General features: G+C 66.9%; 58 protein-coding genes (1 of these 58 only partly in view). 29 read left to right on the top strand and 29 right to left on the bottom strand.

All coding sequences use genetic code 11. From position 1 onward, the window contains the following. Positions 1-262 carry the final stretch of a tRNA pseudouridine(55) synthase TruB gene (gene truB / locus ACE3Q6_RS17295; protein ID WP_374435140.1) on the top strand. 641 nt of this gene lie to the left of the window's left edge, so only the last 262 of its 903 coding nucleotides appear in the window; the start codon falls outside the window, past its left edge; its stop codon occupies positions 260-262. An 84-nt stretch (positions 263-346) separates the two neighbouring features. Here truB and ACE3Q6_RS17290 read toward each other — a convergent pair whose 3' ends face one another. Then, on the bottom strand, positions 347-697 hold the full coding sequence (locus ACE3Q6_RS17290) for a DUF4440 domain-containing protein (RefSeq protein ID WP_374435138.1): 351 nt from the start codon (positions 695-697) through the stop codon (positions 347-349). A 153-nt stretch (positions 698-850) separates the two neighbouring features. On the opposite strand from ACE3Q6_RS17290, the gene ACE3Q6_RS17285 reads away from it, so the two are divergent. Next, positions 851-1,897, top strand: coding sequence for a nucleoside hydrolase (locus tag ACE3Q6_RS17285; protein ID WP_374435136.1), 1,047 nt, complete (start codon positions 851-853; stop codon positions 1,895-1,897). A 55-nt stretch (positions 1,898-1,952) separates the two neighbouring features. Here the strand turns inward: ACE3Q6_RS17285 and rplT are convergent, their stop codons facing one another. Both rplT and rpmI read right to left on the bottom strand, forming a co-directional pair. Further along, positions 1,953-2,315: a 50S ribosomal protein L20 gene (rplT, locus tag ACE3Q6_RS17280; protein WP_374435134.1), complete on the bottom strand. Its 363-nt coding sequence runs from the start codon at positions 2,313-2,315 to the stop codon at positions 1,953-1,955. Between the two features lie 12 nt (positions 2,316-2,327). Next, positions 2,328-2,528 carry a 50S ribosomal protein L35 gene (rpmI, locus tag ACE3Q6_RS17275; protein ID WP_374435132.1) on the bottom strand — a complete coding sequence of 67 codons (201 nt, stop codon included), beginning with the start codon at positions 2,526-2,528 and terminating at the stop codon, positions 2,328-2,330. Between the two features lie 282 nt (positions 2,529-2,810). On the opposite strand from rpmI, the gene ACE3Q6_RS17270 reads away from it, so the two are divergent. Next, complete coding sequence (locus ACE3Q6_RS17270; RefSeq protein WP_374435130.1) at positions 2,811-2,975, top strand: hypothetical protein; 165 nt, start codon at positions 2,811-2,813, stop codon at positions 2,973-2,975. A gap of 704 nt (positions 2,976-3,679) precedes the next feature. Here ACE3Q6_RS17270 and ACE3Q6_RS17265 read toward each other — a convergent pair. After that, a complete protein-coding gene (locus ACE3Q6_RS17265; protein WP_374435128.1) occupies positions 3,680-4,261 on the bottom strand; it encodes a hypothetical protein in 582 nt (193 codons plus the stop codon). 250 nt (positions 4,262-4,511) lie between these two features. Here ACE3Q6_RS17265 and ACE3Q6_RS17260 point away from each other — a divergent pair, with 250 nt between their 5' ends. From ACE3Q6_RS17260 to ACE3Q6_RS17235, 6 genes are all read left to right on the top strand, one after another. Further along, complete coding sequence (locus ACE3Q6_RS17260; protein ID WP_374435126.1) at positions 4,512-5,096, top strand: hypothetical protein; 585 nt, start codon at positions 4,512-4,514, stop codon at positions 5,094-5,096. 2 nt (positions 5,097-5,098) lie between these two features. Then, positions 5,099-5,587, top strand: coding sequence for a hypothetical protein (locus tag ACE3Q6_RS17255; RefSeq protein ID WP_374435123.1), 489 nt, complete (start codon positions 5,099-5,101; stop codon positions 5,585-5,587). Further along, positions 5,580-6,944, top strand: a complete 1,365-nt coding sequence (locus tag ACE3Q6_RS17250) for a CsgG/HfaB family protein (RefSeq protein ID WP_374435121.1) — start codon at positions 5,580-5,582, stop codon at positions 6,942-6,944. The genes ACE3Q6_RS17255 and ACE3Q6_RS17250 overlap by 8 nt, the downstream gene beginning before the upstream one ends. A 144-nt stretch (positions 6,945-7,088) precedes the next feature. After that, positions 7,089-7,715, top strand: a complete 627-nt coding sequence (locus ACE3Q6_RS17245; RefSeq protein WP_374435119.1) for a hypothetical protein — start codon at positions 7,089-7,091, stop codon at positions 7,713-7,715. A gap of 55 nt (positions 7,716-7,770) precedes the next feature. Next, entirely contained in the window at positions 7,771-8,280 is a 510-nt protein-coding gene (locus ACE3Q6_RS17240; RefSeq protein ID WP_374435117.1) for a hypothetical protein, read from the top strand. 31 nt (positions 8,281-8,311) lie between these two features. Further along, a complete protein-coding gene (locus ACE3Q6_RS17235) occupies positions 8,312-9,217 on the top strand; it encodes a hypothetical protein (protein WP_374435115.1) in 906 nt (301 codons plus the stop codon). A gap of 2 nt (positions 9,218-9,219) precedes the next feature. Here ACE3Q6_RS17235 and ACE3Q6_RS17230 read toward each other — a convergent pair whose 3' ends face one another. Both ACE3Q6_RS17230 and pyk read right to left on the bottom strand, forming a co-directional pair. Then, positions 9,220-9,846: a response regulator transcription factor gene (locus ACE3Q6_RS17230; protein ID WP_374435113.1), complete on the bottom strand. Its 627-nt coding sequence runs from the start codon at positions 9,844-9,846 to the stop codon at positions 9,220-9,222. An 846-nt stretch (positions 9,847-10,692) separates the two neighbouring features. After that, positions 10,693-12,138, bottom strand: coding sequence for a pyruvate kinase (pyk, locus tag ACE3Q6_RS17225; protein ID WP_374435110.1), 1,446 nt, complete (start codon positions 12,136-12,138; stop codon positions 10,693-10,695). A gap of 159 nt (positions 12,139-12,297) precedes the next feature. On the opposite strand from pyk, the gene ACE3Q6_RS17220 reads away from it, so the two are divergent. The 6 genes from ACE3Q6_RS17220 (at position 12,298) to ACE3Q6_RS17195 (ending at position 19,733) form a co-directional block, all read left to right on the top strand. Next, complete coding sequence (locus tag ACE3Q6_RS17220; RefSeq protein ID WP_374435106.1) at positions 12,298-13,044, top strand: N-formylglutamate amidohydrolase; 747 nt, start codon at positions 12,298-12,300, stop codon at positions 13,042-13,044. Further along, on the top strand, positions 13,044-13,367 hold the full coding sequence (locus ACE3Q6_RS17215; RefSeq protein WP_374435104.1) for a DUF1244 domain-containing protein: 324 nt from the start codon (positions 13,044-13,046) through the stop codon (positions 13,365-13,367). Before ACE3Q6_RS17220 ends, ACE3Q6_RS17215 begins: the two co-directional genes overlap by 1 nt. 2 nt (positions 13,368-13,369) lie before the next feature. Next, positions 13,370-13,795: a cyclopropane-fatty-acyl-phospholipid synthase family protein gene (locus ACE3Q6_RS17210; protein WP_374435102.1), complete on the top strand. Its 426-nt coding sequence runs from the start codon at positions 13,370-13,372 to the stop codon at positions 13,793-13,795. Between the two features lie 168 nt (positions 13,796-13,963). Further along, a complete protein-coding gene (locus ACE3Q6_RS17205; RefSeq protein ID WP_374435099.1) occupies positions 13,964-15,142 on the top strand; it encodes an aminotransferase class I/II-fold pyridoxal phosphate-dependent enzyme in 1,179 nt (392 codons plus the stop codon). Between the two features lie 7 nt (positions 15,143-15,149). After that, entirely contained in the window at positions 15,150-18,119 is a 2,970-nt protein-coding gene (locus ACE3Q6_RS17200; protein WP_374435098.1) for a DNA translocase FtsK 4TM domain-containing protein, read from the top strand. A 207-nt stretch (positions 18,120-18,326) separates the two neighbouring features. Then, complete coding sequence (locus ACE3Q6_RS17195; protein ID WP_374435095.1) at positions 18,327-19,733, top strand: serine/threonine-protein kinase; 1,407 nt, start codon at positions 18,327-18,329, stop codon at positions 19,731-19,733. Between the two features lie 7 nt (positions 19,734-19,740). Here the strand turns inward: ACE3Q6_RS17195 and ACE3Q6_RS17190 are convergent, their stop codons facing one another. Together ACE3Q6_RS17190 and ACE3Q6_RS17185 are read right to left on the bottom strand one after the other, a co-directional pair. Further along, positions 19,741-20,568, bottom strand: coding sequence for an acyltransferase family protein (locus ACE3Q6_RS17190; protein ID WP_374435093.1), 828 nt, complete (start codon positions 20,566-20,568; stop codon positions 19,741-19,743). Positions 20,569-20,703: 135 nt separating this feature from the next. Then, positions 20,704-22,008, bottom strand: coding sequence for a D-amino acid dehydrogenase (locus ACE3Q6_RS17185; protein WP_374435210.1), 1,305 nt, complete (start codon positions 22,006-22,008; stop codon positions 20,704-20,706). 260 nt (positions 22,009-22,268) lie between these two features. Here ACE3Q6_RS17185 and ACE3Q6_RS17180 point away from each other — a divergent pair, with 260 nt between their 5' ends. Then, positions 22,269-22,868 carry an outer membrane lipoprotein carrier protein LolA gene (locus ACE3Q6_RS17180; protein ID WP_374435090.1) on the top strand — a complete coding sequence of 200 codons (600 nt, stop codon included), beginning with the start codon at positions 22,269-22,271 and terminating at the stop codon, positions 22,866-22,868. Between the two features lie 27 nt (positions 22,869-22,895). On the opposite strand, the gene ACE3Q6_RS17175 is transcribed toward ACE3Q6_RS17180, so the two are convergent. Continuing rightward, on the bottom strand, positions 22,896-23,477 hold the full coding sequence (locus tag ACE3Q6_RS17175) for a lytic transglycosylase (protein ID WP_374435088.1): 582 nt from the start codon (positions 23,475-23,477) through the stop codon (positions 22,896-22,898). 200 nt (positions 23,478-23,677) lie between these two features. On the opposite strand from ACE3Q6_RS17175, the gene hspQ reads away from it, so the two are divergent. The 7 genes from hspQ (at position 23,678) to ACE3Q6_RS17140 (ending at position 28,752) form a co-directional block, all read left to right on the top strand. Next, positions 23,678-24,004: a heat shock protein HspQ gene (hspQ, locus tag ACE3Q6_RS17170; RefSeq protein ID WP_137109145.1), complete on the top strand. Its 327-nt coding sequence runs from the start codon at positions 23,678-23,680 to the stop codon at positions 24,002-24,004. Positions 24,005-24,074: 70 nt separating this feature from the next. Continuing rightward, complete coding sequence (locus ACE3Q6_RS17165; protein ID WP_374435087.1) at positions 24,075-24,416, top strand: STAS domain-containing protein; 342 nt, start codon at positions 24,075-24,077, stop codon at positions 24,414-24,416. Further along, a complete protein-coding gene (locus ACE3Q6_RS17160) occupies positions 24,400-24,852 on the top strand; it encodes an ATP-binding protein (RefSeq protein WP_374435084.1) in 453 nt (150 codons plus the stop codon). The genes ACE3Q6_RS17165 and ACE3Q6_RS17160 overlap by 17 nt, the downstream gene beginning before the upstream one ends. 208 nt (positions 24,853-25,060) lie before the next feature. Beyond that, on the top strand, positions 25,061-26,635 hold the full coding sequence (locus ACE3Q6_RS17155; protein WP_374435082.1) for a gamma-glutamyltransferase family protein: 1,575 nt from the start codon (positions 25,061-25,063) through the stop codon (positions 26,633-26,635). Continuing rightward, complete coding sequence (locus ACE3Q6_RS17150; RefSeq protein WP_374435079.1) at positions 26,625-27,101, top strand: GAF domain-containing protein; 477 nt, start codon at positions 26,625-26,627, stop codon at positions 27,099-27,101. The genes ACE3Q6_RS17155 and ACE3Q6_RS17150 overlap by 11 nt, the downstream gene beginning before the upstream one ends. 99 nt (positions 27,102-27,200) lie before the next feature. After that, positions 27,201-28,091, top strand: a complete 891-nt coding sequence (locus ACE3Q6_RS17145) for a homocysteine S-methyltransferase family protein (RefSeq protein WP_374435077.1) — start codon at positions 27,201-27,203, stop codon at positions 28,089-28,091. Beyond that, the gene (locus ACE3Q6_RS17140) at positions 28,084-28,752 is read left to right on the top strand and encodes an RluA family pseudouridine synthase (RefSeq protein WP_374435075.1); all 669 of its coding nucleotides are present in this window, start codon (positions 28,084-28,086) and stop codon (positions 28,750-28,752) included. The genes ACE3Q6_RS17145 and ACE3Q6_RS17140 overlap by 8 nt, the downstream gene beginning before the upstream one ends. A 9-nt stretch (positions 28,753-28,761) precedes the next feature. Here the strand turns inward: ACE3Q6_RS17140 and ACE3Q6_RS17135 are convergent, their stop codons facing one another. Both ACE3Q6_RS17135 and fnrL read right to left on the bottom strand, forming a co-directional pair. Continuing rightward, positions 28,762-29,661, bottom strand: a complete 900-nt coding sequence (locus ACE3Q6_RS17135; RefSeq protein ID WP_374435073.1) for a PhzF family phenazine biosynthesis protein — start codon at positions 29,659-29,661, stop codon at positions 28,762-28,764. A 123-nt stretch (positions 29,662-29,784) separates the two neighbouring features. After that, on the bottom strand, positions 29,785-30,522 hold the full coding sequence (gene fnrL, locus ACE3Q6_RS17130) for a transcriptional regulator FnrL (RefSeq protein ID WP_374435070.1): 738 nt from the start codon (positions 30,520-30,522) through the stop codon (positions 29,785-29,787). A 64-nt stretch (positions 30,523-30,586) separates the two neighbouring features. On the opposite strand from fnrL, the gene hemN reads away from it, so the two are divergent. Beyond that, positions 30,587-31,942: an oxygen-independent coproporphyrinogen III oxidase gene (gene hemN, locus ACE3Q6_RS17125; RefSeq protein ID WP_374435067.1), complete on the top strand. Its 1,356-nt coding sequence runs from the start codon at positions 30,587-30,589 to the stop codon at positions 31,940-31,942. 76 nt (positions 31,943-32,018) lie between these two features. On the opposite strand, the gene ACE3Q6_RS17120 is transcribed toward hemN, so the two are convergent. The 6 genes from ACE3Q6_RS17120 to ACE3Q6_RS17095 form a co-directional block, all read right to left on the bottom strand. Beyond that, entirely contained in the window at positions 32,019-33,242 is a 1,224-nt protein-coding gene (locus tag ACE3Q6_RS17120) for a glycosyltransferase (RefSeq protein WP_374435065.1), read from the bottom strand. After that, on the bottom strand, positions 33,239-34,933 hold the full coding sequence (locus ACE3Q6_RS17115; RefSeq protein WP_374435063.1) for an ABC transporter ATP-binding protein: 1,695 nt from the start codon (positions 34,931-34,933) through the stop codon (positions 33,239-33,241). The genes ACE3Q6_RS17120 and ACE3Q6_RS17115 overlap by 4 nt, the downstream gene beginning before the upstream one ends. Beyond that, a complete protein-coding gene (locus ACE3Q6_RS17110; RefSeq protein ID WP_374435061.1) occupies positions 34,930-36,039 on the bottom strand; it encodes an ABC transporter permease in 1,110 nt (369 codons plus the stop codon). The genes ACE3Q6_RS17115 and ACE3Q6_RS17110 overlap by 4 nt, the downstream gene beginning before the upstream one ends. 1 nt (position 36,040) lies before the next feature. Further along, the gene (locus ACE3Q6_RS17105; protein ID WP_374435058.1) at positions 36,041-37,183 is read right to left on the bottom strand and encodes a microcin C ABC transporter permease YejB; all 1,143 of its coding nucleotides are present in this window, start codon (positions 37,181-37,183) and stop codon (positions 36,041-36,043) included. A gap of 19 nt (positions 37,184-37,202) precedes the next feature. Then, positions 37,203-39,119: an extracellular solute-binding protein gene (locus ACE3Q6_RS17100; RefSeq protein ID WP_374435056.1), complete on the bottom strand. Its 1,917-nt coding sequence runs from the start codon at positions 39,117-39,119 to the stop codon at positions 37,203-37,205. Positions 39,120-39,272: 153 nt separating this feature from the next. Next, on the bottom strand, positions 39,273-39,809 hold the full coding sequence (locus ACE3Q6_RS17095; RefSeq protein ID WP_374435054.1) for a cytochrome c family protein: 537 nt from the start codon (positions 39,807-39,809) through the stop codon (positions 39,273-39,275). 123 nt (positions 39,810-39,932) lie between these two features. On the opposite strand from ACE3Q6_RS17095, the gene ACE3Q6_RS17090 reads away from it, so the two are divergent. Next, a complete protein-coding gene (locus ACE3Q6_RS17090; protein WP_374435051.1) occupies positions 39,933-40,766 on the top strand; it encodes a prephenate dehydratase in 834 nt (277 codons plus the stop codon). Here the strand turns inward: ACE3Q6_RS17090 and ACE3Q6_RS17085 are convergent. Continuing rightward, complete coding sequence (locus ACE3Q6_RS17085) at positions 40,763-41,239, bottom strand: SRPBCC family protein (RefSeq protein ID WP_374435049.1); 477 nt, start codon at positions 41,237-41,239, stop codon at positions 40,763-40,765. The genes ACE3Q6_RS17090 and ACE3Q6_RS17085 overlap by 4 nt on opposite strands. 46 nt (positions 41,240-41,285) lie before the next feature. Next, complete coding sequence (nudC, locus tag ACE3Q6_RS17080; RefSeq protein ID WP_374435046.1) at positions 41,286-42,236, bottom strand: NAD(+) diphosphatase; 951 nt, start codon at positions 42,234-42,236, stop codon at positions 41,286-41,288. Between the two features lie 238 nt (positions 42,237-42,474). Between nudC and ACE3Q6_RS17075 the strand changes: the two genes are divergently transcribed. After that, entirely contained in the window at positions 42,475-44,424 is a 1,950-nt protein-coding gene (locus ACE3Q6_RS17075) for a bifunctional 2',3'-cyclic-nucleotide 2'-phosphodiesterase/3'-nucleotidase (protein WP_374435044.1), read from the top strand. 28 nt (positions 44,425-44,452) lie between these two features. Then, positions 44,453-45,079 carry an HAD family hydrolase gene (locus ACE3Q6_RS17070; RefSeq protein WP_374435042.1) on the top strand — a complete coding sequence of 209 codons (627 nt, stop codon included), beginning with the start codon at positions 44,453-44,455 and terminating at the stop codon, positions 45,077-45,079. Between the two features lie 3 nt (positions 45,080-45,082). Here ACE3Q6_RS17070 and ACE3Q6_RS17065 read toward each other — a convergent pair whose 3' ends face one another. From ACE3Q6_RS17065 to ACE3Q6_RS17035, 7 genes are all read right to left on the bottom strand, one after another. Beyond that, a complete protein-coding gene (locus ACE3Q6_RS17065) occupies positions 45,083-45,448 on the bottom strand; it encodes a 4a-hydroxytetrahydrobiopterin dehydratase (protein WP_374435040.1) in 366 nt (121 codons plus the stop codon). Then, the gene (locus tag ACE3Q6_RS17060) at positions 45,445-46,056 is read right to left on the bottom strand and encodes a glutathione S-transferase family protein (protein ID WP_374435037.1); all 612 of its coding nucleotides are present in this window, start codon (positions 46,054-46,056) and stop codon (positions 45,445-45,447) included. The genes ACE3Q6_RS17065 and ACE3Q6_RS17060 overlap by 4 nt, the downstream gene beginning before the upstream one ends. Positions 46,057-46,078: 22 nt before the next feature. Further along, positions 46,079-47,236, bottom strand: a complete 1,158-nt coding sequence (locus ACE3Q6_RS17055; RefSeq protein WP_374435035.1) for a GNAT family N-acetyltransferase — start codon at positions 47,234-47,236, stop codon at positions 46,079-46,081. A gap of 49 nt (positions 47,237-47,285) precedes the next feature. Further along, a complete protein-coding gene (locus ACE3Q6_RS17050) occupies positions 47,286-48,059 on the bottom strand; it encodes a glycerophosphodiester phosphodiesterase family protein (RefSeq protein ID WP_374435031.1) in 774 nt (257 codons plus the stop codon). Beyond that, positions 48,056-48,517, bottom strand: coding sequence for a RidA family protein (locus ACE3Q6_RS17045; protein ID WP_374435028.1), 462 nt, complete (start codon positions 48,515-48,517; stop codon positions 48,056-48,058). Before ACE3Q6_RS17045 ends, ACE3Q6_RS17050 begins: the two co-directional genes overlap by 4 nt. Positions 48,518-48,649: 132 nt before the next feature. Then, complete coding sequence (locus ACE3Q6_RS17040; protein ID WP_374435026.1) at positions 48,650-49,108, bottom strand: cytochrome c family protein; 459 nt, start codon at positions 49,106-49,108, stop codon at positions 48,650-48,652. 143 nt (positions 49,109-49,251) lie between these two features. Further along, positions 49,252-49,803, bottom strand: coding sequence for a DUF4202 domain-containing protein (locus ACE3Q6_RS17035; RefSeq protein ID WP_374435023.1), 552 nt, complete (start codon positions 49,801-49,803; stop codon positions 49,252-49,254). A 124-nt stretch (positions 49,804-49,927) separates the two neighbouring features. Here ACE3Q6_RS17035 and ACE3Q6_RS17030 point away from each other — a divergent pair, with 124 nt between their 5' ends. Further along, positions 49,928-50,920, top strand: a complete 993-nt coding sequence (locus ACE3Q6_RS17030) for an NAD(P)H-dependent flavin oxidoreductase (RefSeq protein ID WP_374435021.1) — start codon at positions 49,928-49,930, stop codon at positions 50,918-50,920. Next, positions 50,917-51,570, top strand: coding sequence for a 5-formyltetrahydrofolate cyclo-ligase (locus ACE3Q6_RS17025; RefSeq protein WP_374435019.1), 654 nt, complete (start codon positions 50,917-50,919; stop codon positions 51,568-51,570). Before ACE3Q6_RS17030 ends, ACE3Q6_RS17025 begins: the two co-directional genes overlap by 4 nt. On the opposite strand, the gene urtE is transcribed toward ACE3Q6_RS17025, so the two are convergent. Genes urtE through urtC form a run of 3 tightly spaced genes read right to left on the bottom strand, consistent with a single transcriptional unit; the run spans position 51,567 to position 54,219 of the window. Beyond that, positions 51,567-52,265: an urea ABC transporter ATP-binding subunit UrtE gene (gene urtE, locus ACE3Q6_RS17020; RefSeq protein ID WP_374435016.1), complete on the bottom strand. Its 699-nt coding sequence runs from the start codon at positions 52,263-52,265 to the stop codon at positions 51,567-51,569. The two genes, ACE3Q6_RS17025 and urtE, sit on opposite strands and share 4 nt — an antisense overlap. Then, complete coding sequence (gene urtD / locus ACE3Q6_RS17015) at positions 52,262-53,005, bottom strand: urea ABC transporter ATP-binding protein UrtD (protein WP_374435013.1); 744 nt, start codon at positions 53,003-53,005, stop codon at positions 52,262-52,264. The genes urtE and urtD overlap by 4 nt, the downstream gene beginning before the upstream one ends. After that, entirely contained in the window at positions 53,002-54,219 is a 1,218-nt protein-coding gene (urtC, locus tag ACE3Q6_RS17010; protein WP_374435010.1) for an urea ABC transporter permease subunit UrtC, read from the bottom strand. The genes urtD and urtC overlap by 4 nt, the downstream gene beginning before the upstream one ends. Positions 54,220-54,441: the final 222 nt, after the last annotated feature.

Raw genomic sequence — 54,441 nt, 5'->3', positions numbered from 1 at the left:
GACGCTGGAGGCGATTGACTCCGAGGCGAAGACCGAGGCCCTGGACGCGCGGCTTCTGCCGCTGGAGCTGGGGTTGCAGGACCTGCCCGAGTTCAAGGCGACCCTTGAGGGCGCGGTGCGGCTTCGCAACGGCAATCCGGGGCAGGTGATCGGTCACGCGGAGTGGGGCACCGAAGGCTGGGCGAGCCTGGATGGCCTCGCGGTCGCGGTGGGGCATTACCGGGGGGGCGAGCTGCACCCCAGCCGCGTGTTCAACCGCTAGGCCTTTCTTCACGGGACGCCATCGCCCGGGGCTGCGGGGCTCGCCGAGGGCTGGGCAACTGCCTCCATTCAGGGAGTTCGACCTCTAGGCCTCGGGCGTCTGTTGGTGCTGCACAAGCTTCCAGTCCTCATGCCCCCTCCTCCGCCAGGTCGAGGTGCAATGCGCCACGTAGCCTGCGCCCTCGGCGCGGCGGGCGTGGGCGGTGTAGGCCAGGACCATGAGCCCGTCCTCGGGGCGCGCCACGCGGCCCTTCACGAAGTCGACCGCCGTCCAGCGGGGGGCGTCGGACATGCTGTGCAGCGCCGCCTCGGCGGCAAGGATATGCGGCGCGGCCGGCACGACCATCAGGCAGGCCGGGTCGATGAGACCGACATAGCCCGCCGGTTGCCCGGTCCAGAGGCTTTCCTCGGTCGCCCATGCGCGCTGGTCGTCCATGTCGTGCTCTCCTGACGTGGCCCGCCTGATCTGGCCCGGTGGAAACTGGCAAGGGGGGTCCCGGGTTCCCGGCGCGCCGGGGAGAAGATCATGGGACCGGGCTTGCGCGCCGTGGCCCCGACGGGCAGCTTGGGCAGTCCGAAGGGGCGCCCGATGCGACTGCTGCCGAGCTTGATGACCGGTCTTCTGCTGCTGGCGGCGCTGGCCTGGGCGCTGGTGCCCGGGGATGCCTGGTGGACCGGACGGATGGCGGGGACGCGGCTGGAGCTGGTGCCGGGTGGCCCTGTGGTCGAACGGACCGGGCGGGTCTGGATCGACACCGACGCGGCTTGCGGGGCGGGGCCAAGGACCGACCCCGATGACTGCTTCGCGATCCTGTGGCTTCTGGCCCAGGGGGTAAGGATCGAGGGCATCTCGACCAGCTTCGGCAATGCCGAGGGTGCGGTGGTGGCCGCACGGACGCAGGAGCTGGCGGACAGGCTGCGGGCAGCGGGCTTTGCCGTGCCGCCGGTGCTGGAGGGGCACACGGGGCCAGTCGGTCCCTCTGCCCTGCCAGAGCCTGCCGGGGTGCAGGGCCTCCGGGCGGCGCTGGCCCAAGGACCGCTGACCGTGCTGGCGCTGGGTCCCCTGACGAACATCGCGGCGGCGCTGGAGGGACGGCCGGACCTTTCCGCCAATGTCCAGCGGGTCGTCGCGGTCATGGGGCACGAGGCGGGGCACCTTTTCCACCCGAGCGAAGGGAACGGGCGAGGCATCATGGGTCACGGGCCGATCTTCCGCGACCTGAACGTCAGCGTCGACCGAGAGGCCGCGCAGCGGGTGATGGCGCTGGACGTGGCCCTGACGCTGATTCCCTATGACGCCGGGCGCGGGGTGGTGATCGGCGCGGCGGACCTGCAGGACTTCGCGCAGCGCGGGCCGGCGCAGGCCTGGCTCGTCGATCAGGCGCAGGGATGGCTGGCGTTCTGGCAGAAGGACGTGGGGCTGGAGGGGTTCTCACCCTTCGACTGGGTGGCGGCCGCCTGGCTGTTTGCGCCCGAGCTTTTCGACTGCGCAAGGGTCAGGGCCGAGGTCCGGCTTGAATGGGCTTTCTGGGTCTGGCCGCGGCGCGGGCTGGTGGTCGATGCGGCCGACGCGGGCGAAGTCCTCTACTGCCCCCGGACCTCGGCCCGGCTGCATGACCTGCTGCTGGCCCCCTGAATGCGAAAAGGCCCCGCGCTGGGGCGGGGCCTTTCCGAAATCGATTCTTGGGCGATCAGGCCAGGGCGGCCTTGGCCTGGCCAGCGATGGCGTTGAACGCCTCGGGCTCATGCACGGCGAGGTCGGCGAGGACCTTGCGGTCGACCTCGATCCCGGCTTTCGCCAGGCCGTTGATCAGGCGCGAATAGGTCATCTCGGCGTCGAACAGCCGGACGGCAGCGTTGATCCGCTGGATCCACAGCGCACGGAACGAGCGCTTGCGGGCCTTGCGGTCGCGGGTCGCGTACTGGTTGGCCTTGTCGACGGCCTGGGTCGCGGTGCGGAAGTTGGTGGAGCGGGCGGCGTAGTAGCCCGAAGCCGCCTTGATCACCTTGCGGTGACGGGCGTGGGTGACCTTGCCGGATTTGACGCGGGACATCTGGTGCTCTCCTTACCGGTCGTAGGGCATGTATTTCTTGACGATCTTCGCGTCGCTGTCGCTGAGGATCATGGCCCCCGAGGCGTCGCGGACGAATTTCGGCGTGCGCTTGATCATGCCGTGGCGCTTGCCGGCGGGACCGGCCTTCACCCGACCGGAGGCCGTGAAGCTGAAGCGCTTCTTCGCCGCCGACTTGGTCTTCATCTTGGGCATTTCCATCTCCGTGGTTTCAGGCACGACTCGGCATGCCACTTGGGCCGGCCGTGCGGGTAATGAAGGCGTCCCTATAGGCGCAGGCCGGGAAAGGTGCAAGGGGCAAGTCAGAGGTGCGGAACGCGCGGGCAGGCGGAGCCCGGGCGGAAGATCCCGGGGACGGCAGTATCGACCGTGCAGGATTTCATCGAAAGATAGTGCGGATCATCGGAGGCGACAAAGCGTAAAAAGCCGGAGAGGCGTAAAACGGTCCCAGGGAATTTGGCGTGACGAGGCAATGAAATGGGATCTCTGCTTATCGGACTTGTCGTGGCGACCTTCGCTGGCGTCGTAAGCCTTCTCACCGGCCATTCGGTCCTTGCCGCCCTGGTCGCCTATTCGGTCGCGGGCCAGTTGGCGATGTTCACGGTGATCGGCGCGAACTACATGATGCACCACGGGGCGTGAGCCCGTGACTCGGCGCAGGCGGCTCGGGGTTTGATCCGATCCGCGCGTCGAAACTGCGTTCCCGGAAACTCGACAGGCAGGCGGCAGATGGTCCGCCTGCCTTTCCTTTTTGGCCGGGACGGGTGGGACATTGGCCGGTCTGCCCTTTCCGTTCTCCGCACCGAACAGCGCGCAAGAAAAAATGCCGGATCCCGCAGGCGGGACCCGGCAAAGTCCGAGCAATCCTTGGGGGACGCGCAACCGGCAGGGCACTTTGGCCGGTCACTCTCGGGGTTGCCGGAGGCGGCCGGCAACACGCAATGGATGCAGGAATGGCTCAGCTGGGGCAATCTATCTTCGGCACTGTCCGGGGCTGTCCAAACGAGAGCGCCGGGCATGAGCACCGGGCGGGCCGACGCAGCGACTGTCTTTCGAGAGCGCCCGGCAGCCTTCGCAGGTCCCAGCCTGCCCGAACGGGTGAAGGATGCCCCGGCGGAGCCCCTGCCTGCTGTGCCTGGACCCAGTTTCCCGATCTTTCGGGCAGCAGACGGCGGCACGAGACGTGGCACGGCGGTCTGCGTGGGGCCGATTCGACGACCGGAAGGCCGCAGCGGTCCCGCTGATCGGGCTTTGAGCGACTCTGGCGGCGCTGAAAGGGAAAAGCCGGACGCCACAGGCATCCGGCAGGGTAACGGCAAAACGGGAGGCGGCTCCCGCCTTCCCTGCTAGTTCCGGGGGTTCCTGGCCTGCCAGATCCGGTTGTTGATGCGGATCTCGTCAAGGCCGGCATCAAGACGCGACATCGAGACCGGACCGCGGAGGGTCGCGTCGCAGAGGGCAAGGCGCACGGTGTCGTAGTCGTCGGTCTCGCTTTCGGCGCTGACCAGCACGACCGGCGTGCCGACGTAGGTCACGCGGAAGACCAGAAGCTCGGAGATCACCTTGGCGATGCCGCCGCAGCTGTCGATGTCGATGACGACCAGCGCCACCGGATCCCGACCCTCGGCCAGGATCTCGCGGACCTGGGCCAGGCTGGCAACACGCTGGACGCGGGTGTCACCACGACCGGACTTGTCGCCAAGCTCGCGCTGGCGGGACTGCGGATCGACGACGAGCATGACAGCCTGGCCGGGAGCCGCGACGGGCGCGGTCAGGGGCCGGTTCGGCGCCCGCTCGACCGCTGCGGGATAGCTGGCGGCCCAGGGTAGCACCCGGGACGGAGCCTTTGCCGGCCACAGGAGGTTGCCGAGGACGCGAGCCCCTTCGAAGTACATGTCGCCAGTCTTGAACGTTGCGATGCCAGACAATTCCGGGCCTCCTGATGCTTAACCCAAGGTTATCAGGATCAAATCCGCATTCCTGCACGCAGAAGGCGGGGGGTAACTCTCTTTCGCCCCGCGACTATCCTTCGATACGCATGCGAGGCGCGCTGTGGTGGCAAATCGCGGCACCGCGCCCTTCCGACATCCCGGCCAAACCTAAGCGCAGGTCAACAGGACGGCGGGTCTACATTAACATTCCTGAATAAGTGAAGGACACTTCAGGATTTTCCCGATCATGATCGCAAACCGCCAATTCGGAGACTTTCCCACCGAAAATCCCGAAGCCAGGGATCATTCGGACTGGACGAAGTCTGCAACATCCGGGCTGCGGATGATGTTGAATAGCCCGATTCCTCGGATTGGCCTTCTGGGCCTGCTGCTTTCCGGCTGTGTTCCGCATACGCACCCGCAGTGCCATTCCCAATGCGCTTTGCCGCAGCCGCGGGAATATTGCTATGACATCCCCAAGGGTTACGTGCTTGCGCAGGACAAGTACGAGCCCAGCTTCGTCCCGTGCGAACCGCATCCCGTTCCGCCTGGTCCTCCAGACCAGGACGACGACGATGGCGACGACGATGATGATGACGACGACGACGATGACGGGACCGAGGATCAAGGTTCCTCGACCGGCGGGGGCAACGGGGCCGACGCCTTCCAGGGCGACCAGCAATCCGAAGCCACCGCAGGCAAGGGCTCGTCCGCGCACGAGGGCAGCGGAACCCCGTCCACAGCGCAAAGCACTGACGCCAAGGGCGGCGCGGGAGCCACGGCCACGTCCGGCTCGGTTTCCAGCACCGCCAATGCGGGGGCCTTGCTATGACGATGAAGTCGCTTCTGCTTTGCGCGGCCTGCCTGGGCACCCTGTGCCTGGGCGCCCTGCCCGCCCTGGCGCAGAATGTCTCTAGCTCGGGCCAGTCCTGGTCCAGCACCTGGGGATTCTCTTCGGCCACCGACCGCAGCATCGCGCTGCAACAGGCGCAGGTGCTGCGCCAGGTCGAGGATCCCGCGGCCCAGCCGGAAACGGTGTACAACACCTACAACGACAACCGCAGCAACTATGTCGAAGCCAATTCGTCGGACGGGGCCATCACGGTCGACAACCAGCTTGGCGACAAGATTGGCGAAAATACCTATGCCGTCGGGTCGTTGAACACCGGAAGCACGACCATTGCGGTCGAAGGCGACGGCAACATCATCGATTCGATCAACTCAGCCGATACGCAAGGCTGTGTCGATGGGTCGATCAACGCCATGCCATTGAATACGGCCGAACCCTCGGCGTATCTGCCCATCGTCCGGTCCTGTGAATAAGCACATTCACACCTGGTGCCGGGCGCTGTGGATGGTCGCGATTGGCGTCAGCCTTTGCGGCTGCGCAAAGATCATTGCGCCCGCCACCTTTGAAAAGCCGCAAGAGAACGCCCGGCTGGTCAGCGGTCCGCCCATGGAGCGCATCGCCACGCCCTTCGACAAGGCGCTGGCCTGCGTGAAAGGGAAGATCAGCCCCGACATCAGCTTTTCCGTCGGCGCCATCGCGGACAACACCGGCAAGGAGCAGTACGCCGACGGCGGGAGCGGCAAGTACATCTCGCAGGGCGCGGGGGACATGGTGCAATCCGCCCTGTTCTCGGCCGGGCTGAGCGTGGTGAACCGGCGCGATCCGAACATCGTTCTGGCGGAAAGCAACTGGGGGCTTCGGCCACTGGCGCAGCAGATCCCGACGGACTTCTTCATCACCGGCAGCGTGACCAGCCTGGATTTCATCCCGGGGGGCGGCGCGCGGGTCGAGATCGCGGGCGTGGGGCCGCGGTATCGCCAGTCGCGAATCCTGATCGGCCTGGACCTGGCGCTGACGGCGGCCCATAGCGGAAAGCTCGTCGGCAATGCGGCAGTGCAGAAGCAGCTTTACGCCGATGAACTCGGCTTCTCGGCGAACCGCTTCATCGGCGAGACGCTGCTGGCTGTCGATGTCGGGGGAATGGAGCGCGAGGCCGTCCACCTGGCGCTGCGACAGACGCTGAGCTTTGCCACCCTGTCGCTTCTGATGCAGGTCATGCCCGAAGCGTCGGTGCGCGAATGCGCGGCGCAGATCCCCAGCAATGCGCTGGTGGCCGCGCCGGCCGAGCTGATCTCGATCGCGGGGGACGGGTCCGAGCTTGCGGCGGCGAAGGAGGCGGCGGCCAAGGCCAAGGCCCCGCCGCCTGTTGCCGCAAGCCCGGCCGCAGCTGGCGGTGCTCTGCCCGCAGACGCGCGACCCGCGCCCGCAAGCGCGGCAGAGGCCGACGCAAAGAGCCCGCCGGAAGCGGTCAAGCTGGCGAATTCGGCCACCTCATACGCGGCACGCGCCATCGCGGCGGCGGATTCGGTGCTGCAGGCCAAGTCGAAGGACGAAGCGACCGCCGCCGCCAACGAAGCCGCGCAGTACATGACGCTTGCCATCCAGGCCCTGCGCGAAGCCGCGGCCAAGGGCCTGACCGGGGCCGAAGGCGATGCGGCCGCGACGCTGGTGGAAAACGCGATCCGGGCGACCGAGGCGGCGCAGAAGTACATCGCCGGGGCCAAATACCCGGAGGCGGCGCCGGCCAGCCCGACGCCTGCGGCGGAACCGCAGCCGAAGGGACCCGATCCCGCCAAACCGGACGACAAAAAGCTGGGAGGTTCGAACTGACCGCACCTTGCCCGCTTCCGAAGAGATATCGCCATTCCCTTCATCGGGCCGATGCCCGGCGACGGGAGCAAGCGGTCCCCGCAGATCACCGCAAATACGGGCTGACACGGCGGGGTGTCAGCCAACCCCTAACAGGAGACTACAATGAAGAAACTTCTTGCGACCTCGGCACTGGTTCTCGCTTTTGCCGGCGTGGCTTCCGCCGAGGAGTCGGTCCTGGAGCGCGTGCTTGCGACGATCGACAACGGCACCAACCTGGCCAAGGTCAACGGCACCTTCGCCAACATCGCCGAAAACATCGGCGGCGCGGACGGTCAGGGCGTCGATGGCTCGATCACCAACCTCGTCGACGGGATCACGTCTGCAACGCAGACCGCAACCGCTGGCCTGATCACGGCTGTCGAATACGACATGCCGACGCTGTCCTGGGGTGACATGGCGACCACCGCTCTCGGCGCTGTCAACACCGGCGAGATCACGCTGGGTGTGAACCAGGCCGTGGACCAGGCCAAGACCTCGTCGACCGCTGCCTACTCGGCCGTTGCCGATCAGCTTGGCGGGTCGGCCAGCACGGGCGCGCTGGTGCTGAACGTCGCGTCGAACATGACGGGCATCAACGGCTCGATCTCGAACACGATGAACGAAGTCAACGGCACCGTCGGCGACCTGTCGACCACGGCGCTGGGTGCGGTCAACACGGGCACCATCACGTCGGGCGTGAACGCTGCCGTGACCGGCATCATCGGCACCAGCGGCACCGGCCAGAACTGAGGCTGACGGGGGGCCGGAGGGACATGCACCCTCTGGCCCCTTCCATCATTGACGGATGTCCATGGACCTGGCCGCCCTTTCATTCCTGATCTTCACCGTCGCGGTCGCTGCCCCGGTCCGCGCGGAAAGCGCACTGGAACGCGTCCTGACGATGATTGCCGACAACCCCGACCTTGCCGGGGGCACTGTCTTCATCAACCTGGCCAGCCATGCGCCGGTGACGGATGGCTCGGACATGGTGGACAGCACGGTGCAGTATCTGCAACCGCAGGGCGTCATCGGCCAACCCTTGGCGCCACAGGCGTTGCAGATCGAGACCATGGCACTTGGCGCGACCAATACAGGGCTCATCCGGGTGCTGACATCCACGACGACCGAGACGGGCGACGCCGTCACGCCGCTGAACGCGGCCAATGCCGCCACCACGCAATCCCCGATCCGCGCGCCGATCTTCCTTCTGGGCGACGGTCCGGTTTCGGACGTGTCCACCCTTTCGACCAAGGCCATCGGCGCCATGAACACCGGGCAAGTCATTGTGTCGGTCCAGTCGGGAGGCGACGAATGACGGACCGTCGCGCCCCGGAAAGCGAGGCTGGATGACCCGGTCGGGACAGCTGGTCGTGATGGTCCTTTCCTGCCTGTCGGGGCCAGGGGTCGGGCAGGCGAGCATTCTGGAAGACGTGCTGTTGCGCATCGACCAGCTGGGACACTCGCCGCTGTCCGCGATCATGGTCAACCTGGCCTCGAACGTCGCCACGCCGATGGAGACCCCTGCGACCCTTGCGCCGGGTGCGCTGGTGGTCGTCGGCTATGACCAGGACGGCGTTCCCGTGTCGCTTCAGGCGGGGGAGAGCGGCGTGACGGTCCCGCCGGAACTTGCCGCAAGCATGGCCACGGGTCTGCAGGCGGGCCTTTATCCGGTCGGCAGCCAACTTTACGAACTTCCGCCCGCGGGACAGCTTTCGCTTTACGCGCAATCCCGCGACGGCGAGGCCCTGTCGCAAGCCCAGGCGCTGTTGATGAGCCGGGTCGACGGGTCGATCACGACGGTCATCCGCGGGGTCCTGCTGCCCGATCTTGCGCCCGCGCAACTGGCCAGCGTCTACAACCCGCACCGGGAAGAGGATCTGCTGCGCCTGGACCAGATCAGGTCGACGACGCTGGGCGCGGTGAACACCGGCGAAATCCTCACGAATGTCAGGGCGAAGTGGCAGACAGACGCCCTGGCTCCGGACCTTGATCTGGGCCTTGCCGAGGTCAGCCTGGGAACGAGCAGCCTGATCTCGCAGGCGATGACCGACACCGCAAGCGCCTCGCACCTGTCGTCCCGCGAACTTGGCGGGATCGGTGGGGCGGCGCTGGTTCTCAACCTTGCAAGCAACGAGATGGCGATCGCCGGTCAGATCACGACGATTGTCCAGAGCCAGTCGGTCCGTATCGACGAAATCCTGACGACCGCCATCGGGGCCATCAATGCCGGGGCGATAAACCCGGCGCCCTGAGGTCAGTGCGTATCGATGAGCCCGCTGTGTTCCGCGATCAGCGCGGCCTGGGTGCGGTTCTTTGCATTCAACCGTGAGCAGATGGAGCGCAGGTGCATCTTGACCCGGACTTCGGTCGAATCGAGTTCGCGCGCGATTTCCTTGTTCGTCTGCCCTTTCACCAGCAGGCGAAGAACGGACATCTCGCGTTGCGTCAGCAAGGGCGCGGCCCCCGAAGGCGAGGGTGCATCCATTACCGAGAACGGCACGAAGATCTGACCAGAGGCGATCAGCTTCAGCGTATTGCTGAGCGACTTCAATGGAAAGGTCTTGGGAATGAAGCCACGCGCGCCATTTGCGATTGCATTGCGCACGAATAGCTCGTCGGCAACGCCCGAGAAGATGACGACGGCACCGGGCGCGTTGCTTTTCACGATCTCCTCGACGCTGTGCGAGGTGCCCATGCCGGGCATCGAGATATCAAGTAGGACCACGGGGATCGGGCCATGGTCGCGGATCGCCTGCAGCGCGGTCTCTTTGTCCTTGACCGTGTAGACGGGTATTCCCAACTCGTTACCAACCACATGCGCCACTGCATCGCGGACGATATCATGATCGTCGGCAATCAGGACGGAGGTAAGTTCGTTCATCATTTTCCTCGGGCGGTTCGTATCTGGCTTGCATTCCCAATTGATGAAGTGCGTTAGCAATTTCTGTCATTGCACACCATCTATCCGAAAGGCCAGCGATCCTTAGATCTTAAGCATATCCAAGGATATGCCCTCGGGCGGAGAGTGCCGCGGGGGGTCGAGATAGATTCAGGAACTGGTTACAATCAGTCGTTGTACTTCCGATTGGACCGCATGGGGACGACTTCTACCTCGAAAGTATAGGTCCGGCCATTCCAGAACAGACCGGATTATCATCAAAAGTGTACGGCAGTTTCAGAAAATTGCCGCGGTAACATTTGTCAATTCCGGCCGCTTTGCACAAAAAAGTGACATCATCTGGCCCCGGCCGGGCCATGGAAGACCCACATGCGCACCGAACGCCGCCTCGCAACCGTCAGCAGAGGACCGCCACGGCGAATCAACGGCGGAGCAGTGCCGGGCGCTGGGAAACCGTCCAGCGTCGTCTCCTCCGCTCAAAGCTCGGCGGCGGATGCAAATTCCGTGCGGGACCCGGAACGGCCATTTGCCACGCAGGTGGCATCGCCGCGCGGCTCTGGTCGGGTTGACGTTTATCAATCATTGCAGCGCGCGGCACCCACGGGCAAGGGGCCGGGCCACGCAGGGGAAGGCGCAAAGCCGCCAAGCCCAAGCAGTGCGCCGACCCCGGGTAAGCGCCCCCGGTCAGCGGGCCGGTCGCACTTTGTTCCGCCCGGACAGGGCTCTCAGGCCCAGCCCAGTCGAACCACTCCCGAAAGAGCGTTTATCATCTTTGGATACCCAGCCGGTGCGCCTTCGGTCCCCGCTGCAGGGCCCCGTTCAGGCCACTTATTCCGGATCGACCCGCGAGATCAGCCGTTCGTCGCAGGGCGCGACGCGCAGGATGTTCGTGGTGCCCTTGACGTTGAAGGGAACGCCGGCGGTCACGACGATCTGGTCTTCCTCGGTTGCAAACCCGTCGGACCGGGCCGCGCCCACCGCCGCCAGCACCGCGCCCTTGAAGCGCTCTTGCGGCGGGGTGATCACGCAATGCGCGCCCCAGGTCAGCGCATAACGGCGCGCCGTGGACATGAGAGGCGTCAGCGCGATGATCGGGACATGCGGGCGTTCGCGGGCGACGAGGCTGGCGGTGGTGCCGGTCTGCGAGAAGCAGCAGATCGCCTTGATGTTGGTGGCCTCGGCGATCTCGCGCGCGGCGGCGACGATGCCGTCGGCGACCGACTCGCGCCGGACCTGGCGCGAGGCCTCGATCACCGAGCGGTAGGTCGGGTCCTTCTCGACGCTCATCGCGACGTCGTTCATCGTGCGCACCGCCTCGACCGGATACTTGCCGGCGGCTGATTCGGCGGACAGCATCACCGCATCCGCGCCTTCGTAGATCGCGGTGGCGACGTCCGAGACCTCGGCCCGGGTGGGCACCGGGGATTCGATCATCGATTCCAGCATCTGGGTCGCCACGATCACCGGCTTCGCCGCTGCGCGCGCACCACGCACCAGCCGCTTCTGGATCGGCGGGACCGAGGTCACGGGCAGTTCCACGCCAAGGTCGCCGCGCGCCACCATGATCCCATCCGAGACCTGCAGGATCGCGTCATAGGCTTTTACGGCGGCGGGCTTCTCGATCTTGGACAGGATCGCGGCACGACCCTTGGCGAGGCTGCGCGCCTCGATCACGTCCTCGGGCCGCTGCACGAAGCTGAGAGCGAGCCAGTCGATGCCCAGCTGGCAGGCAAATTCCAGGTCGCCGCGGTCCTTCTCGGACAGGGCGGCCACGGGCAGGACGACGTCGGGGACGTTCACGCCCTTGCGGTTGGAAATCGTGCCGCCGACCTCGACCGTGCATTCGGCGAAGTCCTTGCCGCAGGTGTTAACGCGCAGGCGGATCTTGCCGTCGTTCACCAGAAGCGAGGTGCCGGGCTCCAGCGCCGCGAAGATTTCCGGGTGCGGCAGGTTCACCCGCTTGGCGTCGCCGGGGGCGGAGGAGAGGTCCATCCGGAACGCCGCGCCTTCCACCAGCTCCTCGGAGCCGTTGGCGAAGACGCCGACGCGCAGCTTCGGGCCCTGCAGGTCGGCCAGGATGCCGATCGGGCGGCCAAGGTCCTTCTCGACCTGGCGGATGATCGCGTGGCGCTTGGCGATGTCCTCGTGGACGCCGTGGCTCATGTTCAGGCGGAACACGTCGGCCCCCGCCTCGAACAGCGCACGGATCATCTCGTAGCTGCTGGATGCCGGGCCAAGCGTGGCCACAATCTTCACGTTGCGGTGGCGGCGCATCGCCATCCTCCTGCTATAAATTCCGGTTCATGTGGGCCGCGTGCCTTATGGCGCAACTCCGCGCGTCCCGCAACGGCGGTTTCGCAAAGCCGCGCTCTTCACGGTGCCGAGGATGGCTGATCGCTGGCATCGCGCGGGAAGGCTGGGTAGAAGCAGGCCATGCGAAGCGAAGCGGACGTGGCATTCAGGATCGAGGGTGAGGACCGCAAGGGCCGCTGGCTGGTGACCTGCGACCATGCGTCGAACCGGGTGCCCGGCTGGGTCAACGGCGGCGACCTGGGCATCCCGGCCGAGGACATGGCCCGCCACATCGCCTGGGACGTGGGCGCGGCCGGTGTGGCGTCGCAGCTGGGCCGCCGTCTGGACAGCCCGGTGATCCTGTCGGACTTCAGCCGCCTGGTGATCGACCCGAACCGGGGCGAGGACGACCCGACCCTGGTGATGCAGCTTTATGACGGGACGATCATCCCGGCGAACCGGCACATCGGGCCGGAGGGGGTCGAGGAGCGGCTGGATCGGCTTTACCGCCCTTACCACGCCGCCTATGCCCGGCTGGCGGCGCTGCGCCCGGACCGGGTGATCGTCGCGGTGCATTCTTTCACCCCCTGCCTTCGGGGGCGCGCGCCCCGGCCCTGGCATGTGGGGGTCCTCTATTCGCATCTGGACGAGCGTTTTTCGAAGCCGCTGATCGCGCGGCTGATGGCCGAGACGGACCTCTGCATCGGCGACAACGAGCCCTACTCCGGCCACCTGCCCGGCGATGCGATCGACCGGCACGCCTTGCGCCTGGGCCGGCACAACACACTTATAGAAGTGAGGAACGACCTGATCGGGACGGCCGAGCACCAGGCGCATTGGGCGGCACGGCTCGCCCCGATCCTGACCGAAGTGCTGGAGGGCCTATGATGGACGACCAAACCCGGACGGAACTGGAAGCCGCGGCCTTCCGCGCGCTGGTGCATCACCTGATGGTCAAGCGGCCGGATGTGCAGAACATCGACCTGATGAACCTGGGCGGCTTCTGCCGGAACTGCCTGAGCCGCTGGTACCAGGAAGCGGCGAGTGAGCGCGGGATCGAGATGACCAAGGACGAGGCGCGCGAGGTGGTCTACGGGATGCCCTACGCCGACTGGGTCGCGCAGAACCAGACCGAGGCGGATGCGGCGAAGAAGGCCGCCTTCGAGGTGGCCTTCCGCGAGAATGTGACCGGGCCGAAAGCCGGCGGCTGACGATGGGGGCCTCGGACCGGATCCGCGACTTCGTCGAGGCCCTTCCCCTGCGGCCGGGACTTCGAGTGCTGGAGATCGGCTGCGGTCCGGGGGTGGCGGCCCGACTGGTGGCGGCACGGGTCGCGCCGGGGGTGGTGCTGGCCATCGACCGGTCCGCAAGCGCGGTGGCCCAGGCGCGGGCGGGGTCCGCGGCAGAGATCGCGGCGGGACGGATGGAGGTCCGGCAGGCGGCGGTGGAGGACTTCGTTCTGGACCCGGGCGAAGCGCCGTTCGACCTTGCTTTTGCCATGCGCGTGGGCGCCCTGGATGGGCGGCATCCAGAGCTGGAGGGGCGGGCCCTGGCGCGACTTCGGGCGGCCCTGACCCCGGGCGGCCGGCTGTTCATCGACGGTGGCACCCCTCTGCGCGAGATCCCGCTGCCTGCCTGATACTGCGGCAACGTAGGGTGGGCGATTCGCGCGCCCTGCCGACCCGGCGGAAAAGCCACAGGCCGCGGCCCAAGCCTCTCACCGTGCAGGGTTTTTTGTGGACCTCACGCGCGCGTGTCGCTATCGTGCCGGAAAACGGGGCGTTACGACCCCGGACTTGAGGCAGCAATGGCATTTCCTGAGCGGTTTTCGAACCTGCCGGACTACGCGTTTCCGCGTCTGCGGAAGCTTCTGGACGCGCACGCCCCCGGCGGTGCCCCCATCGCCATGACCATCGGCGAGCCGCGCCATGCGATGCCGGATTTCGTGGGGCCGATCCTGGCCGCGAACCTGTCGGGTTTTGGCGTCTACCCGCCGAACGACGGAACGCCCGAGCTTCTGGCCGCCATCTCGGCCTGGATTGCCCGCCGCTACTCGGTGACCGTGGCCGAGGATCGGCTGATGGTCCTTAACGGCACGCGAGAGGGGCTGTTCAACGCCTGCATCGCGCTTTGCCCCGAAGTGAAGAACGGCAAGAAGCCGGTCGTGCTGATGCCGAACCCCTTTTATCAGGTCTATGCCGTCGCGGCTCTGACCGTGGGCGCCGAACCTGTCTATGTCCCCGCCACCGCCGCCACCGGCTTCCTGCCCGACTACGGCAGCCTGCCCAAGGACGTGCTGGACCGGGTGGCGCTGGCCTATATCTGCTCGCCCGCGAACCCGCAGGGGGCGGTGGCGTCGAAGGAGTATCTCGCGGACCTTCTGGCCCTGGCCGAGAAGCACGATTTCCGCATCCTCGCCGACGAATGCTATTCGGAAATCTGGCGCGAGGCGCCTCCGCCCGGGCTTCTCCAGGTGGCCCAGGCGCAGGATGCGGATCCGGAGCGGGTGGTGGTGTTCCATTCGCTCTCCAAACGGTCGAACCTGCCGGGCTTGCGGTCGGGCTTCGTCGCCGCTGGCCCCGAATGCATGGTGCGCATCCGGCAACTCCGGTCCTTCGCCGGTGCGCCGCTCCCCCTGCCCCTGCAGCGGGTGGCCGAGGCCTGCTGGCAGGATGAGGGCCATGTCGATGCCTCCCGCGCGCTGTATCAGGCGAAGTTCCGCGATGCGGACCGGATCTTTGCCGGCCTGCAGGGCTACCAGGCCCCGGGTGGCGGCTTCTTCCTGTGGCTTCCCGTCGAGGACGGGGAACAGGCGGCACTGAAGCTTTGGCGCGAGACGGGGGTGCGGGTCCTGCCCGGCGGCTACCTTTCGCGGGACGCCGGGGGGCAGAACCCCGGCAAGGGCTATATCCGGGTGGCGCTCGTCGCCCCCCAAGAAGAAACCTACCGCGGGCTGACCATGCTCCGCGACTGCATCTATGGGTGAGGGACGAATGGCTTCCTATCAGGCACGGCAGCGCGATCCGCTTCTGGACCAGGGCACGCAGGCAATGCTGGAACGCCGGGGGCGCGAGCTTCTGGGGCTGGTGCTGGTGCTGGTGGCCTTCGCCTTCACGCTGATGCTGTGGAGCTACTCGCCCGAGGACCCGGGCTGGATGGTCGCCACGGAAGAGCCGGCGCAGAACCTGTTCGGCCGGTTCGGCGCAGCGGTCGCCTCGACGCTGATCATCCTGATCGGCAAGGGTGCCTGGACGATCCCGATGATCTTCGCGGCCTGGGGCGTCCGCTTCATGATCCATCGCGGCGGCGAGCGCGCCGTGGGCCGGGTGGTCTTTGCGGTGATCGCGGTGGCCTTCGCCGCCGTCCATTGCGCGACGCTGGTGCCGGGGGATGCCTGGACGCACACCTTCGGGCTGGGCGGGTTGTTCGGCGATACCGTCACCGGGTCGCTTCTGGGGGTGATCCCGGGCAGCGCGGGCTTCGGGCTGAAACTCCTGTCGCTTCTGACCTTCGCGGGCCTGATCGCGATGATGCTGTTCGTGACCGGCTTCGACATGGAAGAGTTGAAGGCGATCCAGCGCTTCCTGCTGGTCGGGTCGATCCTGGGCTATTCGGCGCTGCGTCAGGCCCTTGGTTATGGCGCGCGCGGTGCGCTCAGCGGGGCCGCCGCCCTGCAGGACCGGGCGCGGGCGCGGGCGGCGTCCAATGCCTCCCACGCGTCGCGTTATGAGCCGCCCGTGGCGATGGGCCGCGATGCGCCCGTCCAGCGCCGGGTGATGCCGCCGGTCACGGGCGCTATGGCACCCGAGCCGTTGCGCGCGCAGCAGGGACGGGCGATGCCGGCCTCGCTGCGGTCGGAACCGCGTTATGCGGCAGAGCCCGAACCCGCGCCGGCCCCGGTGAAGGAGAAGCTTGGCCTTCTGGAACGCCTGCGCCGCAAGGCCCAGCCCGAGCCGGAGCCGGAGCTGATCGAGGTGGAACCGTCGTGGGATGCGTCGATGCCGACCGAGGACCGGATCAAGGCGCGGATTTCGGACGTGATCCGCACCCGCGTCATGCGCACCCCCGATTTCCCGGTGGCCCCGCCGCCGCTGCCGACCGCTGCCCGGGTGGAGCCGCCGGTGATGCGGCCGAAGGGACCCGTCGTCCTGATGGCCGATACCCGCCCCCTGCCCCGCTCGGTCCCGCCGGTGACCGCCCCCCAGCGCGCCTGGGAAATCGAGGAGGAGGACGAGGACCAGGTCGCCCTCACGGCCGATGCGGATTGGGAGGCCAGGGACGCCTTTGACGAGGACCGTCTGGACGAGCTGGAGGATGAACTCCCCCCCGCGCGCCCGATGGCCTTCATGCCGGACCGCAAGGCCGTGGTGCAGCACGCGGTGAAGAAGCCCGCGCCCTCGCGGCAGGCGATGGCCGAAAGCCAGCCCGCGCTGCGGTTCGAGGAACAGGCGCAGGTCTATGAACTGCCGCCGCTGTCGCTTCTGTCGGCGCCGGTGAAGATCCAGGGGATGCAGCTTTCGGACGAGGCGCTGGAAGAGAACGCGCGGATGCTGGAGTCGGTGCTGGACGACTATGGCGTGAAGGGCGAGATCACCGCGGTCCGCCCCGGGCCCGTCGTGACCATGTACGAGCTGGAGCCCGCGCCAGGCCTGAAGGCCAGCCGGGTGATCGGTCTGGCCGACGACATCGCGCGGTCGATGTCCGCCCTGTCGGCCCGCGTCTCCACCGTGCCTGGCCGCAGCGTCATCGGAATCGAACTTCCCAACGCCCACCGCGAGAAGGTGGTCCTGCGCGAGATCCTGTCGGCCCGCGATTTCGGCGACAGCCAGATGCGGTTGCCGCTGGCCTTGGGCAAGGACATCGGCGGCGAGCCCGTTGTAGCGAACCTGGCCAAGATGCCCCACCTCCTGATCGCGGGGACCACCGGCTCGGGGAAATCCGTCGCGATCAACACGATGATCCTGTCGCTCCTCTACAAGCTCACGCCCGAGGAATGCCGGCTGATCATGATCGACCCGAAGATGCTGGAACTCAGCGTCTACGACGGCATCCCGCATCTCCTCTCCCCCGTCGTCACTGACCCGAAGAAGGCCGTCGTCGCCCTGAAATGGGTCGTGGGCGAGATGGAGGAGCGCTATCGCAAGATGTCCAAGATGGGCGTCCGCAACATCGAGGGCTACAACGGCCGCGTCCGCGAGGCGCTGTCCAAGGGCGAGATGTTCAAGCGCACGATCCAGACCGGGTTCGACGAGGAAACCGGCGATCCGGTGTTCGAGACCGAAGAATTCGCGCCGCAGCCCTTCCCTTATATCGTCGTCATCGTGGACGAGATGGCCGACCTGATGATGGTCGCGGGGAAAGAGATCGAGGCCTGCATCCAGCGCCTTGCGCAGATGGCGCGGGCCTCGGGCATCCACCTGATCATGGCGACGCAGCGTCCCTCGGTCGACGTCATCACCGGCACGATCAAGGCCAACTTCCCGACGCGGATTTCCTTCCAGGTGACCTCGAAGATCGACAGCCGCACCATCCTGGGCGAACAGGGCGCGGAACAGCTGCTCGGGGCCGGGGACATGCTCTACATGGGCAACGGCGCGAAGATCACCCGTATCCACGGGCCGTTCGTGTCGGACGAGGAAGTCGAGGAGATCGTCAACCACCTCAAATCCTTCGGACCCCCGGTCTACATGTCGGGCGTCGTCGAAGGGCCGGAGGACGAGGTCGCGGGCGACATCGACATGGTGCTGGGCCTCGGCGGCGGCGAAGGCTCGGACGATGCGCTGTACGACCAGGCCGTGGCGATCGTGGCGCGGGACCGGAAGTGCTCGACCTCCTACATCCAGCGGAAACTCGGGATCGGCTACAACAAGGCCGCGCGCCTGGTGGAGCAGATGGAAGAGGAAGGCGTCGTCACCCGCGCCAACCACGTCGGGAAGCGCGAGATCCTGGTCGAGGAACGCTAGACCGCCCAAGGATTAATCCTTGCAGGGACCCCACCGGAGAATTCCGGGGGGTCCTTAAACATTTGGGCGCGTCCGACACAATTGCGCCTCAATCCGGCCCGAATCTGTCCACAACCTCAGGTTGTAAATCGTGTCCGGTTTTCGCCACAGAATCGACATGGTGCTGAAGGGTGGAGCCGGTTGCATTGGAGTGGGGGCTCCTGGAGAATGGCCTTTGACACCTCGGACACCTTGACCCGATCCGCCTGCAGCGACGAGCTTCTGCCGGGCACCACACTTTTCCACGGCCAGTACCGGATCACGCGCTACATCAACGCGGGCGGGTTCGGAATCACCTACCTGGCCAAGGACAGCCTGGACCGTGACGTGGTGATCAAGGAGTGCTTCTCCTCAACCTTCTGCCGCCGCACCGAAAGCCGGGTCCGCGCCCGGTCGCTGTCGACGCGCGACCAGATGCAGAGGATCGTGAAAAGCTTCCTGAACGAGGCCCGCGCGCTGGCCAGCTTGAAGCATCCGAACATCGTCGGCGTCCACCAGGTCTTCGAGGACAACGACACCGCCTACATGGCACTGGACTATATCCGCGGCCATGACCTGCTGGAGATCGTGGACGAACGGAAGGCCACGCTGACGCCGGATCAGATCGTCACCATCGCGGGCAAGCTGGTCTCGGCCATCGCCTACATCCACGGGCGGGGCCTGCTTCATTGCGACATCTCGCCCGACAACATCTTCCTGACGCCCGAGGGCGAGCCGATCCTCATCGACTTCGGCGCCGCGCGGCGCAGCGCCCAGGGCGAGGCGCAGAAATATTCGGGGCTGAGCGTGGTGAAGGACGGGTATTCGCCGCACGAGTTGTACGCGGCAAGCGGGAATTCCGGGCCGTGGAGCGACATCTACTCGCTGGCCGCCTCGCTTTACCACGCGATCGCCGGGCGGGCGCCCGAGAACTGCCAGGCGCGGCTGGCCGCGATGGCGGAAAAGCGCCCCGATCCGGTCCGTCGCCTGGCGGGGCGGGTCGCAGGCTACCCGGCGGGCTTCCTGGAAAGCATCGACCGGGCCATGGCCGTCCTGCCGGCCGCGCGGTTCCAGTCCGCGACCGAATGGCAGCGCGCCCTGCCGCAGCCCGAAGCCAAGGACCGCAAGGTCGTGCTTCTGCGCCGGCTGGTCCCGACGGACGCCGGGACCGAAGCTCCGGTGCGCGCCGCTATTCCCCCGGCGACCCCGCTGCCGGTCCGTCCGCGCCGTACCTTCCTGCGCGGCAACGAGGCCGACATCTCGGGCCTGCGGCGGGTCAGCGGCTTTCTGGGGGCCTGGCTGGTGGATGGTGCCACGGGCCAGGTGCTGGCGGCAGAGCAAGAGGACCGCCACGGTGACCAGGGTGCCCTGATGGCTGCCGCCGTGGGCCTGGGGCGCGCTCATATCCGGGCAATGGAACTGGTGAACGACCGGGTCGAGGACATCGTGGTGACGCTTGGCCGCCAGGTGCACCTGATCCGGCCGCTGGCCCATTCGGCGCGGACCTTCCTCTGCGTCGCGATGGACGGGGAAACTGCAAACCCCGGACTGGCCCGGGTGCAGTTGCGGCGGGTGGAGCAGGGACTCCGGCTTTAGGCCCGGATCACGACAGTTCCAGCCGTCCGCGCCGCGTGCCGCTTGTCGATGCTTCCAGGATCAGCGCCAGGATCACGGCCACCACGACCGAGAAGAGCGCAAGCTCGACCCAGGTGATCCGCAGCGACTGGCCGATGATGATCGCCAGCGGGTGCGACAGGATGATCCAGGTCGAGATCCGGCCGCACCAGTCCGATGTCGGCGTGCTTGGCAGGCGGACCGCCAGGCAGAAGAGCGCCAGCCCGGTGCCGACCAGGATCGTCACGTTGTCGGGCGACGGCCGGCCCAGGAACAGGATCGCCGAGCTGACAAGCAGCGTGACCAGCGCAAGCCGCCAGCCCCAGGCGATGAAGGCGACCCCGACCAGGATCGGCAGGATCCCGAAGCTCCACAGGCCGAAGGGCACCGTCTCCGAGGTTCCTTCCAAGGCCATGAGCAGAGCCAAGATCACGGCGGTGCCGAAGGACGCGATCGGATGCTGGAACCAGGGGGCCAGGACCGAGGCAAGGAAAGCGAAGGGCAGGATCCAGAGATGGGCCCAGGTGCCCGTGAGGATCATGTAGTTTTCCCACCAGCCGAAGGGCGCGTCATGCGTCTTGACGGCAAAGACGACGTGGACGATGGCAAAGATGATCGACCAGACAAGGAACGGCAACAGAAGCCGTCGCGCCTTGCTGGCCACCGTCTCGGTCGCGGGCAGTGTCAGGAGGACAAGCAGGAACGGCACCGACAGATAGGCAATGCGGTTGCCGGGCGCCTGGGTAAAGAACCACGTAAGGCCAAGCGCCGCCAGGAGCTGGCCGTAGTCGGTCAACGCGTTGCGCTCTGCCGTCACGACTGCATTCCCCGCTGCGACGCACGGGCATAAGTGTGCGCCGAAATTGCGTTTCAATCCAGTGGTTAATCTGGCTCGCCGCAACCGAGAGCAGCGGCGACTGGGCGCAACCCCCGGTTAGTTTGAGGTGCCCCGTTACGCTGGCACCGGTGCGCCCTGCAAACCGCGCTGGCCCTTGTGGCCGTCGCGCAGGTAGCGGGCATAGCCCAGGTCCGCCGCCTCGATCTCGGCCCTTCGCCCGCTGACGATGTCCGCCAGCACCCGGCCCGACCCCGCCGCCATCGTCCAGCCTAGCGTGCCGTGGCCGGTGTTCAGGAACAGGTTCTGGATCGGCGAGCGGCCGACGATGGGCGTGCCATCGGGTGTCATCGGGCGGAGGCCGCACCAGAATTTCGCCTGGGACTGGTCCCCCGCCCCGCCGAACAGGTCCTCGACCGAATGGGTCAGGGTGGCCTGGCGCTTGGGCTTGAGACTCATGTCGAAGCCGGCGATCTCGGCCATGCCGCCCACGCGGATGCGGTCGCCCAGGCGGGTGATGGCGATCTTGTGCGTCTCGTCCATCACGGTCGACACCGGGGCGCGGGCCTCGTCCACGATCGGGACGGTGATCGAGTAACCCTTGACCGGATAGACCGGCAGCTTGATCCCGAAATCCTTGACCAGCATCGGTGAATAGGAGCCGAGCGCCACCACGAAGGCATCCGCCGTGACGCGGCCTTCCGAGGTATGGACCGAGGTGACCCGCCCCATCGAGACTTCCAGCCGGTCGATGGACACGCCGTGGCGGAAGGTCACGCCCAAGGCGCGGGCCATGTCGGCCAGCGACTGGGTGAACTTGAAGCAGTCCCCCGTCTCATCCCCCGGCAGGCGCAGGCCGCCGGCGATCTTGCCCTTGGAGGCCGCAAGGCCTGGTTCGGCCGCGACGCAGGCGTCAGCATCCAGAACCTCGAACGGAACGCCGTCGGCCTTCAGGACCGCGATGTCCTTTTCCGCCGCCGCGACCTGTTTTTCGGTGCGGAAGAGCTGCAGCGTCCCCTGCGTCCGCTCATCGTACTTGATCCCGGTCTCGGCCCGCAGCTCCATCAGGCAATCGCGCGAGTATTCCGCAAGCCGCACCATGCGCGACTTGTTCACCGCATAGGCCTCGGCCGTGCAGTTCATCAGCATCCGCGCCATCCACGACAGCTTCGTCCAGTCCATGCGCGGCTGGATGATCAGCGGCGCGTGCTCCATGAACATCCACTTCAGCGCCTTGGTCGGGATGCCTGGCGCCGCCCAGGGCGAGGAATAGCCGGGGCTGATCTCGCCCGCGTTGGCAAAAGAGGTCTCGAGCGCGGCGGCCGGCTGGCGGTCGATCACCGTGACCTCATGCCCGGCCTTGGCCAGATACCAGGCCGAAGTCACCCCGATCACGCCCGCGCCCAGCACCACGACCTTCATCTGATCCATCCCGATCCAGCGTTGCAATGCAGGTGAAGATATGGCGGGAAGAGCGGGATTTCTTGGGGATTATAGGCGCTGGATTGATGCAAGATGGAACAATCTTCGACGATCATGGAATTATGCAGAATATTCTACGTGCACCAGGACCGCACCCGCAAGGATTGCTCCTTCACGCCCGTTTCACAGGCTTGGCACGTCCTTGCAACAGACCGTGGGCCGGGGGTGCATCCGACGCGGCGCAGCGCTATATTCGGTGCATGAACCGTCGCTTCGCCCTTCTGGCCCCGCTCGCCTTCCTGCTGCCGCTTCCTGCGGCCGCCGAGAAGATTTCGCTTGCCGCACTGTCCGACTATCTGAACGGTCTGACCACCGTGGAGTCGGACTTTACCCAGGTGAACTCGGACGGGTCGATCTCGACGGGAAAGATCTACATCAACCGTCCCGGCCGCGTGCGGTTCGAATACGCGCCGCCGGACCGCAGCCTGGTCATCGCCGGTGGCCAGCAGGTCGCGATCTTCGACGCCAAGTCGAACCAGCCGCCCGAACAGTATCCGCTGAAACGGACGCCGCTGAACCTGATCCTGGGCCGCAACATCGACCTTGGCCGCGCGAAGATGGTGGTCGGCCATTCGGACGACGGCACCTCGACCCGGGTGACCGCGCAGGACCCGGAGAACCCGGAATACGGCACGATCGAGCTGGTCTTCACCGACAACCCCGTCGAGCTGCGCCAGTGGGTCATCACCGACGACCTTGGCGCGCAGACCACCGTGATCCTTGGCGAGATGAAGAAGGGCGGCCAGATGCGCGCAAGCCTCTTCGACATCACGGCCGAAACGGCCAAGCGCGGCAACTGAGGCGGGGCGGTCGGCCGCCCGCGCCCTTCAGCGGCAGTAGGCCAGCTGCTCGCGGTACATCTCGGACCGCGACCCGACCTTCGCCGCCACTTCCACGAGCCAGGGCTTGTTCAGGTAGGACTGGTTGGAATAGCCGGTCCGCCCTTCGTGATAGGCCAGGTACTGCGCTTCGGCGTCGGACTTGGAGATCCCCAGCGAGCGCGAGGATTCGTCCATGTACCAGCCCATGAAATCGGTGGCGTCCGCGATGTCGTCGCGCTTGGCCCGGCGGCCGCCCGCGCTGTCCTGGTACTCCTCCCAGGTGCCGTTCAGCGCCTGGCTGTAGCCATAGGCGGTGCTTTGCCGACCCATCGGGATCACGCCCAGCGCAAAGCGGTGTGGCGTCCGCGCGTTGCCCACGAACTTCGATTCCTGGTAGATCGTGGCCATCTGCACATGGACCGGGATGCCCCAACGGCGCTCGGTCCGCTCCATCGCCCGCAGATACTGCGGCCGCTCGCGGATGATCGCACATGCATCGTCCAACTGCCTCGGCGCCGAGTAGTTGCCACCGCCCCCGCAGGATGCAAGGCATAGGACCACCAGCGACGCACGGAGAAACCTGCTCATCTGCCCCTCGTGCACTTTTCTTTTGTGGCAAGTTTAGCTTATTCGCAGCGGGGATGAAATGGGGTTTGCCGGACCTGCCCATCAGAAAGCCGCGAGGTGCCCACTGTCTGGGCACGGCCCACAGACTGTTTCCCCTGTGGTGGCGCGGCGAAGTGGACAGATTTACTGCGAAGGCGTAAGAAATACTGGGGGATTGTGCCATGCAGACGACGCACGCCAAGTACCATATCGGACAGGTGCTCCGTCATCGGAAGCATCCGTTCCGTGGTGTCGTCTTCGATGTGGATGCCATGTTCTCCAACACCGAGGAATGGTACGACAACATCCCCGAAGACAGCCGTCCCTCGAAGGACCAGCCGTTCTATCACCTGCTCGCCGAAAACGGCCAAAGCTACTACGTGGCCTATGTGTCCGAGCAGAACCTTGTCCCCGATGAAACCGGCGAGCCGGTGGATCACCCAGATCTGGGCGATCTCTTCGGGGATTTCGAGGATGGGCGTTACCCGGTCACCTTCCAGCTGAACTGACCGGACGCCACTTACCAGTTGTTCACCCTTTGCCCCTAGGCTTCGGAAAGACGAAGCGAAGGGGTGCATCATGCAACTGCAGACTCAGACCAGGCCCAAGGTGATCTCGGTGTCGGTGATCGACGACCGGATCGATGCGGCGACCGCCATCCAGTTCAAGGAACGGATGCGCGACATCACCAAGGACGGACCCGCGCGGGTCGTGCTGGACCTTGCCCGGGTCCAGTTCCTCGATTCCTCGGGGCTTGGCGCCATCGTCGCGGTGAAGAAGCACCTCGCCCCCGACCGGGCGCTGGAGCTTGCGGGCCTGACCCCCACGGTCGAGAAGGTCTTCCGCCTGACGCGGATGGACAGCATCTTCACGATCCACCCCTCGGTCGATGTCGCCGTCTCGCATGCAGCCAGCGCGTGACGTCCAGCCAGCCGACGGCGACCTGCGCCTGACCTTTCTGGCCAGCCCCTTCGGCGTCCGTGACGGGCTGGCGCAGATGCTGGCGGCACCGCCGCTCGGCGACCTTGCGCCGGACCTGCGGGGCACGGCCGAGCTTGTCCTGGCCGAGGTGCTGAACAACATCGCCGAACACGCCTATGCCGCGGGACCAGGGCCGGTGACCGTCACCCTTACGGCAGAGCCCGGGGGGACGCGCTGCCTTGTGGTGGACCAGGGCCTTGCCATGCCGGGCGGACGGGTTCCCGTCGGGAACCTGCCCAGCGCCGACACCGCGGTCGAGGATCTGCCCGAGGGCGGGTTCGGCTGGCACCTGATCCACAGCCTGACCCGGGACCTGTCCTATCACCGCGCCGGAGCTTGCAACCGGCTTGGCTTTCTTCTGCCGCACGGCGGCTAGACCGGTCGCATTCTGCCGATTTGTCGCAAGCCTGCCACTGCCGCGTCGCGCTTTCGCCGAAGGGCAGCGGGACAAGGGCCACGCGGCGCCACAGCTGCCCCCTGACGTGCGGATCCAGTCCCACCCTCTCCCGGACGTCAGGGGCCTTTTCCCTTGGATTTTCCCACCCTGCGGCCTAGCTTCGGCCTATTCTGAATTCGGGGGAATGATGCGCGACCTTCACCTTCCCGGCCGCTCGGCCGTCTATGCCAAGAACGGCGTCTGCGCCACTTCGCATCCCATCGCGGCCCAGGTCGCCATCGAGGTGCTGAAATCCGGCGGCAACGCGGCGGATGCGGCCATCGCCGGCGCTCTGGTCCTCGGCATCGCCGAGCCGCAGATGACCGGGATTGGCGGCGATTGCTTCGTGCTTCTGAAGCCCGCCGGGTCGGAAGAGATCGTAGCGCTGAACGGCTCCGGCCGTTCGCCCAAGGGGCTGAATGCCGCCGAGTTGCGCGCGCGGGGCCTGAGCGCCATGCCGATCCAGTCCATCGAAGCCGTGACGCTTCCCGGCGCCATCGACGCCTTCTGCCGCCTGAATGCCGACTACGGACTGAAGTCGCTTGAGGAAATCCTCGCCCCTGCGATCCACTATGCCGAGGAGGGCATCCCCGTCGCCCCCCGCGTCGCCTTTGACTGGGCCGACGACCTCCCCTGCCTGAAGGGCGCCGCGCGCGATTTCTACACGCTGAATGGAAAGGCCCCCAGCGTCGGCCAGGTCTTCCGCGCCCCCGGTCAGGCGGAAGTCCTGCGCCGCATCGCCAGGCAGGGCCGTGCCGGGTTCTATGAGGGCGAGGTGGCCGAGGACATGATCTCCTCGCTGCAAGCGCTTGGCGGCACGCACACGCTGGACGACCTTGCCGCCACCGCCTGCGACTACACCACCCCGGTCTCGGGCCCCTACCACGGGATCGACCTGGTCGAGCATCCGCCGAACGGCCAGGGCGCGACGGCGATCCTTTTGCTGAACATCCTCAAGCACTTCGACCTTGCGTCGATGGACCCGTTCGGAACCCAGCGCGCCCATATCGAGGCCGAGGCGACCAAGCTCGCCTACGACGCCCGCAACCGCTTCATCGCCGATCCGGACCATACGAAGCGGCTCGACCACATGCTCTCGGCAGAGACGGCCGCCAAGCTTGCCGCCCTGATCGACCCCAAGCGCGCCATGCCCGCCGCCGCCCCCCTGACCGAGGCGGTCCACCGCGACACGATCTACATCACCGTCGTCGACCGCGACCGGATGGCGGTGTCCTTGATCTATTCGATCTTCTGGGGTTTCGGCTCCGGCCTTGCATCGTCGAAGTTCGGGATCAACTTCCAGAACCGCGGCGCCGGCTTCACCCTGCAGGAAGGCCACCCGAACGAGGCCGCCGGGGGCAAGCGCCCGATGCACACCATCATCCCGGGCATGATCAAGCAGAACGGCAAGGTCCTGATGCCCTTCGGTGTCATGGGCGGGGCCTACCAGCCCTGCGGCCATGCGCGCTTTGTGACGAACCTCGTCGACTACGGCCTCGACCTGCAGGAAGCGATGGACGCCCCGCGCTGCTTCTCGGGTCCCGACGGGATGGAGGTCGAACGCGGCTACAGCGAGACCGTCCGCAGTGAGCTTGCCGCAATGGGCCACAAGGTCGTCATCCCGGACACGCCGCTTGGCGGCAGCCAGGCGATCCGGATCGACGGCGAGCTTCTGACCGGCGCCTCCGACCCGCGGAAGGACGGCTGCGCCCTTGGCTACTGACCCCGCCCAGACCGTCGACCGCCCCGCGATCAGCCAGGCGATCCGCGCCCTCACTCATGGCGAGACGGACACCGTCGCGCTGATGGCCACCGTCGCCTGCGAGATTCACCACGCGCATCCCCTTTGCGACTGGACCGGCTTCTACCGCGTCGTGGCGCCCGAGCTTCTGAAGATCGGTCCCTACCAGGGCGGCCACGGCTGCCTCGTGATCCCCTTCTCCCGCGGGGTCTGCGGCGCTGCCGCGCGGACCGGGGAAATCCAGAACGTCCCGGACGTCGAGGCCTTCCCCGGCCACATCGCCTGCTCCTCCTCGACGAAATCGGAACTCGTCCTTCCGGTCTGGAACGGCCAGGGCAAGCTCCTCGGGGTCCTCGACCTCGACAGCGACACGCCTGCGGCCTTCACCAAGGCCGACGAAGACTGGCTCGTCCCCCTTCTGGCAGAGGTGTTCCACGACGCGGCCTGACCCGGTCCTGTTGCGCTTTCACCTTTGAGCAAATATCCCACGGGAGGTCCGGAGGGTGTGAAACCCTCCGGGGCCGGCCACGGGCGCAAAGGACAGATCATGGCGGACATCACCCTTCTCGACGGCGGCATGGGCCAGGAACTGATCGCCCGTGCCGGGTCCGACCCCGGCCCCTTGTGGGCCACGCGGGTGATGATCGACCACCCCGGCCTGGTCCGCGCGATCCACGAGGATTACTTCGCCGCCGGGGCCAGCCTGGCCACGACGAACACCTACAACATCCTGCACGACCGGCTGATCCCGCACGGGCTGGACGCGCTTTACCACGCCCTCCACCTCCGCGCGCTGGCCGAGGCGCATGAGGCCCGCGCCGCCGCCGGACGCGGCCGCATCGCCGGGTCGATGGGTCCCCTGGGGGAAAGCTACCGCCCCGACCTCACCCCGCCGGTGGAGGTCTCGACCGCGCTCTATGCCGAGAAGTCCCAAATTCTCGCCCCGCATGTCGACCTCATCCTGATCGAGACAATCTCCTCGCTCGACCTCGCCCGCGGCGCGCTTAAGGGCGCGCGGACCACCGACCGTCCGGTCTGGCTGAGCGTGTCGGTCCAGGACCGCGATGGCATCAAGCTGCGCTCCGGCGAACCGGTCGCTGCGCTGGCAGACGTCCTTGACGAGACACCCGCCGACGCCGTCCTCGCCAACTGCTCGATGCCCGAGGCGATGTCCGCGGCGCTTGACGCCCTCAAACCCCTGGGCCTTCCCTTCGGCGCCTATGCCAACGGCTTCTCCGAGATCACACCCCACACCCACGGCACCTCTGCCCCGGAATACTGCGCCCGCCACGACCTTTCCCCCGAACGCTACACCGACTTCGCGCTGCAATGGGTCGCGCAGGGTGCCACGCTGATCGGCGGCTGCTGCGAGGTTGGACCGGCCCATATCCGCCACCTCCATGCCCGCCTTGTCGCCGAAGGGCACAGGGTTGCATAAGCCCTCGCTCATCCCGGATTTCGCCTACGACCCGCCCGACGGGCCGCTCTCGATCCTCTATGAGGACAAGGCGATCCTCGTGGTCGACAAGCCTGCGGGCCTCCTGACCGTGCCGGGCAAGCTGGAAAACCGGCAGGATTGCCTCGTCACCCGCCTGCAGGCCGCACGCTGGGATGCGCTGACCGTCCACCGGCTGGACTGCGACACCTCGGGGGTGATCATCTTCGCCCGCACCAAGCAGGCGCAGGGCTTCCTCGGGCAGGAGTTCGAGCAGCGCCGCGCGCAGAAGACCTACATCGCCCGGCTGAAGGGTCGGCTGGAACCCGATAGCGGCACCGTCGACCTGCCGTTGGGCAGCGATTGGGACTACCGCCCGCGCCAGAAGGTCGATCACGAACACGGCCGCCCCGCCGTGACCGACTGGCAGGTGATCGGCCGCACTGACGACGAGACCCACGTGCGCCTGACCCCGCACACCGGGCGAAGCCACCAGTTGCGCGTCCACATGCTGAGCCTTGGCCACCCGATCCTGGGCGACCAGATCTATGCGCCCGAGACGCGGGACCAGCATGCCCGCCTAATGCTTCATGCCGAGACGCTGGCCCTGCATCATCCGACGACGGGGGACTGGGTCAGCTTCACCGCGCCCGTGCCGTTCTAGGCTCTCCGCTCAGGGAACCCGGATCTGTCCCGACGATACCGGCACCGCGCTGCCTGCCACGCGCACCTCTTCAAGCGCGCCGTTCCGCACCATCACGGTCAGCCCGATCTCGCTCGGCCGCCCCATCTCGACCCCCTGGCGCAGCGCAAGGCGCGTCTCCCCTTCAGCCAGCGCGCCCGAGGCCAGAAGCTGCGCCGCAAGGATGGCGCTCGCTGATCCGGTGGCCGGATCCTCGGGGATGCCCGCGGCGGGCGAGAACATGCGGGCGCGGACGTCACTGCCGTCGCCGGGCGTGTAGAGATAGATGCTGTCGACCCCGGCCGCCCTTGTGACCCTGGACCAGGCAGGTTCCATCGGCCGGGCACGGCCCAGCGTGTCCAGGCTGGTCACGGGCGCATAAAGGAAGCGCGGACCGCCTTGCCAGAGGCCGATGCGATGCGCGCCAAAGCCGATCTCGTCCGCCGACAGCCCCAGCGCGGCCGAAAGCTGCCCGGCGTCGGGCGGGGTGTGCGTGGCGACGGCGTGCGGAAGCACCGGGGCGGTGAACTCGGCCTCGGTCCGCCCTCCCCGCCGCCAGACCCGGACGGGGACCAGGCCCGCCTCTTCCTCGAGGGTGATCAGACTGTCGAAATCCCCCGGCGAGGCGGCGGCCTGAGCGAGGTGGATCGCGCAGCCGATCGTCGGGTGGCCGGCAAAGGGGATCTCGGCCGTCGGGAAGAAGATGCGGACGCGGGCGGTGTGCGCCGGATCGCGCGGGCGCTGGACGAAGATCGTCTCGGACAGGTTGAACTCACGCGCGATGACCTGCATCTGCGCGGGCGACAGGGCGTCGGCGCCAAGCACGATGGCCAGCGGGTTGCCCGCGAAAGGCCGGTCGGTGAAGACGTCGCAAGTGTGGAAACTCAGCATCATTGCATCCCCGGACGGTTACCAGGACATAAACGTCCACGATCAACCCGTTGATTTGACTGGGCGCGGTACGGGTGTCCTGCGTGGACATGCGTAGGGTGGGCGATCCGCCCACCGCCCGTCTCAGACCAGCATCCCGCCGTCGCTGTCGTCGCCCGCCTCTTCCATCAGCCGGTCCATGTCCGGGATCCGGACGTGCCGGTTGCCTTCCAGGCTGATCACCCCGTCCTTCTTCAGCGCGCTGATCTGGCGGCTCACGGTCTCCAGCGTCAGGCCCAGGTAGTCCGCCATCTCCTCGCGCGTCAGCGGCAGGTCGACCGCCAGCGCCCCCGTCTTCGTCCTCAGGTGCAGCGCCGCGTCGCGCCGGGCGATGATCGAGATCAGCGATGCGATCTTCTCGCGCGCGGTCTTCCGGCCCAGAAGCAGCATCCACTCCCGCGCGGCATCCAGTTCGTCCAGCATCATCTCCAGAAGCCGCTGGGCGATGTGGGGGGTGGTGGACATCATCTCTTCGAAGGGCTTCTTGCGGAAGCAGCACATCACGAGGTCGGTGGTCGCCGTCACGTCGAAAGCGGCGGTCGGGCGGCCGGGGCGGCCAACGAAATCGGACGGCAACAGAAGGCCCACCATCTGGCGGCGGCCATCCTCCATCGTCTGGGTCAGCGAGGCGATCCCGCTGACCACCGAACCCACGAACTCCATCCGGTCGCCCGACCAGATGATCGTCTGACCGGCCTGGAAGCTGCGGTAGTACTTGATCTGCTCCAGCTTCGAAAGCTCGTCCGTCTCGCAGCGCGCGCAGACCGCCCGGTGGCGGATCGGGCAGTCGCCACACTGAACGTGGACCGAGTGATCGTGCATTCGTCTTTCCGTCTCTTGATCTGGGTCAAGGATTCACCCTGACACTGCCCATAGCCTAACCGACATGACACACGACCCGCAACTCGCCCGCCTCGGGCTATTCGACGCACGCGTCCCGCGCTACACGTCTTACCCGACGGCCCCGCACTTCGGGTCGAACATAGGACCGTCGGATTTCGCCCGATGGATCGAGGCGATACCCGAGGGTAGCGCAGTTTCGTTGTACATTCACGTCCCTTTCTGCCGGAGATTGTGCTGGTTCTGCGCCTGCCGGACGCAGGGCACCACCTCGGACGAGCCTGTCATCGCCTATGTCGAGACGCTGAAGGCCGAAATCGCGCTGTTGCGTGCCCATCTTCCGCGGGGCGTGCGGCTGTCGCGGCTGCACTGGGGCGGGGGCACGCCGACGCTGCTTTCGGGCGACCTGATGCGGGACCTTGCAGGGACGATCTTCGACGTGGTCCCGTTGGCAGAGGACGGTGAGTTCTCGGTCGAGATCGACCCGAACGAGATCGACGATGCTCGGCTGGACGCACTGGCGGCAGCGGGGATGAACCGCGCCTCGATCGGGGTGCAGGACTTCGACCCCCTGATCCAGAAGGCGATCGGGCGCGAGCAGAGCTACCAGCTGACCCGCGACGTGGCCGAGCGGATCCGGGCACGGGGGGTGGCAAGTCTGAACGCCGACATCCTGTACGGCCTGCCGTTCCAGACCGGCCCGCGTATTTCCGATTCGGTGCAGAAGCTTCTGACACTGTCCCCTGACCGCGTGGCGCTTTACGGCTATGCCCATGTGCCGTGGATGAGCCGGCGGCAGCAGATGATCCCCTCGGACGCGATGCCGACGCCCGAGGAACGCCTGTCGCTCTTCGAGACCGCGCGGCAGCTGTTCCTGTGGGACGGCTATGTTGAGGTGGGAATCGACCATTTTGCCAAGCCCGAGGACGGGATGGCCAGGGCGCTGAAGGCCGGAACGTTGCGGCGGAACTTTCAGGGCTATACCGACGACACGGCGCCGGTTCTGATCGGGCTGGGGGCCTCGTCGATCAGCCGCTTTCCGCAGGGTTTCGCCCAGAATGCCTCGGCCACGGCGGCGCATACCAAGGCGATCCGGGAGGGGCAGTTCTCGACCCACCGGGGGCACGCTTTCACCGGCGAAGACACCCTGCGCGCCCGGATCATCGAGGCGCTGATGTGCGACTTCTTCGTCTCGCGCGCCGAGCTTCTGCGCGACTTTGACGTCACGCCCGCCCGGATCGAGGCGCTTTTCCAGCGCGCAGCCGAGGAATTCGGCGACATGGTGCGGGTGACCGAAGAGGGGTTCCTTATCCCCGAACGCGCGCGGCCCCTGACGCGGATGATCGCACGGGCTTTTGACGCCTACGACAGCGCGAAGGCCAAGCACTCCTCGGCGATCTGAGGGCGCCGGAATTTTCAAAAATTCCGCTTCGGAGCCTTTGAAGGCTCCGATCCGATTTCTTTGAAGAAATCGGCGGTCAGCTGCGGGACAGGCGGGTCAGAAGCTCTACCTGTTTCGGCAGACAGACAGAACGCAGGTCGTAGCGGACGCGAATGCTGCGACGCGCGGCCTCGCGCATGGCAAGATAGGCTTCGGGCCGGGCAAGCGCGTCGGTCAGGGCGGCGGACCAGCCCTTCACGTCGAAGAAATCGACCAGCCGGCCCGTGACCCCGTCTTCGATCACCTCGGCCACCGGGGCCGTGTTGGACCCGATGACGAGCGTACCGGCGGCCATCGTCTCGACCATCGACCAGGACAGGACGAAGGGATAGGTCAGATAGGCGTGGACGCGGCTGACGTGGATCAGGTCGACCAGCCGGTCGTAAGGCAGCTTGCCCACGAAATGGACGCGGGTCAGGTCAAGGCGGTCCTGCACCTCGGACAGGATCACGTCCTTCCAGGTCCCACCCTCCTTGGGTGCGCTGCCGTAGCTGACGCCGGTGTCGCCCACGATCACCACCTGCGCCTCGGGCCGGGCGGCCAGCACCTCGGGCAGGGACCGCAGGAAGATGTGGAAGCCGCGATAGGGTTCGAGGTTGCGGTTGACGAAGGTCAGGACCTCGTCGCCTGCGGCCAGGACGCGCCCGCCGGGCAGGGTAAAGCGGGCTTGGGGGTTCGGGGCCAGGCGGTCGCAATCCACCCCGTCGAAGATCACCTCGATCATCCGGCGCAAAGCCGGGGGATGGGTGCGGGCCTGCCATTCGGTGGGCGAGACGCCGGCATCGGCATGGATCAGGGACTGCGCCAGATAGGCGGCGCGGGACTGGGCGATCATCACCTGATCGAAGCCCTGCACCTGGAATTCCGGGTCGAAGCCGGTGTCCGCACCGATGCCGCGATAGTAGAACTCGGCGAAGACCAGAAGCTTGGCCTCGGGCCAGACCTCTTTCAGGAACAGGGTCTCGCCCCAACCGGAATGACCGTAGATCAAGTCCGGCACATAGCCCTCGGCCCGCATGCGGCGGGCGTGGCGGGCGACCGAGACGCCGCGGTCGGACATTTGGGTGAAGTTGCGGCCGAGGCGGGTGGCCTTGGGGTCCACCTCTTGCGCCTTGTGGGTGTAGCGCAGGATTGGAACGGGCGAGGTCCTGGTGTTGGTGGCGTCGGTCAGGGCGCGGACGTCATGGCCCAGACGCTGCATCTCGGGCGCGAGGTGCAGGAATTGGCCGGGAAAATTCTGGTGGACGAAAAGAAGCTTCAACTCACGGGTCCGAAGGCTGCCGCCATCAGAGCCTTGGTATAATCGGATTGAGGGTTCGTGAACACGGTCTCGCAGGTGCCGGCTTCGACCACATCGCCGGCCTGCATCACCATGACCTTGTGGGCCATCGCGCGGATCACCCGCAGGTCATGGCTGATGAAGATGTAGGCGAGGCCCCATTTCCGTTGGAGTTCCCGCAGAAGCTGGACGATCTGGACCTGCACGGTCATGTCAAGCGCCGAGGTCGGTTCGTCCAGCACCACCAGCAAAGGCCGCAGGATCATCGCGCGGGCGATGGCGATGCGCTGGCGCTGGCCGCCCGAGAATTCATGCGGGTAGCGGCCCATCATCGCGGGGTCGAGGCCCACTTCGCGCATGATCTCGGCCACCATCTCGGTCCGGTTGCGGCCGGGTTCGACACCGTGGACGCCCAGGCCCTCGGCGATGATCTGTTCGACGGTCATTCGCGGCGACAGGCTGCCGTAGGGGTCCTGGAAAACCACCTGCATGTTGCGCCGGATCACCCGCATGGCGCGGCGGCCCTTGGCCCGGCCAAAGGCGGCGCGGGCGGCGTCGATCAGCTCGTCCCAGGTCTCGACCCCGGGGCTCGCATCACGGCGGGCCTGGGCTTCGTCCCAGGTCTCGTCGAGGCGGCTGATGTCACGGCCCAGGAAGACGACCTTTCCTTGCGAGCCGATCAGCCGCAGGATCGCCAAGGCCAGCGTGGTCTTCCCCGACCCGCTTTCACCCACGATGCCCAGCGTCTCCCCGGCGCGGACCGAAAGGCTTGCGTCGTTCACCGCCTTCACATGGCCCACCGTGCGGCGCAGGAGGCCCTTGTGGATCGGGAACCAGACGCGAAGGTTCTCGGTCCGGACGATTTCCTGCGACCCGGCGGGCACCGGCTGCGGCCCACCCTTCTGTTCGGCGGCCAGAAGCTTCTGGGTGTAGGGGTGGCGGGGGTTGCCGAAGATTTCTGCCGTCGGCCCCTGTTCGACGATCTCGCCGCCCTGCATGACGCAGACCCGGTCGGCGATGCGGCGGACGATGTTCAGGTCGTGGGTGATGAAAAGAAGGCTCAGCCCCTCGGCCTGCTTCAGGTCGGCCAGAAGGTCCAGGATCTGCGCCTGGATGGTCACGTCAAGCGCCGTGGTGGGCTCATCCGCGACGAGAAGCTCCGGCCCGTTCGCCAGGGCCATCGCGATCATCACCCGCTGGCGCTGCCCGCCGGACAGCTGGTGCGGATAGGCGCCAAGGCGGCTTTCGGCGTCGCGGATGCCGACCTTGCCCAGAAGCTCGATGATCCGCGCCCGTGCCGCGGTCCCGGTCAGCCCCTGGTGGAGGGCGAGACTTTCGGCCAGCTGCTTCTCGATGGTATGAAGCGGGTTGAGGCTGGTCATCGGCTCCTGAAAGATGAAGCTGATGTCGTTGCCACGGATCTTCCGCAGGTTCGCCTCGGTCGCGCCGACCATCTGCGAGCCGCGATAGGTGACGGACCCCGCGACCTCGGCATTGTCCGACAGAAGTCCCACGGTCGATAGGGCCGTCACCGACTTGCCCGACCCGCTTTCCCCGACGAGGGCCACCGTCTCGCCCTTGGCCACGCTGAAGGACACGCCTTTCACGGCCTGGATCACCCGGCCGTCCTGGCGGAAGCTGACGGACAGGTTCTTGACCTCCAGCACACTCATCTGAAGGTCTTCCTGGGGTCGAAGGCATCGCGCACGCCTTCGAAGATGAAGACGAGGAGCGAGAGCATGATCGCGAAGGTGAAGAAGGCGGTGAAGGCCAGGTAGGGCGCCTGCAGGTTCTGCTGGGCCTGGCGGGTCAGCTGGCCGAGGGACGGCAGGTCGGAAGGCAGGCCGAAGCCCAGGTAGTCCAGCGTTGCAAGGCCTGCGATGGTGCCGGTGATGGCGAAGGGCAGCATGGTCAGCGTGGCGACCATCGCGTTCGGCAGGACATGGCGGAACATGATCAGCCGGTCAGAGACACCCAGCGCCTTGGCGGCGCGGACATATTCGAAGTTGCGGGCGCGCAGGAACTCGGCCCTCACGACGCCCACCAGACCCGTCCAGCCGAAGATGACCATGAGGGCGACGAGTAACCAGAAACTCTTGGCCCAGATCGCGGTGATGATGATGATGACGTAAAGCGTCGGGACCGAGGACCAGAGCTCGATGAACCGCTGGAAGAGAAGGTCCGTGAGCCCGCCAAAATAGCCCTGCACGGCCCCGGCGGCGATGCCGATGATCGAGGTCAGGGCGACGACGATCAGCGCGAAGGTGACCGACAGGCGGAAGCCGTAGATCACCCGGGCCAGCACGTCCCGGCTGGTGTCATCGGTCCCCAGCCAGTTCTTGGCCGAGGGCGGTCCGGGAGCCACGCCGCCGGTGTCGACGATGGTGTTGTAGCTGTAGGGGATGATCGGCCAGAGCATCCAGCCCTGCTGGATCGGTTCGCCCAGGACCGTGCCCTTCGTCTCGGCCTCGGCCTTGAAGCCTTGCGGATCGTCCCAGCAATCCAGCGACCCGCCGGTGACGATCAGGCACTGCACCTCGGGCGTGGTGTAGTTGGCCTCGGTCCGCAGGTCGCCGCCAAAGGCCACCTCGGGGTAGAACTTGAAGACCGGAGTGTAATACTCGCCCTGGTACTGGACCAGGATCGGGCGGTCGTTGGCGATCAGCTCGGCGAAAAGCGAGATGCCGTAGAGGATCAGGAAAATCCACAGCGACCAGTAGGCGCGGCGGTTGGACTTGAAGTTGCGCCAGCGGCGCTGGTTTAGGGGCGACAGCGCCATGTCAGTCGCGCCTTTCGAAGTCGATGCGCGGGTCGACCAGCACGTACATCAGGTCCGAGATGATGCCGACAACCAGCCCGATCAGCCCGAAGGCGAAGAGCGTGCCGAAGATCACCGGATAGTCGCGTTCCACCGCGGACTTGAAGCCAAGCTGACCCAGGCCGTCGAGCGAGAAGATCACCTCGATGATGAGGCTCGACCCGAAGAAGACGCCCAGGAACAGGGCGGGGAAGCCCGCGATCACGATCAGCATGGCGTTGCGGAAGACGTGGCCGTAAAGCACGCGCGCTTCCGACAGGCCCTTGGCGCGGGCGGTCAGGACGTATTGCTTCTTGATCTCGTCCAGGAAGCTGTTCTTCGTCAGCAGCGTCAGCACCGCGAAGGAGGAGATAAGCTGCGCCGTCACCGGTAGCGTGATGTGCCAGAGGTAATCGACGATCTTGCCCCAGAGCGAAAGCTCCTCCCAGTTGTCGGAGGTCAGGCCCCGCAGGGGGAACCACTGGAAATAGGACCCGCCCGCGAACATCACCATGAGAAGGATGGCGAAGAGGAAGCCGGGGATCGCATAGGCCGCAATGATGATCCCCGAGGTCCAGGTGTCGAACTGCGACCCGTCGCGGACGGCCTTGCGGATGCCCAGGGGGATCGAGACGAGGTAGGCGATCAGGGTGGACCAGAGGCCGAGCGTGATCGAGACCGGCATCTTTTCCAGGATCAGGTCGACCACCGAGATCGAGCGGAAATAGCTCTCGCCGAAGTCGAAGGTCAGGTAGTTCCCCATCATAATGAAGAACCGTTCCACGGCCGGGATCTGCTCCTTCCGGCACTCGGGCGCGGTGACCGAGGGTTCGCCGGTGAAGCCTTCGTCGCAGACGATGCGGGCGAAGCCGAACTGGACCTCCAGCCGGGCCAGGAACTCCGGCGGCAGGCCGCGGGCGCCCTGATAGCCGGTGTCCTCTTCCTGCACCCCGCCGCCTTCGGTGCCCGAGATGTTCTGGATGGAATCGCCCTCGCCCTCCAGCCGGGCCAGGACCTGTTCGATCGGCCCGCCGGGGACGAACTGCGTCAGCGCAAAGTTGATCAGCATGACCCCAAACAGCGTCGGGATCACAAGCAGCAGCCGTCGAAGGATATAGGCGCCCAAAACCCCGACCGTTCCTGTTTTACTTCAAGGCGCCACTGGCCTTCAGCGCCTCGGCCTTTTCGGCGTTGTACCACCAGATCGACAGTTCGCCTACTGCATAAGGGGGCAATACTTCCGGGCGTTCATACATGTCGTAGTAGGCGACCCAGTTGTCCTTCTTGTAGTAGCGCGGCACCAGCACGAATTCCGACCGCAGGACCCGGTCCAGCGCCTTGACGACGTTGGTCAGCTCTTGCCGGTTAGCGGCTGCCTCGACCTGGTCCAGCAGCTTGTCGACTGCCGGGTTGGCATAGCCCATCCGGTTGCGGCTGGAGTTGTCCTTGGCGACGGAGGCCCAGGCCTGCTTCAGCACGCCGCCCGGCTCCAGCCCGCCGTTGACCACCGTGGTCGGCACGGCGTCGAAGTCGAAGTTCGGCGGGCTTGCGCGTTCCTGCAGCTGCGGGTCGTCGATGATGTCGAAGCTGGCGTCGACGCCCAGCGCGCGCAGGTTTTCGACATAGGCGTTCATCACCGGAAGAAGGTCGGTGCGGGAATGGATCATCTCCATCCGCAGCGTTTCGCCCTTGTCGTTGCGGCGGATGCCGTCCTCGCCCGCGACCCAGCCCGCTTCGTCCAGAAGCTGCGAGGCGCGGCGGAGGTTCCGGCGGTCGAGGTTGTTGTCCGGCGACGAGACCGAGCCCATCGGGACCTCGGCGGTCAGGATCGATGCCGGAAGCAGACCCTCGTCCACCAGCGGCTGCAGGATCGCGGTTTCCTCGGGCGTGGGGGTGCCGACGGCAGCCATCTCGGAGTTTTCCCAGATCGAGTTGATCCGGGCGAAGAGGTCATAGAACAGCGACTTGTTCGACCATTCGAAGTTGAACATCAGCCCCAGCGCTTCCCGCACGCGAGGGTCCTGGAACTGCGGGCGGCGGAGGTTGAAGATGATCGACTGGCCCCCGGCGATGTTGCCCGAGGGGAGGACCTCCTTCTTCACCGCGCCGGACTGGACGGCGGGGAATTCGTATTCCAGCGCCCAGCGCTTCGGCAGGCTTTCGTTGCGGAAGGTGTAGACCCCGCCCTTGAAGGCCTCGAAGGCGGCGTTGTCGTCGGCGAAGTATTCGATGCGGATGCGGTCGAAGTTGTTCTGGCCCACGTTCAGCGGGTGCTTTTCGCCCCAGTAGTCGGGGTCGCGCGCGTAGATGACCTGGCGGCCCGGCTCGAAGCTTTCCAAGACGTAGGGGCCAGTGCCGAGGAAGGGTTCCAGGCTCGACTTCTCGAGGTCGCGGTTGTTCTCCTCGTAGTGCTTCTTCGAGAAGATGATCGTGCTGCCCGCCTGCCCCGGCATGTCGCGGAAGGGGGTGCCGGGGGTGAAGGTGAACTTGATGCGGTAGGGGTCCAGCACCTCGACCGACTGGAACTTGCCACCGGCGACGCTGCGGTATTCGGGGATACCCTTTTCCATGAAGAGGTTATGGCTGAACAGCACGTCCTCGGCCGTCATCGGGGTGCCGTCCGAGAACTTGACGTCCTTCCGGAGGTTGAAGATCACCCAGGACCGGTCCTCGGGGTACTCCATCGTCTCGCACAAGAGGCAGTAGGCCGCGCTCACGTCGTCCAGCGTGCCGGACAGGATGGATTCGTAGAAGATCGAGGACAGCGCCGCCGAGTTGCCGGCGATGGCATAGGGGTTGAAGCTGTCGAAGCTGCCGGGGGCCCACTGGCTCATCTCGCCGCCCTTGGGGGCGTTCGGGTTGACGTAAGGCAGGTGGGTGAAGTCCGGCGGAAGCGCGAGGTCGCCGAAGGTGGAGATGCCGTGCGACTTGATGATCGTCTCGGCCCGGACGGGCAGCGCCAACGCGCCCACCGCCACGACCAGCGCTCCGGTGGCGATCAGGGGACCCCAGTTGACCCGCGCTGCTTTCGCCCGTGCTGCCACCCGCTTCCCAGTCTGCATCCGCCAGCCTCCCCGCTTTGCTGCATCACCATTCATTTATGCTATTTCGCGCTTTGTCGAGGCAACAAGCCGCGATTGCGCGCGCGTTTGCGTGAGCAAAAATGGAAAAGCCGCCCCAGGGGGCGGCTTTGCTTCTTGCCTAAGCGTCGAACCTCAGGGATTCGCCGCCAGGAAGGCGATCACGTTGGCGCGGTCTTCCGGCTTCGGCAGGCCCGCAAAGGCCATCTTGGTGCCGGGAAGGTGTTGCTTGGGGTTTTCCAGGAAGGCGAAGAGCTCTTCCGGCGTCCAGGGTTCGGCTGCCTTGGCGGCCATCGCTTCGGAATAGGCAAAGCCCGCAACCGCGGCGTGGTTACGCCCGACGACACCGTTCAGGTGCGGTCCGACGCCGTCCGAGCCGTCCAGCTTGTGGCAGGACCCGCATTTCTTGAACACGGCCTCACCGGCAGCAGCATCACCCGCAGCCAGCAGCGCGGCCACGTCGATCGTCTCGCCCTCGCCTTCCGCAGGCGCGGCCTCTTCCCCGGTGTCGATGGTGTAGGCCTGGGTCAGCTCACCCTCGGCATGTTCGCCGCCGTGACCCTTGGCGCCCACGGTGTAAAGGCCGTCACCCGCCCAGTTGACCAGCATCAGAACCAGAAGCGAGCCGCAAACCGCGCCCACCGTCTTGGTCATCGTCATCGTGTCGAACATGGGTCTCACCTATCTCGGGTCTGAAGTTGCGCGGTATCTATCCGCTTCCCCCGCCCGGTTTCAAGGTGTAGACGCGCGACGAAACGCCCCGTGGGGCAGGTTTTCGACAGGGGATCACGTCAGATGGCCGGACGCATCGCGTTTCAGGGGGAACTCGGCGCCTATTCGCATCAGGCCTGCCAGCAATCCCGCCCGGATTTCGAGCCGGTGCCCAGCACGACCTTCGAGGAAGTCGTGGACAAGGTGGCGCGGGGCGAGGTCGACCTGGGGATGCTTGCGGTCGAGAATTCGACCTATGGCCGGGTGGCCGACGTGCATTCGCTGCTTCCGCGCGCGGGTCTGCATATCGTGGACGAGGCCTTCGTGCGGGTGCATGTGAACCTTCTGGGCGTGAAGGGCGCGACGCTGGCCGACGTGAAGGAAGCGCATGGCCATGTGGTGATCCTGCCGCAATGCGCGGGCTTCCTGAAGGCGCATGGGATCCGGGGAAAGGTCTCCAGCGACAACGCCCGCGCCGCACGCGAAGTGGCCGAGGGCGGGGACAGGACCAAGGCCGCGCTGGCAAGCGAGCTGGCGGCCGAGATCTACGGGCTGGACGTGCTGGCCCGGCATATCGAGGACCAGGCGAACAACACCACGCGCTTCCTGGTGATGTCGCGCGACCCGGACCACCGCCGCCGCGGCCAGGGGAAGATGATCACCACCTTCACCTTCCGCGTCCGCAACATCCCGGCGGCGCTTTACAAGGCGTTGGGCGGCTTCGCGACGAACGGCGTCAACATGACCAAGCTGGAAAGCTACATGGTCGGCGGAACCTTCACCGCCACCGAGTTCTACGCCGACATCGAGGGCCACCCCGAGGACGCGAACGTCGCGCTGGCACTGGAAGAGCTGCGCTACTTCACGTCGCAGGTCACCATCCTGGGCGTCTACCCCGCCGACCGCGAGCGCGGCTAGGCCTGCACCTGGCTGCGTTCGTAGCGGTCCTTGATCCGCGCGCCGATCGCCGCCAGCCGCGTTTCGAACCTGGCCTGGACCCTGCCCTTGCCCAGTCGCAGCGTGTTGATGAACAGTCGCGCCGCAAGCGTCTTGGGCTTGAACTCGAAATCCACTCGCAGACGGCTGCGCCGCGGGGACAGGATCATGATTTCGAAGCGCGCCGCCCCTTCGATGGACGGGCCGTCCAGCGCAAGCACGACAAGCTGGTTCTCGACCAGTTCGGACATGGTCAGCAGCACCTTCCGCGGCCTGCCGCGAAACTGGCCGCGGACTTGCCAGGCGGCGCCGACCCCGCTGGGTGGCGTCCCGGGGGGACGTTCGATCTCGGCCCCGTTGCGGACGGCGTCGCGCTCCCACATGGCATGATCGACCAGAGCCGAGAAGACGAAGGCGGCCGGGACCTCGAGGTCGGTCTTTGCACTGAGTTTCATCTACGCCCCGCCCCTCGCCAAAAACACACACCCGGCAAGATTTGGGTCAATCCAGCCGGTCCGCAAGCCAGTTCCGCAGAATGAAGTTGGCAATCGATCCGTGCCGTGCCGGACGGACCACCGGGTGAAGGCCGGCAAAGGACTGGACCAGTTCTTCCCGCGTCAGCCACAAGGCCTGCTCCAGTTCGTCCGGGTCAAGCGCGATGTCACGGCCCAGAGCCTCGGTCCGGGCGCCCAGCATCAGCGAGGCCGGGAAGGGCCAGGGCTGGCTTGCCAGATAGGTCACCGGACCGCAGCGGACGCCGGTCTCCTCCTGCACTTCGCGGCGGACGGCGGCTTCCAGCGTCTCACCCGGCTCGACGAAGCCGGCCAGCAACGAGAACATGCCCTCAGGCCAGCCCGGACTGCGGCCCAGGAGGACCGAGTTTCCGTGGGTGACCAGCATGATGACCACCGGGTCGGTGCGGGGAAAGTGCTGGGTGGCGCAGGCGGGACAGGTGCGTTGCCATCCCCCCATCGCCATGACTGAACGCGCCCCGCAGGCCGAGCAAAAACCGTGGCTGCGGTGCCATTGCAGCAGCGCCTTCGCCGTTGCCACAAGTTCGGCATCACGCGGGGTGAGCCGGGTCATCACGCCGCGCAACTCGACAAAGCCCTCGTCGCCGCTGAAGGCGGGGTGGCGCTGCACCGTCGCGTCGAAGAAGCCGGCCTCGGGCGCGGCGGCACCGGCTTCGGGCGACCAGTCCGACAGGTCGGCGGCGAAGCGTGGGACACCATCGTCGAGGCCAAGGAACACGGCCGGTCCCGCCGATGCAAGCACCGGATGCCCGTTCGGGACCCAGACGGGACGGGCGTCCGCCATCAGCGGCTTGCCGCGCCACACCGGCAGGACCACCCCCCGCGCCAGCGCTTCGGCCAAGGCTGCGGCATCGCGCCGCAACCCCGCCCGACGGTCGAGACCCGAGCCGCCGAACGTCACCGTCTCTGCAATCCTCATCGCCAGCCCGGCCCTTTCTGCGTGCAATTTCCCTGCAGAAGACCCTTTGGCCGCCCTTCGGAAAAGATCAATTGTCGACCGTGACCGCGTTAACAACCTGCGCGGGAATAACGCTAATTTGCCATAACATTGACACAACCGGAAAGATACATCGGGCACGGGATGCCCGCGTCCCGGCTTTCGCTTCGGCTCGGTTATCAAGGTCGTTCTTGGCAATTTCAGTATTTCTGGAAGGGTGATGTACCAGGTTCCCGTCGCGTCAGGACACTCTCTGCAGCCGCAGGACTCGGATGTCGAGGCCACCCCCCGGGGGTCCGACACGACCGCAGGCCAGTCGTCCCGGCGCCCGCTTGCCTCGCTGCGGCTTATCGCGACCAGTGACCTCCATGCCAGCCTGATGCCTTACGATTACTGCGCCAACCGTCCCAATGCCGATCTTGGGCTTGGCGCTGTGTCGCAGCAGATTGCCGAGGCGCGGGGCGAGGCGCGGAACTGCCTGCTGTTCGACAACGGCGATTTCCTGCAAGGCAGCCCGGTGGCCGATTACGCGGCCATGGCCCGCCGCCGCCGGGCCCATCCGGTGATCACGGCGTTCAACACCCTGGGCTATGATGCGGCGACGCTGGGAAACCACGAGTTCGACTATGGCCTGAGCTTCCTGTCCGAGGTGCTGTCCGAGGCGCGCTTCCCCTTCGTGTCGGCCAATGTCGCGACGCGCCTGGGCTCCAGCCCTGCGCGGGACGAAACCCTGGTGCCGCCCTTCACGATCCTGCGGCGGCAGATCTTCGATGACGAAGGCAATGCCCATATCCTGCGGGTCGGCGTGATCGGCTTCGCCCCGCCCCAGATCGCGGAATGGGACCGGGAAACCCCGGGGGCGCGGGTCCACACTCGGGACATCCTAGCCTCGGCCCGGGCCTGGTTGCCGCGGCTTCGGGCCCGGGGGGCGGACATCATCGTGGCGCTGGCCCATACCGGAATCGGCCCGCTGGACCCCGGGGAGGGCAGCGAGAACGCCGCGACCGCCCTTGCGGCGCTGGACGAGATCGACGCGGTCGTCGCCGGTCACAGCCACCAGGTCTTCCCGGGCCCCGGCTTCGCCAGCAGCCCGTCCGTCGATCCCGTCCGCGGGCTTCTGGCCGGGAAACCGGCCGTGATGCCGGGCCATTCGGCGAACCATGTGGGCATCATCGACCTGCGGCTCAAACGCGCGACCGCGGGCGGCCGCCGCTGGCAGGTCGTGGGCTCCCATGCGCGGATCGGCCATCGCACCGACCGGACGCCCACGCCGGCCCTGCACCAGGCGCTGGTTCCCGATCACCGGGCGGCTCTGGCCTGGTCGCGTCGCCAGATCGGCGAGGCTGCGGTACCCCTGCACACCCATTTCGCCACGGCGGCCCCCTCGGCGGCGCTGGAGCTGATTGCCGAGGCCAAGGCCGACCATGTCCGCAAGGCACTTGCCGGAACCAGCTGGGCGGGGCTGCCGGTCCTGTCCTCGGCCACCCCTTTCCGTGCCGGAGGGCGCAACGGACCGGCGAACTTCACCGACATCCCGGCCGGACCCCTTCGGATGCGGCACCTGTCGGACCTTTACCCCTTCCCCAACACCATCGTGACGCTGCTCCTGACCGGGGCCGAGATCGCCAACTGGCTGGAACGCGCCGCGGCGATCTTCCAGCGCGTCGCTCCGGGGTCGGTGGATGCCCCGCTGCAGGACGAGGACGTGCCCTCGTTCCTGTTCGAGGTGATCCCGCAGCTCTCCTATGCCATCGACCTGTCGCAGCCCGCGCGCTTCGACGGCCAGGGCCGCCTGGTCCAGCCGAACGCCCGCAGGATCACCGGGCTGTCCTTCAACGGCCAGCCCGTCGACCCGCGGCAAGAGTTCCTGTTGGTGACGAACAGCCACCGAGCCGGGCGGGCGCGGTTGCAGGACCCCAACGCCGATCTGCAGATCGTGTTCACCGACGGGGCGCGGGTACAGTCGATCATCGCGGCCCATGTCCAGGCCCGGCGCCGGATCGGCGCAGTCGCGCAGCGCAACTGGCACTTCCTGCCGATGCCCGGAACCAGCGTCCGGATCGCCACCGGCTCCGGCGCCGCCCAGCACCTGTCCGAGCTGTCTGCCTACCGGCCACAGGCCATCGGGCAGGACGCCGAGGGCTTTACCCACTACCGGCTCCACCTCTGATCGGCTATGCCTCGCGGCGGAGGCCCCGATGTACGACGCCATTCTCTTCGACCTTGACGGAACGCTGATCGACACCGAAAGCATCGCGCTTGCCACGGGCATGGCGGCCTTTGCCGCGCATGGACATGCGGTGGACGAGGCGTTCATGCATGGCCTTGTGGGCAAGGACGAGCCCACGGCCGCGCAGATCATCCGGTCGGCCTTGCCCGGGGTGGACCTCGACGCGGTCAACCAGCACTGGCGCAAGGGGTTCAACGACGGCGTGGACAACGGGCTGGCGCTGAAGCCCGGCACGCTGGACCTGCTGCCCGCCCTGTCGGCGCCGCTGGCCGTGGTCACCTCGACCGGCCGCGTCGGCGCGCATCGCAAGCTGGGGATCGCCGGGATCGCCCATGCCTTTGCCCATGTCGTCACGCTGGACGACGTGCAGGCCCCGAAGCCCGATCCCGAGCCCTACCTGCTGGCGGCCTCGCTCTTCGGCGTCGCGCCCTCGCGGTGCCTGGTGTTCGAGGACAGCGAGACCGGGGCCGAGGCCGCGCATCGCGCCGGTTGCGTCGTGGTGCAGGTGCCGGACATCGTCCCCAGCCAGGGTCGCTGGGCCCATCACCTGGCGCCCGACCTTCTGACCGGGGCGCGGATGGCGGGGCTGCTGTAGCTGCTATGCCTTCCGGGCCCGGATCTCGCAAAGGCAGCTGATCGGCTCGCCATGATTGCGCTCGATCGTCGCGTCGGGGGCCAGTTTGTCCATCTTCCGCGCCAGGTCGAGGTCCAGCTGGCTTAGTCCCTGACAGTCGTGCGTGGTCAGCGTGACGTCCACGATGTTGTAGACGTTCCTCCACTCGGGGTGGTGGTTCAGCTTCTCTGCCGCCAGCGCCGCGCGGGACATGAAGCCCCAGGCTTCCGAGAAGCTGCGGAACTTCCAGACCTTGCGGATGGCATCCCGGCCCGGAACGGCGGCCCAGCCGGTTTCGGCCAGGGGCGGCAATCCGGCGTGCCGGTCGGCTTCGGACAGAAGCTGGCTCATGTCTTCGTCTCCTGAAGCAGGGCATTGTCCTTCGCATTGGCCGCAGCCAGCGCCGGCCTGTCCTTCAGACGCGCCCAATAGGCCGTGAAGATCTCGTTGGCCGGGATCGTGCCAAACTGCATCCCCCAGCCCAGGGCCGAACCGACATAGACATCCGCCGCGGTGAACCGTCCATCGGCGATGTAGTCGTTCGCCTCCAGATGCCCGCCCAGGGCGCGCAGCACGTCGCCAAGGTCGCCATAGCCCGCCCGGCGCTTTTCGTGCTGGTCCTTCGTCAGCCAGCCGAACGAGGTGTTGACCACCGCCTGCTCCAGCGGACCCGCCGCGAAGAAGAGCCAGCGGAAGAAGGCGGCCTTGTCCTCGGCCATCAGGCCCTTCTCGGGGAATGTCATCGCGAGGTAGGTGCAGATCGCCGCGTTCTCGGTCACGACCTTCCCGTCATGCACCAGCGTCGGAACCTTCCCCATCGGGTTCAGCTTCAGATACTCCGGCGCCTTCATGCTGGTGTAGTAGTCCAGCACGGTGGTCTCATAGGGCTGGCCGATTTCCTCCAGCATCCAGCGGGCGATCCGGCCGCGCGACTGCGGGTTGGTGTAGAGATGCAGCATCTTGTCCTCCTCGGACGGAAGCCTACTCCCGCCCTTCAGCTTTGCGGAAGGGACCGTAGGAGGTGAGGACCTCGATCTCCTCCCCCACCGCGCGGCGTTCCGCCTGCAGATAGCGGTCAACAGCCGTCCGGAACGAGGGTTCCGCGATCCAGTGGATCGAATGCGTCTCGACCGGCAGGTAGCCGCGGGCAAGCTTGTGCTCACCCTGCGCGCCGGCTTCGACCCGTTGCAGCCCGTGCGTGATGGCCCAGTCGATGGCCTGGTAGTAGCACAGCTCGAAATGCAGGCAGGGATGGTCCTCGATGCAGCCCCAGTAGCGGCCATAGAGCGTCTCGCGCCCGATGAAGTTCAGCGCGCCCGCGACGGGTCTTTCCCCGTTGAAGGCGAGGACGAGCAGCATGTCGTCGCGCATCGTCTCATGGAAACAGGTGAACGCCTTGCGCGTCAGGTAGGGCGTCCCCCATTTCCGGCTTCCGGTGTCCTGGTAGAAGGCCCAGAAGGCGTCCCAGTGCTGCGGTTCGATCTCGTCCCCCGTCAGGACGCGGATCGTCAGGCCCGAGGCGCGGGCTGTCTCGCGTTCCTTGCGGATCATCTTGCGCTTGCGGCTGGAGAGGTCGGCGAGGAAGTCGTCGAACGCGGAGTAGCCCCGGTTTTCCCAGTGGAACTGCTGGGTAACGCGGTGGAGCGTGCCCTCGACCCCTGCCAGCACCTCGGCTTCCTCAGCGGTGCAGAAGGTGGCGTGCAGGCTGGACAGCCGATTCTGCGCCGTCACCGCGATGGCCCCCTGCCACAGCGTTTCGCGGTAAGCGTCCGGCCCCAGGAACCGCCGCCCGGTCGCCGGGGTGAAGGGCACGGCGATCTGCAGCTTGGGGTAGTAGCGGCCCCCCGCCCGCTCCAGTGCGTCGGCCCAGCCGTGGTCGAAGATGTATTCCCCCTGGCTGTGCGATTTCACGTAAAGGGGCGTTGCGGCCAGAAGCTTGCCTTCATCGCGAAGGACCAGGGGACGGGCTTGCCAGCCGCTGCCCGCGCCGGTGGACCTCGACACCTCCAGCGCCGACAAAAAACGGTGCGTGGTGAAGGGGTCGACGGGACGGCCTTCCGCCTGTTCGGGCGCGGCCACTGCGTCCCAGTCGGCGGCAGGGATGTCGGACAGGCTGTCGAGAAGGGTCAGGTCGGCCATCTGCGTCCCCAGGGATCGGGGGCACAAGGTGGCGGGCGGGACGCGAAGGTCAAGCCGGAAGCGCGGCCATGTAGCCCTCGAAGGTCACATTGTCGGCAACCTTCCGCGCCAGCGCCTCGTCGGCGGCAGAGCGGATGGTCCAGCACAGGATGGCAGCGCCCTGCGCCTTCAGCTCGGCGACCCGGGCGCGGCCCAGATCGCGGCCTTCGTGGCTGATGAAGCTTGATCCCGTGGGGTCGTAGTCCGGGATCGGGCGCAGGCGGTCGCAGACCTCTGCGGGAAGCGGTGCCCAGTCGTCGGGGTCATAGGCCGAGGTCGTGATCCCCCTCGGCAGATGCGGCGCAAGCCGGGCCATGTGGGCCACCGAATGCGGGTTGAAGGACATGAGGGCGACGTCACCCCTGTAGCCCTTCAGCGCCTCGGCCGTCGCCGCTTCCAGCCGGCCATCGGTCGTACCCATGACCATCGTCTGGTCCTTGATCTCGATCAGCAGCGGCACCCGGCCTCCGATCAGATCCAGCACTTCGGCCAGCGTCGGGATCGTGTCGGTCGAATCCTTCAGCCGAATCCGCCCCAGCTCCTCTGCCGTGCGGGCGCTGACGGGGCCGGCCTCATGGGTCAGCCGGTCCAGCTCTTCGTCATGGAAGACCACCGGCACGCCGTCCTTCGACAGCTGAAGGTCGATTTCGATGGCATATCCGGCCTCCACCGCCGCCCGGGTCGCGGAGGGAGAGTTCTCGATCCGGCCCCGCGCCCGGTCGTGCAGGGCGCGGTGGGCAATGGGGAGTTTGAGGAAGCTGTCGGGCAGCGCGACGCGGGTCATTTCAGGGCGAAGATCGCCTCGATCTCGACGGCGACTCCCAGCGGCAGCGAGGCGGCCGAGACGGCCGAGCGGGCATGGCGGCCCGCGTCGCCGAGGACCGCGACCAGGAAATCCGACGCGCCGTTGATGACCTTCGGCTGGTCCACGAAATCGGGGGTGGAGTTCACGAAGCCCACCAGTTTCACCGCGCGGTCCAGCCGGTCCCAGTCGCCGCCCACGGCCTTCTTCAGCTGGGCGAGGAGAGAGATCGCGCAGCGTTTCGCGGCCTCCGCGCCCTGTTCGAAGCTGAGGTCCTCGCCCAGCCGGCCCTTGATGAGGCCCTGTTCGTTCTGGCTGATCTGGCCCGAGATATGGACGAGGTTCCCCGCCTGCACGAAGGGGACGTAGTTCGCCGCCGGGGCGGGCGCGTCGGGCAGGGTGACGCCGAGGTCGGCGAGGCGCTTCTCGATCGGGTGCATGGGGGTCTCCGGCTTCAGTCGGGCGGAGCGTATCGCGGGGGGCGGGGGCAGGCAAGGGTGCCCTGTCCACGCCGGACAGGGCAGTCGGGCCAAGGAAAATCAATCCCTTGGCCGTGGGCGGTCAGAAAATGTTTACTCTGTTGCCGGCGCGGTGGTGGCGTCCTGTCCTGCCTCGGGCGCGGCCCCAAGCGTCGCCAGATAGGCCGCGACATCCGCCGCCTCTTCCGCCTTGGGCAGCTTGAAGGTCATCTTGGACGTGGCCCCCGCGTCACCCGATGCGGTTTTCACCCAGGCGTTGGGGTCCTGCAGATAAGCCGTCAGCTCGGCCTCGGTCCAGACGGCTCCTTTGTCGCGAGCGGCAAGGATGCCCGCGCCATACTTGAAATCGGGGTCCGAGGCGACGGGATTTCCGACCTTGCCCCAAAGGTTCGGCCCGGTCTTGCCGCCTTTCTGCACCTCGGTCCCGTCGGGCGCGATGATCGAGTGGCAGGACTTGCACTTCTTGAACGAGGCTTCGCCCTTGGCAGGGTCGGCGGCGAAGCCCGGGTTGGCAAGGGCAAGGGCCATCACGGCCAGCACAGGTTTCAGCATGGGGCGTCCTTTCACTATTGCGCAGGTGGCAGATGCGGCGCGGCACAGCCTGGCGCATTGACATAAATCAATCCAAAGGTCGCGCCTTGCCGCAAGCCCTCAACTATTTCATGCGGCGTGGGTTCCCGCGGCGCGCGCAAAAGTCACGCGGCGCGGAAGGCGTCGGCCAGGGGTTGGGGCAGATCGAACTCCTGCAGCAGGCGCGTGCGCCCCGCCTCGGACATCTTGCGGGCGGTCTTGCGGACGATGTCCAGCGTGGAGTCCGCATCCCGTTCGGCGGCGAAGGGGGCGAAATACCAGCGGACGAAGACGAAGCAGATCACGTCCTCAAGCGCCTGCACCTCGGCGTCGCGCTTGATCCCCTCTTTGCGCAGCAGGACGCCGACCCGGTCGCAATCGGCCGCCGGAAACCCGGCCTCGGCCATGATCGCGGCCACGCGCGCAGCATGGCGGCGTCCCTGTTCGCGCCGCCAGTCCAGGTAGCCGGCCTTGCCCTCGGGGTAGTCCGACCGGGGCAGCAGCCAGCGTTCGACATGCTGCCCGCGTGCGGCGACCTGCAGGACCTCGGACGCCTGGGGGAAAAGCCGCGCCAGTTCCTCGGTCATGCGCTGGCCATAGACCAGCGCCTCACCCTTCGGGTCGGCCGCATTGGCCGCGTCGATCAGGGCCAGGGCCCGTGTCAGACGATCGCTCATGGTCACCCTTTCCGAACCGCTACCCGTCAAGGGCTATCGCGGGTTGCGCTGAAAAACCAGCGGGCGCAGAAAATTCGGGAACCGGATCGGTCCGGCGGCGTTTCAAGGCCACGGGGAGAAGCGAATGCTGCGGACGCCATTGTGCGACCTTCTGGGCTGTGAAGTTCCGATCTTGCTGGCGGGCATGGGTGGCGTTGCCCGGTCCGAGCTGGCGGCGGCGGTCGCCCGGGCGGGGGGCTATGCGATGCTGGGCATGGTCCGCGAAGACCCCGACCTGATCGAACGCGAGGTCCTGGCGTTGCGCGAGGCGACCAACCGGCCCTTCGCGGTGAACGTGATCCCTTCGGCCACCGAGCCTTCCCTTCTGGACCGCCAGATCAGCCGCTGCCTGGACCTGGGCGTGCGGCATTTCACCTTCTTCTGGGACCCGATGCCCGAGGTGATCGGGCGGCTCAAGCGCGAAGGTTGTTTGGTGCTGCACCAGGTCGGCACGGTTGAAGCGGCAGCGAAGGCCGAGGGCGCCGGCGCGGACGTCATCATCACGCAAGGGATCGAGGCCGGGGGCCATGTGCATGGCCGTATCGGTGCCTTTGCCCTGGCCGAGGCGGTGCTGGACCGCGCGCAGGTGCCGGTGGTGGTGTCAGGCGGCATCGGCTCGGGCCGGGGGTTGGCCGCGGCGCTGGCGATGGGGGCACAGGGCGTGCAGTGCGGGACCGCCTTCCTGGCGACGGACGAGGCTTGGGCGCATGACTACCACAAGACCCGCGTGGTGCAGGCCGATGGCGCGGACACGGTGCTGACGGATGTCTTCGTGCTGAACTGGCCGAAGGGCGCGGCGGTGCGGGTGATCGGCAACAGCATCACCGAAAAGCTGGGCGACGACCTGATGGGCCACGACCCGGCCACCCTCCCGCGTGAGCCGATCGCGATGGACGGGGGCCAGCCCCTGCTGCGCTATTCCACCGATTCCCCGATGCGGCACACCACGGGGTCGTTGGAGGAGATGGCGCTTTATGCGGGCCAGGGCGCGGGGATGATCCGCGACGTGATACCGGCGGGCGACCGGCTGCGGCGGATGGTCGAAGAGGCCGAAGCCTGTCTGGAGCGTCTGCGGTGAGCGGGCGCTGCACCTCGCCCCCCTGCCTGGCCGAGGGGTTCGATCCCCTTGACGTGGACCAGGAGCAGGCCCAGGACGTGGCGCGCTGGCGCAAGGCGGAACGGCAGCGCTTGCGGGCCGAGAGGGACAGGCTGACCGTCATGGACCGGCAGGCGGCGGGGCGCGCGCTGTGCGACGGGCTGGCGGCCTTCCTGCGCGACAGGTTCGGCGGTCTGCGGGGGCGTGTGATCTCGGGCTATTGGCCGATCAAGGGCGAGCCGGACCTGCGGCCGGTGCTGGCGAGCCTGCACCATGCCGGTGCCCTCGTGGCCTTGCCGGTGGTCGAGGTTAAGGCCGCACCCCTGGTGTTCCGGCGCTGGGGACCGCAGACGCAGATGGTGCGGGGCGACTGGAACATCCCCGTGCCGCCGCCCGAGGCCGAGGCGGTCATCCCCGAGATCGCTCTGGCCCCGGTGGTGGGCTGGACTGACGACTGCTACCGGCTGGGCTATGGCGGGGGCTATTTCGACCGGACGCTGGCCGCCCTGTCGCCCCGGCCCTTCACCATCGGGATCGGGCTGTCCTCGGCCCGGCTGGAGACGATCTTTCCCCAGCCGCATGACATCCGGTTGGACGTGATCCTGACCGAAGCCGGTCTGGCGGCCCCTTAGACCGAGACTTCCGCCCGCAGGGCCGACTGGTCGAAGCCTGCCTTCGGACCCGAGGCCGAGACGGCTCCTCGGCGCAGGACGTAGAACTGGTCGGCCAATCCGTAGGCGAAGTCGAAATACTGCTCGACCAGCACGATCGCCATGCCGCCCTGGTCCTTCAGGTAGCTGATGACCCGGCCGATCTGCTGGATGATGTTGGGCTGGATGCCCTCGGTCGGTTCGTCCAGAAGCAGGACCTTGGGCTTCATGATCATCGCCCGCGCGATGGCAAGCTGCTGCTGCTGCCCACCGGACAGGTCTCCACCGCGCCGGTTGCCCATGTCCTTCAGGACCGGGAAGAGGTCGTAGATCGCGTCGGGGACCTTGTGCTGCGACTTCGGGAGAAGGGCGAAGCCGGTCTCCAGGTTCTCGCGCACGGTGAGGAGGGGGAAGATCATCCGGCCCTGGGGCACGACCGCCAGGCCTCGGCGCGCCATCTCGTGCGCCTTGAGCGGCCCGAGGGTCTCGCCGTCCAGCGTCACCGTGCCGCCAGAGCGCGGATGCGTCCCGGCGAGCGCCTTCAGGAAGCTGGTCTTGCCGACCCCGTTCGTGCCCATGATGACAGTGACTTCCCCGGCCATCGCCTGGAAGTCGATCCCGTGCAGGATCTGGCTGCCGCCGTAGTGGAGTGTCAGGCCTTTGGTCGTCAGCATCATCCGCGCCCCAGATAGACGTCGATCACCGCCTGGTTCTTCGTCACGTGATCCAGGCTTCCCTCGGCCAGCACCGCGCCTTCGTGGAGCACGGTGACCTTGCAGTTCAGGCGGCGGACGAAGTCCATGTCATGCTCCACCACCACCACGGCGCGGGTCTTGGCGATGTCGACCAGAAGCTCGGTGGTCTTCTCGCGTTCTGCCAGTGTCATCCCGGCGGCGGGTTCGTCGACCAGAAGGAGCTTCGGCTCCTGCGCCAGCAGCATCGCAATCTCAAGCCATTGCTTCTGGCCGTGGCTCAGGATGCCGGCCTTCTTCTGCAGGCTCTCGCCGAGGCCCACCTGATCCGCCAACTCGGTGATACGTTCCTCGTCCTGCGCGGTCTTGCGCCAGGCGAGCACGGCCCAGGGGCTGCGGGCGGCCTTGAGCGCCAGCGTCAGGTTCTCGTGCACCGTCTGGTCCTCGAACACCGTGGGGCGCTGGAACTTGCGGCCGATCCCGGCGCGGGCAATCTGCGCTTCGGAGAGCTTCAGGAGCGACACCGACCGTTCGCCGAAGGTCACCGTCCCGCTGTCGGGCCGGGTCTTGCCGGTGACGATGTCCATGAAGGTGCTTTTCCCCGCCCCGTTCGGCCCGATGATCGCCCGCAGCTCGGCGCTGCCGATGGCGAAGGTCAGGTTGTTGATCGCCCGGAAGCCGTCGAAGCTGACGGTGACGCCCGAGACTTCGAGAAGCGCGCTCATTCCTGCCCCTCCCGTTCCATCAGCGCGCCCTGGTCGGGGCCGAGCGGCGCGCCCTTGCGGTCGGGGGGATGAGTCCCGGCGAAGCGGTCGAACAGGCCACCGATGCCCTTCGGCGCGAACAGCGTGACGCAGACGAAGGCCAGGCCCAGAAGGACCAGCCACCAGTCCACCCAGTCGATGGTGTAGAAGCCGAGGTTGACCGATGGCGCCCGGCCGCCAGTGAACCAGCTGGACAGAAGCGAGACGAGGGCCGCGCCGATGACCGCGCCGTAAAGCCTCCCGCGCCCGCCGATGGCGACCCAGACGGCAAGGTAGATGCTTGCGATGGGTGCCAGTTCCGCCGGGTTGATGATGCCCGCCTGCGGGTAGTAAAGCGCCCCGGCCAGCGCGCAGATCACGGCGGTCAGGGTGAAGACGAAAAGCTTGTAGCCCTCGACCGAGTAGCCAAGGAACCGCACCCGCGCCTCGTCGTCGCGGATGGCGCGGATGACCGACCCGAACTTGCCCGAGACGATGGCGTGCAGCCCAAGGTAGGCCACAGCCAGCGCCGCGGCGGAGGCCCAGAAGAACCAGAGGCTCACGGCGTCCTGACCGGCGGTGACGCCCGGCAGGTTCTGGAGGCCGGAAAGCCCGTTGTTGCCACGGAGACCCGAGTCGTTCTGGAAGAGGTATAGCGCAAGCGCCAGCGTCATGGCCTGCGTCAGGATCGACAGGTAGACGCCCGTGACGCGGGATCGGAAGGCGAGCCAACCGAAGACCAGCGCGAGGAGGCCGGGGACCAGCACCACCAGCGCCAGCTGCGCCGGAAGGCTGTGGGCGAAGGCCCAGATCGCGGGCAGGTCCGAGGCTCCGACCACCCCGAAGATTTGTGTGGCGATGCCCTGGCTGATCTCCTCGGCCGTGGCAGGCAATCCGCCGTTCGACAGCGAGGTGACCACGATCTCCTCGGTCCGGGCATACATCAGCCACATCCCGATCATGTAGCCGCCAAGCGCGAAGAAGGCCATGTGACCAAGCGACAGGATACCCGCGTAGCCCCAGATCAGGTCCATGGCCAGCGCGGCAAGACAGAGGCAGAGCGTCTTGCCCAGCGTCTTCACGAAGGAGGTGGAGACGAGGCCGAAGTGGGCGGCGATGGTCACCGCGACGGTGAAGACCGCAAGGCAGGCGATGAAGATCAGGGCCGAGCGGTGGCGGGGCTGGAGGAGGGTCATGCGGCCTCCGGCTGAAGCGCGACGGTGGTGGCGGGCGCCTCCCTCCTGCCACCGTGTGAGAAGGTTGGGGTGGCGGGGACACAGCGGGATGCGGGGCGTTTGGGGTCGCGGCGGAGCCCCCCTCCCCCATCCCCTCCCCACGCGGGGGAGGGGAGGAGCCTGGGGATGACGGTTGCGCAAGAGCTTGCAACGGGGCAGGTCATCGGGCGGCCTCCGGCTGAT

This window comes from Tabrizicola sp., from assembly GCF_041913445.1.
Taxonomy (GTDB): Bacteria; Pseudomonadota; Alphaproteobacteria; order Rhodobacterales; family Rhodobacteraceae; genus Tabrizicola.
This window is presented reverse-complemented; position numbering and strand designations above follow the sequence as displayed.

Coding starts and splice junctions, on each gene's coding strand:
- ACE3Q6_RS17290 (WP_374435138.1), bottom strand. CDS start 697: ATGGACGACCAGCGCGCATGGGCGACCGAGGAAAGCCTCTGGACCGGG.
- ACE3Q6_RS17285 (WP_374435136.1), top strand. CDS start 851: ATGCGACTGCTGCCGAGCTTGATGACCGGTCTTCTGCTGCTGGCGGCG.
- rplT (WP_374435134.1), bottom strand. CDS start 2,315: ATGTCCCGCGTCAAATCCGGCAAGGTCACCCACGCCCGTCACCGCAAG.
- rpmI (WP_374435132.1), bottom strand. CDS start 2,528: ATGCCCAAGATGAAGACCAAGTCGGCGGCGAAGAAGCGCTTCAGCTTC.
- ACE3Q6_RS17270 (WP_374435130.1), top strand. CDS start 2,811: ATGGGATCTCTGCTTATCGGACTTGTCGTGGCGACCTTCGCTGGCGTC.
- ACE3Q6_RS17260 (WP_374435126.1), top strand. CDS start 4,512: ATGATCGCAAACCGCCAATTCGGAGACTTTCCCACCGAAAATCCCGAA.
- ACE3Q6_RS17255 (WP_374435123.1), top strand. CDS start 5,099: ATGAAGTCGCTTCTGCTTTGCGCGGCCTGCCTGGGCACCCTGTGCCTG.
- ACE3Q6_RS17245 (WP_374435119.1), top strand. CDS start 7,089: ATGAAGAAACTTCTTGCGACCTCGGCACTGGTTCTCGCTTTTGCCGGC.
- ACE3Q6_RS17240 (WP_374435117.1), top strand. CDS start 7,771: ATGTCCATGGACCTGGCCGCCCTTTCATTCCTGATCTTCACCGTCGCG.
- ACE3Q6_RS17235 (WP_374435115.1), top strand. CDS start 8,312: ATGACCCGGTCGGGACAGCTGGTCGTGATGGTCCTTTCCTGCCTGTCG.
- ACE3Q6_RS17230 (WP_374435113.1), bottom strand. CDS start 9,846: ATGAACGAACTTACCTCCGTCCTGATTGCCGACGATCATGATATCGTC.
- pyk (WP_374435110.1), bottom strand. CDS start 12,138: ATGCGCCGCCACCGCAACGTGAAGATTGTGGCCACGCTTGGCCCGGCA.
- ACE3Q6_RS17220 (WP_374435106.1), top strand. CDS start 12,298: ATGCGAAGCGAAGCGGACGTGGCATTCAGGATCGAGGGTGAGGACCGC.
- ACE3Q6_RS17215 (WP_374435104.1), top strand. CDS start 13,044: ATGGACGACCAAACCCGGACGGAACTGGAAGCCGCGGCCTTCCGCGCG.
- ACE3Q6_RS17210 (WP_374435102.1), top strand. CDS start 13,370: ATGGGGGCCTCGGACCGGATCCGCGACTTCGTCGAGGCCCTTCCCCTG.
- ACE3Q6_RS17205 (WP_374435099.1), top strand. CDS start 13,964: ATGGCATTTCCTGAGCGGTTTTCGAACCTGCCGGACTACGCGTTTCCG.
- ACE3Q6_RS17200 (WP_374435098.1), top strand. CDS start 15,150: ATGGCTTCCTATCAGGCACGGCAGCGCGATCCGCTTCTGGACCAGGGC.
- ACE3Q6_RS17195 (WP_374435095.1), top strand. CDS start 18,327: ATGGCCTTTGACACCTCGGACACCTTGACCCGATCCGCCTGCAGCGAC.
- ACE3Q6_RS17185 (WP_374435210.1), bottom strand. CDS start 22,008: ATGAAGGTCGTGGTGCTGGGCGCGGGCGTGATCGGGGTGACTTCGGCC.
- ACE3Q6_RS17180 (WP_374435090.1), top strand. CDS start 22,269: ATGAACCGTCGCTTCGCCCTTCTGGCCCCGCTCGCCTTCCTGCTGCCG.
- ACE3Q6_RS17175 (WP_374435088.1), bottom strand. CDS start 23,477: ATGAGCAGGTTTCTCCGTGCGTCGCTGGTGGTCCTATGCCTTGCATCC.
- hspQ (WP_137109145.1), top strand. CDS start 23,678: ATGCAGACGACGCACGCCAAGTACCATATCGGACAGGTGCTCCGTCAT.
- ACE3Q6_RS17165 (WP_374435087.1), top strand. CDS start 24,075: ATGCAACTGCAGACTCAGACCAGGCCCAAGGTGATCTCGGTGTCGGTG.
- ACE3Q6_RS17160 (WP_374435084.1), top strand. CDS start 24,400: ATGCAGCCAGCGCGTGACGTCCAGCCAGCCGACGGCGACCTGCGCCTG.
- ACE3Q6_RS17155 (WP_374435082.1), top strand. CDS start 25,061: ATGCGCGACCTTCACCTTCCCGGCCGCTCGGCCGTCTATGCCAAGAAC.
- ACE3Q6_RS17145 (WP_374435077.1), top strand. CDS start 27,201: ATGGCGGACATCACCCTTCTCGACGGCGGCATGGGCCAGGAACTGATC.
- ACE3Q6_RS17135 (WP_374435073.1), bottom strand. CDS start 29,661: ATGCTGAGTTTCCACACTTGCGACGTCTTCACCGACCGGCCTTTCGCG.
- fnrL (WP_374435070.1), bottom strand. CDS start 30,522: ATGCACGATCACTCGGTCCACGTTCAGTGTGGCGACTGCCCGATCCGC.
- hemN (WP_374435067.1), top strand. CDS start 30,587: ATGACACACGACCCGCAACTCGCCCGCCTCGGGCTATTCGACGCACGC.
- ACE3Q6_RS17115 (WP_374435063.1), bottom strand. CDS start 34,933: ATGAGTGTGCTGGAGGTCAAGAACCTGTCCGTCAGCTTCCGCCAGGAC.
- ACE3Q6_RS17110 (WP_374435061.1), bottom strand. CDS start 36,039: ATGGCGCTGTCGCCCCTAAACCAGCGCCGCTGGCGCAACTTCAAGTCC.
- ACE3Q6_RS17100 (WP_374435056.1), bottom strand. CDS start 39,119: ATGCAGACTGGGAAGCGGGTGGCAGCACGGGCGAAAGCAGCGCGGGTC.
- ACE3Q6_RS17095 (WP_374435054.1), bottom strand. CDS start 39,809: ATGTTCGACACGATGACGATGACCAAGACGGTGGGCGCGGTTTGCGGC.
- ACE3Q6_RS17090 (WP_374435051.1), top strand. CDS start 39,933: ATGGCCGGACGCATCGCGTTTCAGGGGGAACTCGGCGCCTATTCGCAT.
- ACE3Q6_RS17085 (WP_374435049.1), bottom strand. CDS start 41,239: ATGAAACTCAGTGCAAAGACCGACCTCGAGGTCCCGGCCGCCTTCGTC.
- nudC (WP_374435046.1), bottom strand. CDS start 42,236: ATGAGGATTGCAGAGACGGTGACGTTCGGCGGCTCGGGTCTCGACCGT.
- ACE3Q6_RS17075 (WP_374435044.1), top strand. CDS start 42,475: ATGTACCAGGTTCCCGTCGCGTCAGGACACTCTCTGCAGCCGCAGGAC.
- ACE3Q6_RS17070 (WP_374435042.1), top strand. CDS start 44,453: ATGTACGACGCCATTCTCTTCGACCTTGACGGAACGCTGATCGACACC.
- ACE3Q6_RS17065 (WP_374435040.1), bottom strand. CDS start 45,448: ATGAGCCAGCTTCTGTCCGAAGCCGACCGGCACGCCGGATTGCCGCCC.
- ACE3Q6_RS17060 (WP_374435037.1), bottom strand. CDS start 46,056: ATGCTGCATCTCTACACCAACCCGCAGTCGCGCGGCCGGATCGCCCGC.
- ACE3Q6_RS17055 (WP_374435035.1), bottom strand. CDS start 47,236: ATGGCCGACCTGACCCTTCTCGACAGCCTGTCCGACATCCCTGCCGCC.
- ACE3Q6_RS17050 (WP_374435031.1), bottom strand. CDS start 48,059: ATGACCCGCGTCGCGCTGCCCGACAGCTTCCTCAAACTCCCCATTGCC.
- ACE3Q6_RS17045 (WP_374435028.1), bottom strand. CDS start 48,517: ATGCACCCGATCGAGAAGCGCCTCGCCGACCTCGGCGTCACCCTGCCC.
- ACE3Q6_RS17040 (WP_374435026.1), bottom strand. CDS start 49,108: ATGCTGAAACCTGTGCTGGCCGTGATGGCCCTTGCCCTTGCCAACCCG.
- ACE3Q6_RS17035 (WP_374435023.1), bottom strand. CDS start 49,803: ATGAGCGATCGTCTGACACGGGCCCTGGCCCTGATCGACGCGGCCAAT.
- ACE3Q6_RS17030 (WP_374435021.1), top strand. CDS start 49,928: ATGCTGCGGACGCCATTGTGCGACCTTCTGGGCTGTGAAGTTCCGATC.
- urtE (WP_374435016.1), bottom strand. CDS start 52,265: ATGATGCTGACGACCAAAGGCCTGACACTCCACTACGGCGGCAGCCAG.
- urtD (WP_374435013.1), bottom strand. CDS start 53,005: ATGAGCGCGCTTCTCGAAGTCTCGGGCGTCACCGTCAGCTTCGACGGC.
- urtC (WP_374435010.1), bottom strand. CDS start 54,219: ATGACCCTCCTCCAGCCCCGCCACCGCTCGGCCCTGATCTTCATCGCC.